The following is a 53,878-nucleotide window of genomic DNA, read 5'->3' as shown; positions in this document are numbered from 1 at the left end:
GGCGAACCCCGGATTCCAGGCGGTCGCCGATCTCAGGCGGTCGCGGATCTCAGGCGGCTGCGGACCGTAGGCGAGCCTCGGGTTCGTAGAAAAGCCTCGCTCTCAGGCGAGCCTCGGATTCCTGGCGGTCGCGGATCTCAGGCGGCCGGGGACCGTAACCGAGCCTCGGGTTCGAGCCGAGTCTCCGGTCGTGGGTGAGCCCCGGGTTCATAGGCGAGCCTCGGGCCGTAGCGAAGCTCCGGTCGTAGGCAAGCCCCAGGTTCATCGGCGAGCCTCAGGGCACAGGCAAGCCTCCGTTCGTGCGCAAGCTTCCGGCCGCAGGCAAGCCCCCCGTCGTGGGCGATCCTCGGACCGCAGGCAAGCCCCCGGTCGTAGGCAAGCTTCAGGCCATAGGCCAGCCTCCGGTCCTGGGCGAGCCGCAGGCCACGGGCAAGCCCCCGCGGTCGCCAGGCGAGCCTCAGGCCATAGGTAAGCCTCCGGTCCTGGGCGGCCTCGGGCCGCACGCAAGCCTCCCGCCGCAGCGGAAGGTGTTGGTGGGGGTGGGCAACCGTGGCGTTCTGCCATGCGTGATGATCCATGCACCGGATCGCTCACACCAGAGGACTTCACATGCGCGCCGCCCCCCTCGCCGTCACCGCCCTCGCCGCCACACTGCTGCTGACCGGCTGCTCCGGTGACGGTGACAGCTCCGGCGGCGGCAGCGCCGTCGCGAGCCCGAGCAACGGCACCACGTGCCGGATCGCTCACATGGACGTGGAGGTGGGACCCGCCAACGTGGCCCCAGCCGCCGGGGACACCGGCAACATCCCCGTCACGCTCACCAACCAGAGCGCCGACTGCACCCTGGACGGCTTCCCCGGCATCGACCTGAACGCCGCGGACTCGTCGGCGAGCGTTCCGCCCGCGGAAGGCGCGAAGGCCACGAAGGTCACCCTGGCCAAGGGCACGGCCGCCACCTTCACCCTCACGTACACCCGCGGCGAGGCCGGCGCCAAGGCGAGCCTCGACGTGAAGACGCTGGCCATCGGCCTGCCCGGAGCGGACACCCAGAAGAGCTTCAAGTGGTCGTACGGCCCGGTCCAGGGCAAGAGCGACAACGCCGACGACCCGAACGCCTCCGTCGGCGCCTTCACTCAGGCCGGGGACTGAGCCGGGGCCGGTTGCCGACCTGCGCCCGGTCGGCCGCCCGGGCGCCCTCGGTCCAGCCCGCCTCGTCGCTGACACCGCGCAGCCGGGTCGTCGTGGTCTGCGGGAACATCTGTTCCATACGGTCGGTGACGGCGACCTCGCGCGAGGCGAGGACCGGCAGCAGGTCGTCGGTCACGGGGGCCTCGGCGGCGGTGCGCAGGCGGTCGCCGACGCGGTGGGCGTAGGCCGCGAGGAAGGACTGCCGGAAGGTTTTGGTGCGCTTGCGACCGGCCGCCCGCTGGGCCGCCTCCGCCGTCGCCATCGCGGACTGCGCCTGCACGAGCAGCGAGGTGTACAGGAGTTCGACCGCCGCCAGGTCGCCCTCGAAGCCGACGACCGTGGAGAAGGCGAACGGTTCGTTCCACACGGCCCGGCAGTGGTTGGCGGTGGCGACCGCGTCGAGGAGCACCGCCTTCGCCTGCTCGTACGGCGGCTCGACCCCGATCCGGCAGGCACCGGGGGTGTCCTTCGCGGGCGCACGGGCGTCGAGCAGCGCCTCGTCGACACTGTGCCGGGCCATCAACTCCTGCGCCTTGGCGGTGAGCGCCTCCGCCTCCTCCGGGTAGCCGGTCGCCTCCGCCTTGGCGAGCAGGGCGCGGATACGGCCCAGCATGCGGGCGTCGCCCTTGTGCTCCCGCCGGGGCTCCTCCAGCGGTTCCAGCGCGGGCAGGCGCAGCAGCAGGCGGTACAGCTCCAGTACGGCGGTGGCGTGCGTGAAGCGGTCGGGGCGGGGGGTGGTCCCGTCGGACTCCTGCGTCTCGGAGAGCTGGGCGAGCTGATCGGTCCAGCGCGGGCCGCGCGGGCGGTCGTCGGGGGCCTGTGCGCGGATCAGGGCCGTGGCGAGCCGCACATGGGTGTCGTCCAGTTCGCGTCGCACGATCCGTACGACATCGGCGGGCTGCCAGCCACGCCGCCAGGCCTGCGCCACGAACTCGGTGCCGCGCCGGGCCAGTTCCGCGTCGGTGGCGGGGTCGGCGGCGAGGAAGGAGGCACCGGTGTCCAGGGCGGTCTCGTCGTCGGCGTAGAGCGCGGCACGGAAGGCGCGGTCGACAGTGCCGGTCGTGTCGCCGGTGGAATCGCCGGCCGTCTCGCCGGTCGGACCGCTGCTGTTCTTGGCGCCGCGCCTGCTGTCGCTCTTGTCACCGGGTCGGCCATGCGTCTTGCCACCGACCTTGTCACCGGTCTTGCCGCCGCTCGTGCCCCTGCTCTTACTCCTGCTCACGCGGCGATCGTCTCACTCTCCGAAAATCGGTCGCCCACGCGCGTGTGCCGCTTCGAGCATGGCGGCATGGTGGACATGTCTCTGTACGCGGCCTTTCTCGTCGCCGCCTTCGCGCTCTGTGTCACTCCCGGTCCCGACATGATGTTCATCGTGGCGATGGGCGGGCGGGGCGGGCCCGCCGCGGGGGTGATGGCCGCGTTCGGCGTGGCCTGCGCCATGCTCGTGCACACGGTCGCGGCGGCGCTCGGACTGTCGGCGCTGTTCAACACGCTGCCGACGCTGTACCACGTGTTGCGCTGGGTGGGAGCGGCCTATCTGTTCTGCCTGGCGGTGAAGGCGTTCCGGGACCGGTCGGTTCCGGGTGAGGGCGGGGACACCGCAGGCGGGGCGGGGATGCGGCGGGCCTTCTGGCAGGGAGCGGTCACCAATCTGCTCAACCCCAAGGTGATCCTCTTCAACGTGGCGTTCCTGCCCCAGTTCGTGAACCCTTCGCTCGGTCATGTCCCGGGGCAGTTGCTGCTGCTCGGGATCACGCTCGTGGTCATGGGGTTCCTGTGGGACGGCGGTGTGGGGCTGCTCTCCGGGCGGCTCGGGAACGTCCTTCGGCGCAGCGCGCGCGTGAACCGGTGGATGAACATCGTCTCGGGGACGGTGTTCACGGGGCTCGCGGTGCGGCTGGCGGCTTCACCGAAGTAGAGGCAACCTCTGGTTGACACCCCCGCACTGACAACCTACGGTTGACAGCATGACGACGAACCCCAACATCACGTCATCCGTACGGCTCGACGACCTCATCACCGCCATCAAGAAGGTCCATCCCGAGCCCCTCGACCAGCTCCAGGACGCGGTGATCGCCGCCGATCACCTCGGGGAGGTGGCCGACCATCTGATCGGCCACTTCGTGGACCAGGCCCGGCGTTCGGGCGCCTCCTGGACGGACATCGGCAGGAGCATGGGGGTCACCCGGCAGGCGGCGCAGAAGCGGTTCGTGCCGAAGGAGTCGGCGGACCTGTCGGCCGACCAGGGCTTCAGCCGGTACACCCCGCGGGCCCGCAACGTGGTGATGGCGGCCCACAACGCGGCCATCGCCGCCCGTAACCCCGAGGGCCGTCCCGAGCATCTCGTCCTCGGCCTGCTGGCCGAACCGGAGGGCCTCGCGGCCAAGGCGCTCGTCGCCCAGGGGGTCACCCTCGACGCCGTCCGCCAAGCCGCGACGGACGCGCTCCCGCCGGCCGCCGAGGAAGTCCCCGAACTCATCCCGTACGGCTCGGCCGCCAAGAAGGTCCTGGAACTCACCTTCCGCGAGGCGCTCCGGCTGGGCCACAACTACATCGGCACCGAACACATCCTGCTGGCCCTCCTGGAGTTCGAACACGGCACGGGCGTCCTGTCGGGCCTCGGCATCGAGAAGGGCCCGGCGGAAAGCGCGATCGCCGAGGAGCTGGAGCAGTACGTGACGTCGCAGGGCGGAGAAGGGGGCGGGGGCGAGCAGGGCTGAGGGGGCGGCCGGGGCGGCCAGGGGGTGTGGACGGCGAGATTCGGCCGGGGCGGCCGGGACATCCGCGCAGCTCCTGCCGGACAAGGGCTGCCTCGTCGGATGGGGCAGGCGGATGAGTCTCCCGCAGGGGGCGTACGGGGCAATTTCCGCGCGGCGGCGCCGCATGCCCGTCCCGCTCGCTCAGGCCGCGCGCACGGCCGTGTCGTTCTCGGCGGGGACAGAGAGCACCGGCTCCGCGGGCGGCTCGGGACGCGGTTTCGGGGCGGACCGGGGTCCGGTGCCACACGGCTCGCGGGTGTCATGTGCCTCGGGAGCCGGGAAGCGGCGGGCGAAAACCCCGAACGCCACCCCCACGCGGGCGGCCTCGGACGGCCCGCCCAGAGACTCGCGGGTCAGACCCGGGCGCTCGCGAAAGCCAGGTCGGGCGGGGTCGGCGGAGTCGCGGGGCCGTCAGAGCCGTAAGAGCCGCCAGAGACCCTGATGTCCGGAAGGTCCGTTGTCAGAGGTGGCTGGCAGACTCGCAGGTATGACCGACCGCTGGGCTCTCGCTCCGGCCGAGGACGGTGGCGTGGAGGTGGCCGCCCTCGGGGCCGACGGGCTGCCCGTCGGGCCGGTGCGGCGGGAGGGGGACCTCGCCGAGGCCGTGCGGGGGCGGCCGGAGGTGGCGCGGTGGGTGTGGCGGTCCACCGCCGAGGTCTATCCGCGGCTGCTCGCCGCGGGGGTGCGCGTGGAGCGGTGCTACGACATCGAGGACGCCGAGACCCTCTTGCTCGGCCACGCGGGGCGGTACGGGGAACCGCGGTCGGCGGCCGCCGCCCTGGCCCGCCTGCGCGGCGGCCCCGTACCGCCCGACCCGCCCCAGCGCGCCGCCGTACCGGGTTCGCAGTCGCCCCTGTTCGAGCCGCAGAGCGTCCATGTGCCGCTGACCGACCTCGCCGAGGTCTACGCCGACCAGCAGCGTCGGCACGACGCCACCGCGCACCCCGACCGGATGCGGCTGCTGACGGCCGCCGAGTCGGCGGGGATGCTGGTGGCCGCCGAGATGAACCACGCGGGGCTGCCGTGGAGCGCCGAGACCCACCGCCGGGTGCTGCACGAACTGCTCGGCGAGCGGTACGCCGGCGGCGGCGAGCCCCGGCGCCTGGCCGAACTGGCCGACGAGGTCTCCGCGGCCTTCGGGCGCCGGGTGCGACCCGATCTGCCTGCCGATGTCATCAAGGCGTTCGCGCAGGCCGGCATCAAGGTGAAGTCGACCCGCCGCTGGGAGCTCGAGTCCCTCGACCATCCGGCCGTCAAGCCGCTGGTCGAGTACAAGAAGCTGTACCGCATCTGGGTCGCCCACGGCTGGTCCTGGCTCCAGGACTGGGTGCGGGACGGGCGGTTCAGGCCCGAGTTCCACGCGGGCGGGACTGTCACGGGCAGATGGGTCACCAACGGTGGCGGTGCCCTGCAGATCCCCAAGGTCATCCGGCGTGCGGTGGTCGCCGACCCGGGCTGGCGGCTCGTCGTCGCGGACGCCGACCAGATGGAGCCGCGGGTGCTGGCGGCCATCTCCCGCGACCCCGGGCTCATGGCGGTGGCGGGACGCGAAACCGACCTCTACCAGGCCGTCTCCGAACGGGCCTTCTCCGGCGACCGCGCCCAGGCCAAACTCGCCGTGCTCGGCGCGGTCTACGGCCAGACCTCCGGCGACGGCCTGAAGAACCTCGCCGCGCTCAGACGCCGCTTCCCGAAGGCGGTCGCGTACGTCGACGACGCGGCCCGCGCGGGCGAGGAGGGCCGACTGGTGCGGACCTGGCTGGGGCGGACGTGCCCGCCGGCCGCCGGGGCGGGTGACGCGGAGGAGGCGGGCATCCCCCAGGACGACCCGGCCGGGCAGCCCGCTTCCGGCGAGGACGGCTGGGCCCCCGGGTACGCCTCCACCAACACCCGTGCCCGCGGCCGCTTCGCCCGGAACTTCGTGGTGCAGGGCAGCGCCGCCGACTGGGCCCTGCTGCTGCTCGCCGCACTGCGGCAGGCCTGTGCGGGAATGGCGGCCGAACTCGTCTTCTTCCAGCACGACGAGGTGATCGTGCACTGTCCCGAGGAGGAGGCCGAGGCGGTCGTGGCGGCGATCGGACAGGCGGCGGACCTGGCCGGGCGGCTGACGTTCGGCGAGACGCCGGTGCGGTTTCCGTTCACGACGGCGGTGGTGGAGTGCTACGCGGACGCGAAGTGATCACCGCGAAGTGATCACCGTAAACAGGAGTCGTCGAGCAGGGCGATGAGCTCCTGGAGCACCGTCTTCTCGTCCGTGCCGTCCAGCGCGTCGAGAGCGGCCCGCCACTGTTCGTACGCCTCCTCGGTCCTGCCGCACTCGCGCAGCAGGAGTCCGTGCTGGTGACGGGCGAGGGCGCCGGTGTAGCGGTCGGCGCGGGCGTCCGCGCGGCGCAGCAGTTCCGCGCATTCGGCGGCGGCGCGCTCACCGTGGCCGGTCAGGCGCAGGGCGCGGACCAGGCCGAGGCGGCTCTGCGACTCGCCGTGCCAGTCGCCGGGACTGCCGAGGATGCGCAGGCTCTCCTCGAAGTGGGCCACCGCGGCGGCCGGTTCGCCGAGGGTGAGGTGGGCGTAGCCGATGTTGCAGTGCGCCGAGTGCCGTACGACCACGCTGCCGGCCTCCTCGCCGATGGCGAGCGAGCGGCGGTGCTGCTCGATGGCGGCGCGCGGGTCGGTGTGCTCGTACAGGTTGCCGAGATTGCTGTGGGTGACGGCCTCGCCGAAGGGGTCGTTCAACTGCCGTGAGTAGGCGAGGCTCTGCCGCAGTGCCTCGCCCGACTCGGCGTACCGGCCCAGGCCTTCGAGCAGCAGCCCCCGGTTGTTGAGGCAGCGTCGCGTCCAGGAGTCCCGGCCGAGCCGCCGCCAGATGGCGAGGGCATGGTCGTTGAGGACCAGGGCCTCGTTGTGCCGACCGGTCAGGAAGTGCAGTCCGGCCAGGTCACCCAGGGCGCACGCCTCGGCCTCCTCGTCACCGAGCCGCCGCGCCACCGTGAGCGCGGCCCGGCCGAGTACCTCCGTCTCGGCGACCCGGCCGCTGCGCTGGAGGAAGGGCGAGAGCAGTCGCAGCAGGGTGGAGACATGGGCGGCGGTGCGTTCGTCGGGGGTGTCCGTGTGCCGTTCGACCAGGGCGACGATGTTCTCCAGCTCCGACTCGCACCAGGCGAAGGCCCTCTGGGAGGAGGGGAACGGCGGGATGGCCAGCACGTGCGCCGCGTGCTCCGGGGGCTGCGCGGCGGTCGGGCGGCGGCGGTCCTCCAGGTCGAGGCCGGGTTCGGCGATCGCGACGAGGGCGCGTTCGGTGACGGCCGCGTACCAGCGCAGGGCGGTGCGGGCGATGTCGGGGGCGTGCCCGGTGCGCGCGAGTTCCCGGGCGAAGTCGCGGACCAGGCCGTGCGGGGCGTAGCGGCCGTACGCCGTCTCCTCCAGGAGGGCCACGTCGACGAGGCGGTCGAGCGCGTCCTCGGCGCGGGTCTCGTCGCCGCCGTCGGTGCCGAGGAGGCGGCCGACTAGGGGGACGCCGTAGGTGGGCAGGTCGAGAGCGCCGATGCGGCACAGGGCGAGGGCGGCGTCGCGGTCGGACCGGCGGCCCGAGGCGGCGAGGGCGTCGTGGGCGACGGCCAGGGAACGGCGGACGGAGAGGTCGTCGTACTCCAGATGCCGCAACCGGTCCTCGGTGGCGGCCAGTTGGTCGGCCAGGACATCGGGGGTGAGGGCGTGCCGGGCGGCCAGGCGGGCGGCCACGACGCGCAGGGCCAGGGGGAGGCGGCCGGTGAGTTCTATGAGGGGGTGGGTGGCGTCTATGGGGGCGGGGGTGACGGCACCGGAGGTGTCGCGGGTGCTGCCGTCAGCGAGGCCGCCGTCGGCCGGTCCGCCGTCGGCGCCGGGGCTGTCCCGGCCGTCCCGGCCCGACACCGCGCGCAGCAACTCCGCGCTCTCCTCGGCCGAGAGCGGGGAGAGCGGGAAACGGTGGGCGTCGTCGAGGGCGGTCAGGGGGGAACGGCTGGTGACGATCACCGCGCAGCCGCCGCCGGCCGGCAGCAGCGGCCGTACCTGAGCGGCGCTCGCGGCGTCGTCCAGCACCATGAGCGTGCGGGTGGGCGCGAGCAGCGAACGCAGCAACGCGGCTGCCGCGTCCGGGTGTTCGGGGATACGGCGCGGGTCGGCGCCGAGGTCGCGCAGCAGGGCGGTGAGGGCCTGGGACGGGGTGAGGGGAGTCATTCCCGGGGTGGCGCCCTGGAGATTGACGTAGAGCTGGCCGTCAGGGAAACGTTCCCGCAGCCCATGGGCCACATGCAGCGCGAGCGCGCTCTTGCCGACGCCGGCCATACCGCTGACGACGCCTACGGCCGGGCCGTCGCCCAGGGTGAGGGCGCGACGGAGGTCGTCGCGGACGGTGACACGGCCGGTGAAGTGGCCGGGGGGTGGGGGGAGTTGGGCGGGGCGGGGGAGAGGGGTCTCAGCCTCGGGGGCGGGGCGCGAAGGATGGGCGGCAGGGCGCGACGAATGGGGGGCGGGCGGGGCATCTTCGCGCGTAGCGGCTACGGGAAGGGCGCCGGGAGAGGCGCCGAGAGGGGAGTCGGGAGAGGCGCCGAGAGGGGTGCTGGAAGGGGAGCCGGGAGAGGCCGACCTGCTCTCCTCCCGTGACTCGCCGAAGTCAACGGCTGCTCCCGAACGGCCTGTTGTGCCTGTTGTGCCTGTTGCGCCTGTTGCGCCTGTTGCGCCCTCACGTCCGGTCCGGTCGGACCCGTCGTCCCGAACAGCACCCGCACCCCGGGCCCCGCCCTCGGCCCGCCCGCCACTGTCTCCCCCGCGCAGCACCGCCACATGTGCCTCGCGGACCGCCGGGCCCGGTTCCACGCCGAGTTCCTCGACCAGGCGGGTGCGCAGGTCGCGGTGGACGGCGAGGGCCTCGGCCTGGCGGCCGGTGCGGTGGAGGGCGAGCATCAGCTGGCGGTGGTAGGACTCCCGCAACGGGTGTTCCGCGGCCAGTGCGGAGAGTTCGGGAACGAGGGCGTCCGGCCGGGTGTCGGCGAGGGCGAGCTCGGCGTCGTAGTGCCACTCGAGGAGGAGCAGCCGGGCCTCCTCCAGGCGCTGGACCAGGGCGTAGCCGGCGAGCTCGGAGGGGACTCCGCTGAGCGGTGCGCCCCGCCACAGCGCGAGTGCCGCCGCGCATTCCCGGACGGTCTCGCTCCAGTTCCCGTCGGCGTGGGCCCCGCGGGCCCGGGCGGCGTGGCTCTCGAAGACCTGGACGTCGAGTTCACCCGGCGCGACGCGCAGCAGATAGCCGGGGGCCACCGCCTGCAGCCGTTCGGGGTCGTCGAGCAGCCGTCGCAGCCGGGAGACGTGGTTGTGGAGCGAGGCCTTGGCCGAGGCGGGCGGGGTACTCCCCCACAGCGCCTCCTTGAGGGAGTGGGTGGAGACGACCCGGCCGGCTTCGAGGAGCAGCGCGGCCAGCAGGATCCGCTGCTTGCGGCTGCCGACGACCCGGACACCGGCGCCGCCCTGGCCGTCGTACAGAATCGGCGGCCCGAGCAGTCCGAACCGCAGCCCCGACTGCGATCCGCGCCCCATCACGCCGCCCACTTCTGGCGGAAATCCGCCCTCTTCACGGCGGTTTCCCGCCAGCCGTCCGATGCCGGCCGCTGCCGGAATCCGTTGTCGCTCCGCGGTTGCACACCGTCGGTCCCCCATCGCCGCCGTCGACTTCGCGCCAACCGGCGGACCACCACACGTAGATGCGTTGGCCACATGTTAGCGATTTGTTGGCGCAACCTGATGTGATCACATCATCGGATCTGGCCCGAGGGCGCGCGCGTACGACGCGCAACTCGGGGGAGTGTCGCCGTCGCGGCCGGATCCGTGGGACGCGAGAGGGTCCCGGTCGGTGGAGGTGAACGACCGGGATCCTCGTCCTGTCCCCGGGCCAGGGGCCCTCAGATCACGGGCGGGCGTCCCAGCCGGGTGAGGTGCCACACCGTTCGCCACCGCATCGGCCGCCGTTCACCGGCCGGTTCCCGCAGGCCCTCGACGAACCCGCCGGCCCACGCGCGCAGTCCACGCGCCGACCGGATCCGCAGCAGGGTGAGCGCCGTCCACACGCCGAGGTGCACGGGGATGAGCGGCAACGGCAGCCGGCGGCGGACCAGCCAGACCCGGTTGCGGGCGTTGACCCGGTAGTAGATGGCGTGCCGGGCCGGTGAGGTCTTCGGGTGCTGGAGCAGCAGTTCGGGCGCGTACAGGATGCGCCAGCCGCGGTCGGCGGCCCGCCAGGCGAGGTCGGTCTCCTCGTGGGCGAAGAAGAACTCGGCGGGCCAGTCCCCGGTCTCGGCGAGCATGGCCATGCGGAAGGCGTGCCCGCCGCCCAGGAAGCCGGTGACATGGCCACCGCGCATCGGATCGGAGGTGCCGACGCGGGGCACGTGCCGCTGCTGGGTCTCGCCGCTCTCGTCGGCGATACGGAAGCCGACGATGCCGAGCCGCTCGTCTCCCGCGAACAACTCCTGTACGCGGCGCAGCACATCGGCGTCCACGAGCAGGCCGTCGTCGTCGAGTTCCACTACGACGTCCACATCGCCGAAGTCCCGCAGCCGGGCAAGCGCCACATTCCGTCCGCCGGGGCAGCCGAGGTTCTCCTCGACGTCGACGGTGGTGACCTCACCGGGCAGGGAGAGCCGCTCGGCGAACTCGGGCAGCCGGCAGCCGTTGCCCACGATCACGATCCGGGCCGGGGCGATGTCCTGCTTGGCCACGGACCGCAACAGGGCGTCGACCTCGTCGGGGCGGTTCCCCATCGTCACGACGGCTACGGCGATCCTCGGTGAGGACTTCAGGTACGGGGAAGTGTGGGGTCTGTGTGTCACCTCTGCCGGTTCTCCCTCCGTCGCACGAACTTCAGTCCCGACCAGTTCTCCCCCAAGGCCGCGACCTTCACGTCGACAACGCCGAGTGGGAGGAAGACCTCCCGCAGGGCGTGCTCGGTGATGTCACTGACGTGCCCGGCGGCCCTGCGCGGCCAGGCGATCCACAGGGCGGCGTCGTCCGCGAGGCCGGCGACCAGTTCACCCGCCTCAGCGGCGAGCCGCGCGTACTCGCGGTGGAAGGCGAGGACGACATCCGCGCCGCGCGGGCCGCCGACGGCGACATCGCAGTCGTCGGGCAGACCGGGGATGTTCCACCCCTCGGGCGCACCGTCGAGCCGGACCCGGTGCCCCGCCTTGATGCCGAGCTTCTTGGCGAGGGGCGTGGCGGAGTAGCCGCCCGCCGACCCGGCTCCTGACATACGGCACCTCCGCGCGCTGGTCCAGCCTCGTCCACCCCGTCGTGACGGGCCCATGGTGACGGGCCCATCGTGCCGGACCCATGGTGCCGGGCCGCACGGAGGATGTCCGCCCGGACACGGCGTCACGGCGGACGCGCCCCCGAACCGGCTACCGCACCACCCTCGCGAGCAGCGTGGCGAGGTCGGCGAGGAACTGGAGCCAGGGCCGGGCCTGCTCGGCCCGGCGCCCGAACCGTCTGCGCCAGCCACCGGACCGAACGTCGTCCCGGCGCTGGATCGTCCTGTCCCGCACCCGTCGTAAGGACATGGTGCGGCTCGTCCTGATGCGCCTGCGTCGCCTCATGCCGGGACGTTAGCGGCGTCGCGATCGGCGTCGCAGGGCAGCGGACCGCCAAAGCGGGCGGGCGGTTATTGGCGGTAACGCGTAAACAAGCGCCCGGGCGGTCCGGGCGAACCTGCATCTACGCTGTGCCCCGCGGCCACCGCGTGACCGTTCTGCTCACACCGAAAGGCCCGTCGAAGGAAGCGCCGTGCTGGGATTGCTGGGCTTCTACGACGAACTGGACAACCGCCCCGGCCGGCCGAACGGATCGATACGCGATGCCGTCCAGCCCGTCGGCGAACCGAAAGAGCGGGATCTGGTCGTCTACCTGGACGCGGGCCACGTCCTCATGGACGTCATGGAAGCCGAACCCGCACTGCGTGGAAACGCACCACGTCTCACTGCCCGACGCGTTCCTCCACGCTCGTACCTGAACCACGAACAGTGACCAGCAAGGCCCAGTTCGACGCCGCGAGGCTGACCCAGGACAGAAACCGACCGCACGGCAACTGGAGCTGGAGCTGGAGCAGCGCAGGAAAAAGAAAAACCCCAGGTCACGGCGAGTGAGTCCTGGGGTTTCTCGGAGCCGCCTTCGGGATTCGAACCCGAGACCTACGCATTACGAGTGCGTTGCTCTGGCCATCTGAGCTAAGGCGGCGCGCCGTCCGCACCATGGTGCGGTCAGCAACGTCGGCAAGTCTACACAGTTTCGGAGGGTGCTCCGAACCAGCCCCGGCGTGCGGTGTCCGGAGCTGTTCGTCGGTCCGGGGAGGGGGTTACGAGCACCGTTTCCCGTCCACCGGCGGAGTCCCGCGGAGCAGGTACGCGTTGATCGCCGAGTCGATGCAGGCGCTCCCGCGGCCGTACGCGGTGTGACCGTCGCCCTCGTAGGTGAGCAGGCGGGCCGAGGTGAGCTGGGCGGCCAGGGCGCGAGCCCAGCGGTAGGGGGTGGCCGGGTCGCGGGTGGTGCCGACCACGACGATCGGGCGGGCGCCCCGCGCCTCGATGCGGTGCGGCTCACCGGTGGGCCGCACCGGCCAGTACGCGCAGCTGAGGGAGGCCCAGGCGAGGCCCGCCCCGAAGACGGGGGACGCCTTCGCGAAGCTCGGGACGGCCTTCTCGACTTCCTCCGGGGCCGTGTAGGCGGGCGGGAGGTCGAGGCAGTTCACCGCCGCGTTGGCGGACATCAGGTTGCTGTAACGGCCGTCGGTGTCCCGCTCGTAGTAGCTGTCGGCGAGGACCAGCAGCCCCGCGCCGTCGTTCTCCTTCATGGCCGAGCTCAGCGCCTCCCGCAGCTGCGCCCAGGAACTCTCGTCGTACATCGCCGCGATCACACCGGTCGTGGCGAGGGCCTCGCCGAGGGTGCGGCGGTCCGCGTCGCCGGTGGGGATCGGGTGCGCGTCAAGCTTCCTGAAGAACGCCCTGAGCCTGCGGCCGACCTCCGCGCTCGGTGCGCCCTTCGCTCCGAGCGGGCAGTCCGGCTGCTGCACACAGTCCTTCGCGAACGACTGGAACGCCGTCTCGAAGCCCGCCGTCTGGTCGAGGTTCACCCGGCGCGCGGACAGCGAGGGGTCCAGCGCGCCGTCCAGCACCAGCCGCCCCGAACGGCCGGGGAACAGTCCCGCGTACGTCGCCCCGAGGAACGTCCCGTACGACGCCCCCACGTAGTTGAGCTTCGCGTCGCCCAGTGCCGCCCGCACGATGTCCATGTCCCGGGCCGTCTCGACCGTCGACACATGCCGCAACAACTTCGCCGAGTGCGCGCCGCACTGTTCCGCGAACTTCTTGTAGGCGTCGACGAGTTCGGTGGTCTCGCGCGCGTTGTCGGGGGTGACGTCCGTCTGGGTGTACGTGTCCATGTCCCGCCCGTCGAGGCATGCGACCGGCTCACTGCGGCCGACTCCGCGCGGGTCCACCGCGACCATGTCGTAGCGGGCCCGCACCTCGGCCGGGTAGCCGATCCCGGCGTACGCCTGGACGTAGCCGACCGCCGAGCCGCCCGGTCCGCCCGGGTTCACGAACAGCGACCCGAGGCGCTCGCCCGGCCCGGTGGCCTTCTTGCGGGCGACGGCGAGCCGGACGTCCCCGCCGGCCGGTCTGTCGTAGTCGAGCGGCGCCCTCAGCGTGGCGCACTCGAAACCGGGGACCTCGCAGCTGCGCCAGCGCGCCTTCTGCCGGTAGTACGACGACAGCGCGGCCGGTGTCGACTGCGGCAGCGCGCCCAGGGCCACGTCGGCGGCCGAGGTGGCCGAACTCGTCGAGGCGCCCGCGGAACAGGCGGAGACGAGGAGCGCGGCGGCCAGAAGCGTGACGGCGGTGCGGAAGGAGCGGGAGCTGCGCCTGGTGTGCATCAGGCGAGCGTAACTGTGTGCAGTTTACTGACTGCACTCCGTGTAAACAAAGCCTCGTACGAGTGACGTGGTCAACTCCGCTTCAACCGGCTCTGAGCGCCATCGTCATGGCCTCCACCGCGAGCAGCGGGGCCACATTGCGGTCGAGGGCGTCGCGGCAGGCGCCGATCGCCTCGATGCGGCGGAGTGTGCTCTCCGGGGTGCTGCCGCGGGCGAGCCGCTCCAGGGCGTCCTCGGCGTCCGCGTTGGCGATCGCCACCCGGGAGCCGAACTGGAGGGCGAGGACGTCACGGTAGAACGCGGTGAGGTCGGTCAGGGCCAGGTCGAGGCTGTCGCGCTGGGTACGGGTGCGGCGGCGCTTCTGCCGGTCCTCCAGGTCCTTCATCACACCCGCCGTGCCGCGGGGCATGCGGCCGCCCTGGGAGGCGCCCATGGCCGCCTTCATGTCCTCGGTCTCCTTGCCGTCCATCTCCTCGGCGAGCTGCTTGGCGTCGTCGGCCGCCGCGTCGACGAGTTCCTGCGCCGCCCTGAGACAGCCGCCGATGTCCTCGACGCGCAGGGGCAGCTTCAGCACGGCGGCACGGCGCTCGCGCGCGGCCGGGTCGGTGGCGAGGCGGCGGGCCCGGTCGACATGGCCCTGGGTCGCACGGGCGGCGGCCATCGCGGCGGCCGGTTCGACGCCCTCGCGGCGCACGAGCATGTCGGCGACGGCCTCCACGGAGGGCGTGCTCAGGTTCAGGTGGCGGCAGCGGGAGCGGATCGTCGGCAGGACGTCCTCGATGGACGGCGCGCACAGCAGCCAGACCGTGCGCGGAGCGGGCTCCTCCACGGCTTTGAGGACAGCGTTGGCCGACTTCTCGTTCAGCCGCTCGGCGTCCTCGACGAGGATGATCTGCCAGCGGCCGGTCGCCGGTGAGGTGAAGGACTTCCTGACGGTGTCCCGCATGTCGTCGGCGAGGATCTGGGTGCCGACCGCGGCCACGGAGGAGACGTCGGCATGGGTGCCGATGAGTGCCGTATGACACCCGTCGCAGAACCCGCAGCCGGGGACTCCCCCGAGGGCCCGGTCCGGACTGACGCACTGCAGCGCGGCGGCGAAGGCCCTCGCCGCCTGATTCCGGCCCGCCCCCGGGGGGCCCGTGAACAGCCAGGCATGAGTCATCTTCGACGCCTCGGGTGGCGGGGCACCGGTGGCGACGGCGGTGACCAGGGCGTCGGCGTCCCGAGCGGCGGCCGCGAGCTGCTCGCTCACCCTCTCCTGGCCGACCAGGTCGTCCCATACGGTCATGGGTCACGCCGCCCTTTCGTCATCTTTCGCGCCGGCTGTCCATTGCCCTAGGGGTCCATTGTGGGGGCGAGCACTGACAACCGGCGTGGCCTCTCAGCGCCTGCGACGGCGATCGTCCCTGGGCTCGTCGTCATGCGGCCCGAGCAACTCGTCGGCCAGCGTGGGCAGATCGTCCAACGGAGTCTCCTCGGCCCAGTCCGACCGGGCCCTGCGCCGCGGTGTCCCCTCCGCGTCGACCTGCGGCAGCTCCCGCGTCCGCTCCTCGTCCCGGAAGTACCCCGGCGGCACTCGATCCGCAGGCCCCTCCCCCGGCGCCGGAGGCACGGGAGGCAGCACGGCGGTCTCGTCGGCAGCACCCGGCGGCACGGGAGGCAGCACCGCGGTCTCGTCCGCCGCACCCGGAGGCACGGGAGGCAGCACCGCGGTCTCGTCCGCCGCACCCGGAGGCACCGGAGGCTGAGGCAGCTCGGCCGTCACCTCGGCCTCGGAGGTGGACCCACCGGAAGTCCCGCCTGCGGACGCATCCTCGTCGTCCTTCTCCATGGGCACCCGAGGCAGCACGGCCGTCTCGTCCACCGGTCCGCCGGAGGCGTTCGTCGGCGTCACCACAGGCGTGGGCACGGTCGCCGCGTCCATCCCCACGGCAGGAGCGGCCGCCTGCTTGGGCCCCGCCTCCGCCGCCAGGGCCGCGGCCTCGGCGAGCCGCCGGGCCTCCTCCGCCCTCAGCAGAGCCGCCTCGGCCTTGCGCTGCTTCTCCAGCCGCCGCTCCTCGGCCTCGGCGCGCAGTCGCGCCTCCTCCTCGGCCCGCTTGCGGGCGGCCTCCTCCTGAGCCTTTCGCCGTGCCTCTTCCTCCGCGCGTGCCTTCTCCTCGGCGAGGAGCCGTGCCCGCTCCTCCTCGGCCCGCCTGCGCGCTTCCTCGGCCCGCAGCCGGGCCTCCTCCGCCTGGCGTTCCGCCTCGCGGCGCTGGGCCTCCTCCAGCTCGCGCAGCTTGCGCTCCTCCTCCTCGGCCTTCAACCGGGCGAGCTGCTCCTGGCGCTCACGCTCCAGGCGCTCCTCCTCGGCCTTGCGCGCGGCCTCTTCCTCGGCCTTGCGCCGCGCCTCCTCCTCGGCCTTGCGGCGGGCCTCCTCCTGCTCCCGGATCTCCTGCTCGGACAGCGGAAGCATCTGGTCGAGGCGATGCCGTACGACGGTCGTGACGGCCTCGGGCTCCTGCCCGGCGTCCACGACCAGGTACCGGCCGGGGTCGGCGGCGGCCAGCGTGAGGAATCCGGAGCGCACGCGCGCGTGGAACTCCGCCGGCTCCGACTCCAGCCGGTCCGGCGCCTCGGTGAACCGCTCGCGTGCGATCTCCGGGGACACGTCCAACAGGACGGTCAGATGCGGCACCAGGCCGTCGGTCGCCCAGCGGTTGATGCGGGCGATCTCCGTCGGGGACAGGTCGCGCCCGGCGCCCTGGTACGCCACCGAGGAGTCGATGTACCGGTCGGAGATCACGACCGCTCCGCGCTCCAACGCGGGCCTGACCACGGTGTCCACGTGCTCCGCGCGGTCCGCCGCGTACAGCAGTGCCTCCGCGCGGTGCGAGAGCCCGGTGCTCGACACGTCCAGCAGGATCGACCGCAGCCGCTTGCCCACCGGGGTGGCCCCAGGTTCACGCGTCAGCACGACCTCGTGGCCCTTGGCCCTTATCCACTCGGCGAGCGCCTCGGCCTGGGTGGACTTCCCGGCCCCGTCGCCGCCTTCCAGGGCGATGAAGAAGCCGGAAGCGGCGGGCACCGCTTCCGGGTCGTCGCCGCCGAGCAGCGCGTCCCGCAGGTCGTGCCTGAGAGGTACGCCGGACCGGTCGTCGACCTTGGCGAGGACCAGCGCGGCCACCGGCAGCAGGAGCGCGCCGACGAGCATCAGGGTGAACGCGGCGCCGCCGTGCGCGAACACGAACTTGCCGTTCTCCAGCCGGTGCGGTCCGATCGCCGCGGCCACCACGGGGGCGGCCAGCGCGCCGAACGCCACGGCGACCCGGACGACCGCGTGCAGATGCTCGGTGGTCCGCGCCCGCCGGTATTCCTCGGTCTCCTGGTCGAGCAGGGTGTGCCCGGTGTTGGCGGCCACGCCTGCGCCGACACCGGCCAGCGCGTCGATCAGCAGCACGGTGGTGACGTCCGGGACGAGCCCGGCGGCCAGCAGGGTGATACCGGTGAAGGCGATCGCCAGCGCGAGCAGTCGGCGCCGCGACAGCGAGACCAGCACCTTGGGCGCCGTACGGACACCGATCACGACGCCGCCGGTCAGCGCGAGCACCATCAGCCCGTACATCACCGGGCCGCCGCCCAGGTCCTTGGCGTGCAGCACGGCGACGGCCACGGCGGCCGCGATCGCCCCGGCGACGGCCGCGCAGGCCGGCACCAGCAGCGGGATCGCGCCGGTACGGCCCTTGTCGACGCCGGTGCCGGTCTTGGGGCGGCGCAGCCCCTCCAGCGGCGAACGCGCGCGCGGAGTGCGGGTGGCGGGCAGTTCCAGGAAGGTCAGCAGGGACAGGGACGCGGCGAACAGCCCGGCCGCGACATACGACGCGAGGGCCGCCTGGTGCTGGCCGAACCAGTCGATGCCGGAGCCCAGCAGGTTGTTGAGCAGGCCCGCGGCGACAAGGGCGGCACCGGCCAGCGGGATCGCCACGAAGGTCGTCCGCAGCGACAGGCGGCGCAGCGCGTCCAGGTGGTCCGGCAGCGGTCGTACCGTCGCCCCCTCCGGAGGAGGAGCCGGCAGCAGGGCGGGCGCCGCGCTCTCGCGGCACACGGTCCAGAAGCGCTCGGCGACCCCGGCCACGAAGACCGTCACCAGGAGCATCGCGAGGGCGTCGTCCGGCATCCAGTCGACCCACAGGGGCGCGACGATGAGCAGTGCGAGCCTGACTCCGTCGGCGCCGACCATGGTCCAGCGGCGGTCGAGCGGCCCCTCCTGCGACGTGAGCGAGGTCAACGGGCCGAGCAGGACGGCGCCGAAGAGCAGCGTCGCCAGGATGCGCGTACCGAAGACGGTCGCCACTGCGAACGCCACGCCCCGGTAGCCGCCGCCGAAGGAGCCCTCGGCGATCGCCGCCTGAAGGGCCAGCAGCACCAGCACCAGGAGTGCGAGGGTGTCGCCGATCCCGCCGACGAGCTGGGCGCTCCACAGGCGTTTGAGCTGGGGCCTGCGCAGCAGGGCGCGGACGGCGCGCTCGCGGGAGTCCGCGACCAGGGCATCGTCGGGGGCCGGGTCAGGGGCCGTTGGCTGCTCCGCACGGGTCATGCATTCAGCCTATCGGGAGCCACCGACAGCCCGGGGAGCGCATCCTGACGTGCGCACGTCCCGACACCAAAGTGATGCCGGGACGTTCGCATTGCGAAGCCTCGGTGGAGGAACCCGACCCCGAACGGGGCCGAACGACGGGGCCCGAACTCAGTCCTCGGACGCCGCCTTCGACGCCGTCGCCTTCTTCGCGGTGGTCGTCTTCGTCGTCGTCTTCTTCGCGGCCGTCGTGGTCTTCTTCGCCGCGGTCTTCTTGGCGGCCGTCGCCTTCTTGGCCGGGGCCTTCTTGGCGGGCGCCTTCTTGGCCGTCTTCTTGGCGGGACTCTTCGCCCGCTTCTCGGCGAGGAGTTCGAAGCCGCGCTCGGGGGTGATCTCCTCGACGCTGTCGCCGGAGCGCAGGGTCGCGTTGGTCTCCCCGTCGGTCACATACGGTCCGAAGCGGCCGTCCTTGACCACGACCGGCTTCTCGCTGACCGGGTCGGTGCCCAGCTCCTTGAGCGGCGGCTTGGCGGCCGCGCGGCCACGCTGCTTGGGCTGGGCGTAGATCGCCAGCGCCTCTTCCAGCGTGATCGTGAAGAGCTGGTCCTCGGTCTGCAGCGACCGCGAGTCCGTGCCCTTCTTCAGGTACGGGCCGTAGCGGCCGTTCTGCGCGGTGATCTCCTGGCCCTCGGCGTCCTTGCCGACGACACGCGGCAGCGACATCAGCTTCAGGGCGTCCTCGAGGGTCACCGTGTCCAGCGACATCGACTTGAACAGCGAGGCCGTACGCGGCTTCACGGCGTTCTTGCCGGTCTTCGGGGTGCCCTCGGGGAGCACCTCGGTGACGTACGGGCCGTAGCGGCCGTCGCGGGCGATGATCTGATGACCCGTCACCGGGTCGGCGCCCAGCTCGAAGTCACCGCTCGGCTTGGCGAGCAGCTCCTCCGCGAGCTCGACGGACAGCTCGTCCGGCGCCAGGTCCTCGGGCACGTCCGCCCGCTGGTGGTTCTCGGAGTCCTTCTCGCCGCGCTCGATGTACGGGCCGTAGCGGCCGACCCTGAGCACGATGTCGTTGCCCACCGGGAACGAGGAGACCTCGCGCGCGTCGATCGCGCCCAGGTCGGTCACCAGTTCCTTGAGGCCGCCGAGGTGGTCCCCGTCGCCGTTGCCGGCGTCGGCCGCACCGCCTGTGGTGGAGCCGCTGTTCGGCGATGTCTCACCGAAGTAGAAGCGCCTCAGCCACGGCACGGACTGCGCCTGACCGGCCGCGATGCGGTCGAGGTCGTCCTCCATCCGGGCGGTGAAGTCGTAGTCGACGAGCCGGCCGAAGTGCTTCTCCAGGAGGTTGACCACGGCGAAGGACAGGAAGGACGGCACCAGTGCCGTGCCCTTCTTGAAGACATAGCCGCGGTCCAGGATCGTGCCGATGATTGACGCGTACGTCGAGGGGCGGCCGATCTCGCGCTCTTCGAGCTCCTTGACCAGGCTGGCCTCGGTGTAGCGGGCCGGGGGCTTGGTGGCGTGCCCGTCGACCGTGATCTCCTCGGCGCTCAGGGCGTCGCCCTCGGCGACCTGGGGCAGCCGGCGCTCGCGGTCGTCCAGCTCGGCGTTCGGGTCGTCGGCGCCCTCGACGTAGGCCTTGAGGAAGCCGTGGAAGGTGATCGTCTTGCCGGAGGCGCTGAACTCGACGTCCCGGCCGTCGGCGGCGGTGCCACCGATCTTCACGGTCACGCTGTTGCCGGTCGCGTCCTTCATCTGCGAGGCGACGGTGCGCTTCCAGATCAGCTCGTAGAGCCTGAACTGGTCGCCGGTCAGGCCGGTCTCGGCGGGCGTGCGGAAACGGTCACCCGAGGGGCGGATCGCCTCGTGCGCCTCCTGGGCGTTCTTGACCTTCCCGGCGTAGGTGCGCGGCGACGAGGGCAGGTAGTCGGCGCCGTACAACTGGGTGACCTGGGCGCGGGCCGCGGTGATGGCGGTGTCGCTGAGGGTCGTGGAGTCCGTACGCATGTAGGTGATGAAGCCGTTCTCGTACAGCTTCTGGGCCACCTGCATGGTCGCCTTCGCGCCGAAACCGAGCTTGCGCGAGGCCTCCTGCTGGAGGGTCGTCGTACGGAACGGGGCGTAGGGCGAGCGGCGGTACGGCTTGGACTCGACCGAGCGGACCGCGAACCGGGTCTGCTCCAGGGCGGCGGCGAGCGCGCGGGCGTTCGCCTCGTCGAGGTGGAGGGTGTTCGCGCTCTTCAGTTGTCCCAGGGAGTCGAAGTCGCGGCCCTGCGCGACCCGCCTGCCGTCGACGGTCTGGAGGCGGGCGACCAGCGACGACGGGTCCGAGGAGTCCCCCGCGCGGCCGGTCGCGAAGGTGCCCGTCAGGTCCCAGTACTCCGCAGAACGAAACGCGATGCGCTCGCGTTCCCGCTCGACGACGAGCCGGGTGGCGACCGACTGGACACGGCCGGCCGACAGGCGCGGCATGACCTTCTTCCACAGGACCGGCGAGACCTCGTAGCCGTAGAGGCGGTCGAGGATGCGGCGGGTCTCCTGGGCGTCGACCAGCTTCTGGTTCAGCTCGCGCGGGTTGGCGACGGCGGCCTGGATCGCGGCCTTGGTGATCTCGTGGAAGACCATCCGCTTGACCGGGACCTTGGGCTTGAGCACCTCCTGGAGGTGCCACGCGATGGCCTCGCCCTCGCGGTCCTCATCGGTGGCGAGGAAGAGCTCGTCGGAGTCCTTCAGCAGGTCCTTGAGCTTCTTGACCTGGGCCCTCTTGTCGGCGTTGACGACATAGATGGGCTCGAAGTCGTGCTCGACGTCCACGCCGAGGCGGCGCACCTCGCCGGTGTACTTCTCGGGCACTTCGGCGGCGCCGCTGGGGAGGTCGCGGATGTGCCCGACGCTCGCCTCGACGACGTATCCGGGGCCGAGATAGCCCTTGATCGTCTTCGCCTTGGCAGGCGACTCGACGATGACGAGTCGGCGGCCGCCCTGTGCGGGGTCGCTGGTCGGGGACAACTTCGCTCTTCTCTCCGGCTCGACGCTGGGGTCTCTCCCCAGGCCTTTGGTCCCGGGGTCGGGTCGTGCTGACGCTGCGGAGTGTGACGGTACATCCCGCCCCCGTGTCAAACGGGAAAAGCCCGCAACGGCCACTCGAACGGTAACCCGACTACCGCCATTCCTGCCGCCCGGAGTACCCACCGGCCTTTTCGGTCTCATCCGGAGGGTGATCTCCCTCTTACCGGTCGACCTGCTCGCGAAGACCTCCCGGGAGCCGTCCTAGAGGCCGGTCAGGCACCACGCGCCGAGGGCCAGCGCGATGAGCGCGGCGAGGGTCGCCAGGGTCGCGGATGCGACCGGACTCACACCGTGGGCGACGGGCTCGCGATGCCGTACCCGGGCTGCGGTCCACACCAGCAGCCCTCCTCCGAACAGGGCGAACACCATTCCCGTGAAGATCGCCGGTCCGCTCTCCATGATTGCCCGTGCCCCCTGTTTCTCCCGTCCGCGCGTGCGGTTCCGGTGGAGACTGGCACGCGCTGACGGCGGGCGGACGAACCCCGGGTGAACGCCGTGCCGACACGACCACGGACCCCTTGGCCGACCCCGCCCGACCGCCACCCCTGGCTGTGCCGGACGCTCACAGAAACCGACCGGATTCAGACCGCGCCGGGCGGGGGTGTCCTCCCGCTCGACTCTTCTTGTTGTCGGTCAGACTGACCGGGACGGCTCCAGGAACCCCTGCTCCACCAGCAGCCGGATCTGTGCGGGCGTACGGTCGCGCAGCATGACCGGGTCCTCGTCCATGAGCTGGGCGATCGCGTCGAGGATGCGACCCGCGCTGAGCGAGCCGTCGCACACGCCGACGAAGCCCGCCCCGACGGTGTCCACCTTGGTGGCCCGTCGCATTCCGCGGTGCTGGCGCAGCACGACGTGCTCCGGGTCATCCGCGCCGGGCAGTCCGACCTGCTCCTGGACGATCTCGGGCACGAGTGTGAAGTGGGCCTCCAGCAGGGCCGCGTCGTCGTTGGCGCGCAGGTAGTCGAGGCGCTCGAAGTGCGCCCGGACGGTGTCCCCGAGCGGCTGCTCGACCGGGTGCGGCCATTCCTCCACGGTGATCGAGGGCTCGGCGGAGCCCGTCCTGCGCAGGGTGATCCAGCCGAAGCCCACGGCCCTCACCTTGCGCGCCTCGAACTCGTCCAGCCACGCGTCGTACAGCGCCTGGTACTCGGCCGGGTCGCCGCGGTGGTCACCGGCGTCCCTGAGCCAAAGTTCGGCGTACTGCGTGACGTCCTGCACCTCGCGCTGCACGATCCACGCGTCGCACCCGCGCGGCACCCACGACCTGAGCCTGTCCTGCCAGTCCTCCCCCGCGACGTGCTGCCAGTTGGCGAGGAACTGCGCGAACCCGCCCTCGTTCAGCAGCTCCCCTGCCCCCTGAACGACCGAGCGGCACAGATCGTCCCCGCCCATCCCGCCGTCGCGGTACGTCAGTCGCGCACCGGGCGAGATCACGAAGGGCGGGTTCGACACGATGAGGTCGTACGTCTCTCCCTGCTTGACGGGCTCGAACAGGGAGCCCTCCCGCAGATCGGCCGCCGGGACACCGGACAGGGCCAGCGTGAGCGCGGTGATGTGCAGCGCGCGCGGGTTGAGATCGGTCGCCGTCACGCGCGTGGCGTGCTGTGCGGCGTGCAGGGCCTGGATCCCGGAGCCGGTGCCGACGTCGAGGGCGGACGAGACGGGCGTACGGACCGTGATGCCGGCCAGGGTCGTGGAGGCACCGCCGACGCCGAGGACGACGCCCTCCTCCCGGCTGCCGATGCCACTGGCACCGCCGACGGCACAGCCCAGGTCCGACACGATGAACCAGTCCTCGCCACCGGGGCCCCCGTACGGCCGTACGTCCACCGTCGCGGCGACCTCGTCCGCGCCGGCGCGCACCAGCCAGCCGCTCTCCAGACACGCCTCGACGGGCAGGACGTCCGCCACGCGCGCGTGGGGCACCGGCTGTTGGAGGAGGAACAGGCGTACGAGCACCTCCAGCGGCGTGTCTCCGCGGGTCGCCCGGAGCGCGGGCACGGTCTCGCTGCGCGCGAGGGCCGCGTATGCGGGGGCGCCGAGCAGTTCCAGCAGCCCGTCGGCGGTGAAGGAGGCCCCGAGCAGGTCGTCCCTCAGCCGGGCGGTGACATCGGGACGGCCGGGAGCGGGGGCGGGGGCGGGGGCGGGGGCGGCGGGCAGCGTGGGCAAACTGGAGGTACTCACGCCCCCATTGTGGCCCGCGGCCGCCGTCCGCACCTGCCGCCCGCCACGCCTCGACGAGCGGCTCGCCGCGAGGCGATCCCCGCTCAGCCGCCGGCCCCGGCCGCTCAGCTGTCCGTCGCCGAAGCGGACCCTGTCGCCGACGTGGACGCCTGCTTGCAGCCCGGCTGATCGGCCAGGGCCTGCTTGGTGTCGCCCGACTCCAGGTCCTTCAGCGCGGCGAGCGCGGTCTGACGCTGTGTCTCGACCTTCTGCATCTCGGCGGAGACGTCCTTGAGACCGGTCGCGAACTTCGCCTGGTCCTTGGTGTTGAGCCCGTCCACCTGCGTCTTCATGTCGGCGTAGGACGCCGAGAGCGCCGTGAGCTGCTTGACGGCCTCCTGGAGCTTCTTCGCGCCGTCCTCGGCACCGGGAGGCGCCCCGGCGTTGCGGATGACCGTGGCGCGCGCCTTGTAGCCGTCGGACAGGTCCTGGAAGGCCTGGGAGTCGGCCTTCTGGAGCTCCGCCGGGGTGCTCTCGGTGTCCTCGGCCGCCTTGGTGATCGCGTCGTAGGCCGCCGTGATCTTCTTGTTCTGGGCCGGCACCAGGTCACAGACCTTCTTGGCCCAGGCGTCGAGTTCCTTGTTGTCCTTGCTGCCGCCACCGCATCCCGTCAGCGCCAGTACCAGTACCGCACTGCCGGACAGTGCGGCCGCGAGCTTCTTGTTCACCGGATCGGTCCCTTCCGTGGCCTCTCAGCCCCCGGACCTTACACAGCACACGCGCGACATCCGTGTCCTGGATGTCACCTATGAACACCTTTAATCGCATTCGCCCCAGGAGAGAGAAGCCTCACGGCCGAGCGGCGTGCACGCACAGGGCGGGCGTGCGGCGCATGAACGCGCGCCGCCCGCCCGCCCCTTGAGCTGGGACTCGTCGGAGGGCCTACGAAACCACCGCGGGATCCGCCGACTTGGCCGCCTTCTTCTCGTTGTCTTCGTCACCCACGGCGATCCCGCGCCGCTTGGAGACGTAGACCGCGCCGGCGATCACGAGGAACGCGAGGACGGCGACGAAGATCCGTACGCCGATGCTCTTGTCCTCGCCGTAGCTGAACTTGATCACCGCCGGAGCGATCAGCAGCGCCACCAGGTTCATCACCTTCAGCAGCGGGTTGATCGCGGGGCCCGCGGTGTCCTTGAACGGGTCGCCGACGGTGTCGCCGATCACGGTCGCGGCATGGGCCTCGCTGCCCTTGCCGCCGTGGTGACCGTCCTCGACGAGTTTCTTGGCGTTGTCCCAGGCACCACCCGAGTTGGCCAGGAAGACCGCCATGAGCGTGCCCGCGCCGATCGCACCCGCGAGGAACGCGCCGAGGGCGCCGACCCCGAGGGTGAACCCGATGAAGATGGGCGCCGTCACGGCGAGCAGTCCGGGCGTGGCGAGTTCGCGCAGGGCATCCCTGGTGCAGATGTCGACGACCTTGCCGTACTCCGGCTCCTCGCTGTAGTCCATGATCCCGGGATGCTCGCGGAACTGCCGCCGCACCTCGTAGACCACGGAGCCCGCCGACCGCGACACCGCGTTGATCGCCAGCCCCGAGAAGAGGAAGACGACCGCCGCGCCGGCGATCAGGCCGACGAGGTTGTTGGGCTGCGAGATGTCCATCATCAGGCTCATCGGCGCCCCCGCCCCGCTGAGCTTCTCGCCGACGTCCTGCGCGCCGGTCGTGATCGCGTCACGGTACGACCCGAAGAGCGCCGACGCCGCCAGGACCGCGGTGGCGATGGCGATGCCCTTGGTGATGGCCTTGGTGGTGTTGCCGACGGCGTCCAGGTTGGTGAGCACCTGCGCGCCCGCACCCTCGACGTCGCCGGACATCTCGGCGATGCCCTGCGCGTTGTCGGAGACCGGCCCGAAGGTGTCCATGGCGACGATCACACCGACCGTGGTGAGCAGGCCGGTGCCGGCCAGCGCCACCGCGAACAGCGCCAGCATGATCGAGGTACCGCCGAGCAGGAACGCCCCGTAGACGCCGAGGCCGATCAGCAGGGCGGTGTAGACGGCCGACTCCAGACCGATCGAGATACCGGCGAGGATGACGGTGGCGGGCCCCGTGAGCGAGGTCTTGCCGATGTCCTGGACGGGACGGCGGCTGGTCTCGGTGAAGTAGCCGGTCAGCTGCTGGATGACGGCGGCGAGCAGGATGCCGATGGCTACGGCGACCAGGGCGAGGACCCTGGGATCGCCGTCCTTGCCCGAGATCGCCGTATCGGTGATTCCGTCGAGGTCGGCGTACTTCCCCGGGAGGTAGACGAAGACGGCCACCGCCACCAGCACGAGCGAGATCACCGCGGAGATGAAGAACCCGCGGTTGATCGCGGACATGCCGCTGCGGTCGGAGCGGCGTGGGGCGACCGCGAAGATGCCGATCATCGCGGTGATCACGCCGATCGCCGGGACGAGCAGCGGGAAGGCGAGTCCGGAGTCGCCGAAGGCCGCCTTGCCGAGGATCAGCGCGGCGACCAGGGTCACGGCGTACGACTCGAAGAGGTCGGCCGCCATGCCCGCGCAGTCGCCGACGTTGTCGCCCACGTTGTCGGCGATGGTCGCGGCGTTGCGCGGGTCGTCCTCCGGGATGCCCTGCTCGACCTTGCCGACCAGGTCGGCGCCGACGTCGGCGGCCTTGGTGAAGATGCCGCCGCCGACCCTCATGAACATCGCGATGAGCGCCGCGCCGAGACCGAATCCCTCCAGGACCTTCGGCGCGTCGGCCGCGTACACCAGCACCACACAGGAGGCGCCCAGCAGACCGAGCCCCACCGTGAACATGCCGACCACGCCGCCCGTACGGAAAGCGATCTTCATGGCTTTGTGCGAGACGGCGGTGAGATCCTTTTCCGGCTCGCCTGCCGCCGGAGTGGCTTCTCGCGCCGCCGCGGCCACACGCACATTGCTGCGTACGGCGAGCCACATGCCGATATAGCCGGTGGCCGCCGAGAAGGCGGCGCCGATCAAGAAGAACAGGGATCGGCCTGCGCGCTGATTCCAGTCGTCCGCGGGGAGCAGCATGAGCAGGAAGAACACGACGACGGCGAATACGCCGAGCGTGCGCAGCTGGCGTGCCAGATAGGCGTTCGCGCCTTCCTGGATGGCCTTCGCGATCTTTTTCATGCTGTCGGTGCCCTCGTCGGCCGCGAGCACCTGGCGTACCAGGACGCCTGCCACCGCGAGCGCCGCGAGGGCGACGACCGCGATGACCGCGATCAGCACCCGGTTGTCGTCGGTGAGCACCGCGGCCGCGAAGGTTGTGGGCTGGTCCAACTGATCAGGGGTAGAAAGCCCCGCCATTCGTCCTCCTTGACGCTTGGGCTGAGCTCAAGATGTGGACGGATTGTAGGTACCCCGCCCTGATCAAAACAGGGCGCGGTAAACGGAATTCGCCTTTACAGAACCTGAAAGCAGTAATGCCCCGAAGGCATTCATGGCCGATATCTTGATCGTGAATCAATTCACGAAAGGCATCGCACCAGACCACTGTAGGCACAGAAAGCCCGGGTCGACATGCGGAAGGGCCCCACCGGTGTGGTGGGGCCCTTCCGCATGTCGAACAGAAATCTGATTCGAACGGGGAGAAAGTCAGGGAAGCACTGCGGCCGGCGGCGTGGTCGGCCAGGTCATACGGATCTGTCCGCCGTTCTCCCCTGCGGTGACCTCGACGTCGTCGACGAGGCCGCTGATGACCGCGAGGCCCATCTCGTCCTCCTCGGTCTCCGCGTCGGGCTCCTCGCCCGGTGCACCCGGCGCCCGGTCGCCCGGGGTCGCATGGGGTGCCTCGTCGCCGACCTCGATGGAGAACTGCTTCTCCTCGTCGATCAGCAGCACCTGGACCGGCGCCGTGATGCCGCCGCTCCGGTGCAGTCCGACGGCACGGGTGCAGGCCTCGCCGACGGCGAGCCTGACCTCGTCGAGGACGGCCTCGTCCACTCCGGCCCTGCGCGCCACCGCTGCCGCCACCAGTCGGGCGGTCCTGACGTGCTCGGGCAGCGCGCTGAAACGGAGTTCAACGGTGGCCATGCGTCCCCCTCGGAACTACGGGCGTGCTGTCGGGGGACCGGGCCGCCGAAAGCCCGGACCCCCTCCTTTTGCTTCTGTCGACGTCCTTCTGCCGATCCGGGCACGGGCCCGGGAACGGATCAGTCGGTCGCCGCCACCGCTTCCTCGACCGAGGTGTGGATCGGGAACACCTTGGTGAGGCCGGTGATACGGAAGATCTTGAGAATGCGCTCCTGGTTGCAGACCAGGCGCAGCGAGCCCTCATGGGCACGCACCCGCTTCAGTCCGCCGACCAGTACGCCGAGCCCGGTGGAGTCGAGGAAGTCCACGCCCTCCATGTCGACGACAAGGTGGAAACTGCCGTCATTCACCAGCTCGACCAGCTGCTCGCGCAGCTTGGGCGCGGTATATACGTCGATTTCGCCACCGACCCTGACGATCGTGCGATCGCCGATGGTCTCGGTCGACAGGGACAGGTCCACGGATCCTCCAGCACCTTGCTATCGAGCGGTCGCCCCTCGGGACACCTCGGCAGAGCCCCCGGGACGGTTCGCCAGCCGCGATGGCATTCAATCACTTACCGGCAGGCGTGCACGACGCCTTGGTCCCATTGTCCGTCACGCCAGTGACACACTCGGTGCCGATGGCCAAGAATCTCCGATCCGATCGACCCTCGACGGACGCCGGTCCCCGCCCCACGCCGAGCACGGTCCTGGACCGGCTCGCCGCCGGGCCGAGCCGGGCTGCGCGCATCACTCATACGGAGCACTTGCCCCCGCGTGCGGGTCGCCATGCCGTCTGGCCCGACCGGATCCGCTCGGAGGTCATCGCGGCCGTCCAGGCCTGCGGCATCGAGCACCCCTGGGCCCACCAGGCACGCGCGGCCGAACACGCCCTGGACGGCGAGTCGGTCGTCGTCGCCACCGGTACCGCCTCCGGCAAGTCCCTGGCGTACCTCGTGCCGGTCCTCTCCACGCTCCTGGACGGTTCCGAGGCCCCGAACGGCCGCGGAGCCACCACGCTCTACCTGTCCCCCACGAAGGCCCTGGCCGCGGACCAGTGCCGTTCGGTGAAGGAACTTTCACAACCGCTGGCCAATTCCGTGCGCCCCGCGGTCTACGACGGCGACACGCCGTTCGAGGAACGCGAGTGGATCCGCCAGTACGCCAACTACGTGCTGACCAACCCGGACATGCTGCACCGCGGGATACTCCCGTCCCACTCCCGCTGGTCCTCCTTCCTGAAGGCGCTCAAGTACGTCGTCATCGACGAGTGCCACACCTACCGGGGCGTGTTCGGCTCCCACGTCGCCCAGGTGCTGCGCCGCCTGCGCCGCCTCTGCGCCCGCTACGGCTCCTCCCCCGTCTTCCTGCTGGCCTCCGCGACGGCCGCCGAGCCGTCGGTCGCCGCCCGCCGCCTCACCGGCCTCCCGGTGGTCGAGGTCGCCGACGACGCCTCACCGCGCGGCGAACTGGTGTTTGCCCTCTGGGAGCCCCCACTCACCGAGATGCAGGGCGAGAAGGGCGCCCCGGTCCGCCGTACGGCCACGGCGGAGACGGCGGACCTCCTCACCGACCTCGCCGTGCAGGGCGTGCGCTCGGTCGCCTTCGTGCGCTCCCGGCGCGGCGCCGAGCTGATCTCCGTGATCGCCCAGGAGCGGCTGGCCGAGGTCGACCGCTCCCTGGCCCGCCGCGTGGCGGCGTACCGCGGCGGCTATCTCCCCGAGGAGCGCCGCGCCCTGGAACAGGCCCTCCACTCGGGAGAGTTGCTGGGCCTGGCCGCCACCACCGCCCTGGAACTCGGAATCGACGTCTCGGGGCTGGACGCCGTGCTGATCTCCGGCTACCCCGGCACGCGCGCCTCCCTGTGGCAGCAGGCGGGCCGGGCCGGACGGGCGGGCCAGGGCGCCCTGGCCGTCCTGGTCGCCCGCGACGACCCCCTGGACACCTACCTCGTCCACCACCCGGAGGCCCTGTTCGACCAGCCGGTGGAGTCCACGGTCCTCGACCCCGACAACCCGTATGTCCTCGCCCCGCACTTGTGCGCGGCCGCGGCGGAACTGCCGTTGACGGACGAGGACATGGAGTTGTTCGGGCCGGAGACCGAGAACTTGCTCGGGCAGTTGGAGTCCGCGAAGCTGCTGCGCCGCCGCACCAAGGCCTGGCACTGGACCCGCCGGGAGCGGGCCGCCGACCTCACCGACATCCGCGGGGAGGGCGGCCGGCCCATCCAGATCGTCGAGTCGGGCACGGGCCGCCTCCTCGGAACGGTCGACGCGGGCTCCGCCCACACCGCCGTCCACGAGGGCGCGGTCCACCTCCACCAGGGCCGCACCTATCTCGTCCGCTCCCTGGACCTGGAGGACTCGGTCGCCCTGGTCGAGGAGGCCAACCCGTCCTACTCGACGGTGGCCCGCGACACGACGGCCATCTCCGTCCTGGAGACCGACGTCGAAGTCCCCTGGGGCGAGGGCAGGTTGTGCTACGGCTCCGTCGAGGTCACCAACCAGGTGGTCTCCTTCCTCCGCAGGCGTCTGATCACCGGCGAAGTGCTCGGCGAGACGAAACTCGACCTCCCTCCTCGTACGCTCCGTACGCGCGCGGTGTGGTGGACGGTCACCGAGGACCAGCTCGACGAGGCCCGGATCAACCCGGAGATCCTCGGCGGCGCCCTGCACGCCGCCGAGCACGCCTCCATCGGCCTGCTGCCCCTCTTCGCGACCTGCGACCGCTGGGACATCGGCGGCGTGTCGATCCCGCTGCACCCCGACACGCTGCTCCCCACGGTCTTCGTCTACGACGGCCACCCGGGCGGTGCGGGCTTCGCGGAGCGCGCCTTCCACACCGCCCGCGCCTGGCTCACCGCCACCCGCCAGGCCATCGCCTCCTGCGAGTGCGACGCCGGCTGCCCCTCCTGCATCCAGTCCCCCAAGTGCGGCAACGGCAACGATCCGCTGCACAAGAGGGGGGCCGTGCGGCTCCTCACGGTGCTGTTGCGGGGGGCACCGGAGGAGAGGCCTTCCGGGGAGCAGGAGGGACCCCCTGAAGTCCAGGCACGCGGGCTTCAGGACCGAGGGCCGGACCGAGAGTCGGCAAAGGCGGAACCTGCGACGGAACCGGCCCCGCAGGCCCCGCCCGCGCCCTGACCTCCGCCGTGAACGGCCCCCGCCCCGAGGCGGCCGTCACGTCGGAGACCTCACCGACCATCACGCACCGCACGAGCCGCGCCCCCTGCTCCCGCGCCACGTCCTCCGCCCGAGCGCAGGCCACCGCCGGTCCGTCGGCCCAGTGGTCCGCCGCCGCGAGTGCCGCGAGATCCGCCCCACCGGCCGCCCGATGCCGTACGGCGACGGCCTGTCCGAGGGCCAGCACGGCCCCGAACACCACACACAGCACCGCGATGGCACCGACACTCCAGACCGTGGCGGAACCCCGGTCCGAACGGGCGGCACCGGCCTGAACACCGGCGAACCGGACGACACAGCGACGGCCGCGGGCCAACAGGGCACCGATGAATCCGACCGTGGAGAACCGGGCACGGGCAACGCCGGCGCCTTGGACGAACGAGGAGTCGGCGACGCCCACCTGTGCGAACAGAGCTTTTGCGAACCACAGGGTGGCGAGCCGGAGTTGGGCAGGCCCCGCCTTCGCGAACCAGGTGCCGGCGATGCCCGACCCTGCGAACTGGGCTTTCGCGAACCGCAGGATGCAGAGCCTGGGGTGGGCAGGCTCCGTCTTCGCGAACCAGGTGCCGACGACGCCTGCCCCAGCGACCCGAGACTCGGCTACGCCCACCCTTGCGAACCGGGCTTTCGCGGACCGCACGGCGGCTAACCCAGGGTTCGCCCACCGCGCAGCGCCCAAGCCGGCGTTCGCACACCGCGCGGCGCCCGACCCGGCCTTCCCGAACCGCACGGCGTCCGACCCCGCGTTGTCGAACCCCACGCCGCCGCACCGAGCGCCCGCGGAGCCCCCGGCGGCAGCCTCGCGCTCCGAAGGTCCGCCGCTCATCCCCCTTCCCCCACCGTCGACTCCACCAGGGCCACAGCTTCCTCCCGCACTTCGAAGGGCAGGCCGTGCAGTGCGGGTGGCTTCGCCACGACCACGACACGGACCCGGTCGCCCTCCCGCGCCACCGTCACCTTCGCGTCGCGCGGTGCCGTGTCCCGAGCCGCCCGGACGACCGCCTCGTCGGGATCCTCGCGGGCCGCCGCGCGGGCGCCCGTCCTGGCCGCGTCCACGCACTGGATCTGGGCGGCCACCACGAGCAGCCCCCACACCAGCGCCATCGCGAACATCACCAGCACAGGCAGCACCATCGCCGACTCCGCCGTCACGAACCCCGCGTCCGCCGCCCGTTCACGCCTTCGCATCGAGCGCCCGTTTCACGATGGCCTGGAGTTCCGCGCTGACGGCGCCGCTCGTGACCACCTTGTAGAGCACCACCGCGAACGCCACCGCCGCGACGATCCCCATCGCGTACTCGGAGGTGACCATTCCCTCATCCCCGCGCATCGACCGCATCCGGCACACCGTCCTGCACACCAGGGCACCCATCCGCGCCCGTACCGACTTGTACATCTCAACCCCCGTAAGGATCAGTCCTGTTGGTTGCCGTCGGACTGCTCGCCCGACTGTTCGTACGTCTGCTCACCGACCCGCGGCCGTCATCGCCCACCCCCTCCCAGCACTCCTCCCGCGAGCCCGATCACGATCGGCAGTACGCCCACGGCGATGAACGCGGGCAGGAAACACAGCCCCACCGGCGCGGTGACCAGTACGGCGGCCTTCCGCGCCCGTGCCGTCGCGGCGCGCCCCCAGTCGGCGCGGGCGTCCGCCGCGAGCCCGGCGACCGGCCCGGCCGCGGGCAGCCCGGTCACATCGGCGCGTTCCAGCAGCCGGGCCAGCGCCCCGGCGCCCGGTGTCGAGGCGAGCCTTCGCCATGCCTCGCCCGGTTCGCCGCCGAGCCGTACCTCCGCCGCCCCGCGCGCGAGTCCCTCCCCCACCGGCCCACCCAGCGCCTCGCCCACGGCCTGGGCCGCGATCACGGGACCGGCGCCCGCCGCGATACAGGCGGCCAGCAGATCGGCGGCCAGCGGTAGTTGCCGGGCCGCCTCGCTCGCGTCGGCCTCCCCGGCACCCACGTCGGCCGGCTGCCTCAGCCGCCACCGCCACGCCCCCGCCGCGACGACCAGCCCGACCACGGCACCGGCGACTCCGCCGACCAGCACCCACCCGGCACAGCCGACGCCGAGCACGGGCAGCCACCGCCGCGCGAACTCACGCCCCTCGAACTGCGGACCCTCGGCCGTGGCCTCCCCGGCGGCCAGCAGTTCTCCGAGCCGCCGACGCAGTCTCCGCTCTCGCCGCACCGCCGCTGCCCACCGGGCGAGCCAGGCGACCACCAGTGCGGTCCCCAGAACCGCCCCCAGCCTGTGGAAAACTTCCTCACTCATACCGCCTCGGCTCCCCGCACGATCCGCGTCGCCCACCACATCCCGACGCCCTCCAGCAGACCGCCGACCAGCAGACAGCCCAGCCCGGCCCCGGTGTGCAGAAGGACGTGCAGGGGATCGGCGCCGAGGGCGGCACCGAGGCTCAGCCCCAGTACCGGCAACGCGGCGAGCATCCACGCCGTGGACCGCGCTCCCGCCAACTGGGCGCGCAGATCGGCCCGTTGGTCACGCTCGGCCCGCAACGCCCCTTCGAGCCGATCGAGCCCCGCCGCGAGCTTCGCGCCCTGGTCCACGGCCACTCGCCAGCACGCGGCAAGCCCCAGCAGTCCCTCGGCGCCAGGCCGCCTGGCCGCCGCCGCGAGCGCCCCCGGCACATCCCCGCCGAACCGGGCCGCCGCCAACAAAGCGGCCTGCGTCTCCCCGAGCCCACCGATCGCGGGCGCCCCAGATCCGGACCCGGAGCCGATCCCGCGAGCTCCTGCCGCTCCCGACCCGAACCCGAACCCAAGAACTCCCGCCGCCCCGGACCCGGACCCACCCGAGCCGACTCCACCGGTTCCCGCCTCCTCGAAGTCCCGCACAGCCCGCACCAGCGCCTCCCCCGGCTGGCGCCCGGCCCGCACCTCCCCGGCGACCACCGCGCACAGCGCGATCACCGCGGCCGCCCGCCGCTCACGCACCCGGCGCTCCTCCCGGCCCAGCCGCACCCGCCGTAGCAACGGCACCCCGGCCGCCCCCGCGAGGACCGGCAGCACCGAGGCCCCCAGCACGGCCAGCACCAGCCCGGCGGCCGCCGCCCACCACTCGAACCCGAGCCGCCCACGAATCCGTCGCAGTTCCTCCTCCAGCCGCCGCCACGGCGGAGGCCCGACTCCCCCCGCCCCGCCTCCGGCCAGCAGCACCTGCGCCCGCCGCACCCCGGAACGCCGACCGCCCCACAGCCACACGGCCATCCCGAGGCACCCCACGGCCACTCCCGCCGACCCCACCGACATCACCCCCATCCCGATCACCACGTCCTTTCACCGTCCGAATCGTCGGAGCCATCCGAACCGTCCGAGCCCTCTCGTCGCCGCACCCGTCGCTGTCACCCGCCCAGGTCATCCGCCCTCCCCCCGCCCCCGCATCGCCTCCCCGAGCAGCCCCCGCAGTCGCTCCCACCCCCGTTCGTACGCGAACGCCTCCGCTCCCCACCGCAGCGCCGGCACCGTCCGCACCAGCCCTGTGGAATCCCGCTCCAGCACCCGCACCTCGGCGATCCGCCGCCGCCCGGCCCGGTCCCGCACGAGATGCAGTACGACGGACAGCGCGGCCGCCAACTGGCTGTGCAGCGCCGCCCGGTCGAGCCCGGCGGCCGTGCCCAGCGCCTCCAGACGGGCCGGTACGTCGGCCGCCGCGTTGGCGTGCACGGTCCCGCAGCCGCCCTCGTGGCCCGTGTTCAGGGCCGCCAGCAAATGCACGACCTCGGGCCCGCGCACCTCACCCACGACCAGCCGGTCGGGCCGCATCCGCAGTGCCTGTCTCACCAGGTCCTCGAGCGTGACGTGCCCGGCGCCCTCCTGGTTGGCGGGTCTCGTCTCCAGCCGGACGACGTGCGGATGGTCCGGCCGGAGCTCCGCCGAGTCCTCCGCGAGCACGATCCGCTCACCCGGCCCGACGAGCCCCAGCAGCGCGCTCAGCAGGGTTGTTTTCCCCGTGCCTGTCCCGCCGCTGATGAGGAAGGACAGCCGCGCGTCCAGCAACGCCCGCAGCACCCGGTCCCCGCCCGGCGGCACGGTGCCGGCCGCGACCAGTTCGTCCAGCGTGAACGCGCGCGGCCGTACGACTCGCAGTGCCAGACAGGTGCAGCCGACGGCGACCGGAGGCAGCACCGCGTGCAGCCGCGTTCCGTCCGGCAGCCGGGCGTCCACCCAGGGCCGTGCGTCGTCGAGGCGCCGCCCGGCCACCGCGGCGAGCCGCTGCGCGAGTCGTCGTACGGCGGCCGCGTCGGCGAAGGAGACGGCGGTCAGTTCGAGTCCGCCGCCCCGGTCCACCCAGACCCGGTCCGGCGCCGACACGAGGACGTCCGTCACCGACGGGTCGGCGAGCAACGGCTCCAGGGGCCCGCTGCCGACCAGTTCGGACCGCAACCGCTCGGCCGCGCCCAGCACTTCGGCGTCCCCGAGGACCCGTCCCTGCTCCCGCAGCGCCTGTGCCACACGCGCGGGCGTCGGTTCGGCACCGCTCTCGGCCAGCCACTGCCGCACGCCGTCCAGCAGCCCGGAGGCCGTGTCCGCGCCGGCCGCCGAGGACGCCGTGGAAACACCGACCGGGGCTGTCCGCGTCCGCGCGACCGTGGCGACCGGCGCCCCACCCGACCGTCGTCGCTCAACGGGACCCACTGCCAAATCACCCGTCCGCCGCACCTCGGCAGAACCGACCCCGGCGCCGTCCACCCGCTCGAACCCTGCGGACCCGGAGGACCCCGAGAACCTGGAGATCCCGCTCATGCCGACCCCGCCCCCGACCCTGTCCCCGCCTCGGTCAACGCCCGCTCCCAGAACTCCTTGCAGAACCGCGCCAGTGGTCCCCGTACGGCCGCCCCCGGTGGTGATCCGCTCCACTGTGGACGCTGGAGCGCCGATTCGACCGGGACCTCGCCCACCAGGGGCAGGCCCAGCAGTCGGGCCACCTCGCGGTCGTCGAGGCCGGGTGCGTACGGGCCGCGTACCGCCACCCGCAGGTCGCGCAGGACCATCCCGACCGCTGAGGCCACGCGACCGGCCGCGGCGACGGCGCGCAGCTCGGCGGGGACCACGAGGATCCCCAGGTCCAGCTGGGCGAGGGCCTCGGCGACGCCGTCGTCGAGGCGGCGGGGCAGGTCGACGACGACGGTGCCGCCCCTGCGCCGGGCCGCGGCGAGCACCGCCCGGACGGCCTGCGGCGGGACGGCGATCCGGTCGCCGCGGTCCCAGCTCAGGACCCGCAGCGAGTGCAGCCGTGGCAGCGACTCCTCCAGGGCGCCGCCGCCGACCCGCCCTCGCGAGGCGGCGAACGCGGGCCAGCGCAGCCCCTCGGTGCTCTCGCCGCCGAGGAGTACGTCGAGTCCGCCACCCAGTGGATCGGCGTCCACCAGGAGCGTGCGCAGGCCCTCACGCGCGGAGGTGACGGCGAGGGCACACGCGAGCGTGGACGCTCCCGCCCCGCCCCGGCCTCCGATGACGCCGACGGTGAGGGCGGGGCGGCCGACGCCCTCGGTGACGTCGGCGATCCGGTCGACCAGCCACTGCTCGCCGTCGGGCAGCATCAGGACGTGATCGGCGCCGATCTCGACGGCCCGCTTCCACACCCCGGAGTCGTCCTGGTCGCGGCCCACCAGCACCACTCCGCGCCTGCGGGCGGCCCCGCGCACCCGCCGCGCGGCGTCGTCGCCGACCAGGATGAGCGGGGCGGCCTCCCAGCTGCCTCTGGGCTGCGGCACCCCGTGATGGACCTCCGCCGTCGCCCCGGCCGCCGCGCACAGCCGCAGCAGGTCGTCGAGCAGATCCTCGTCCTCCGTGACGATCAACGGCCGGCCCGGCCGCCCTCCGGCGTCGGGCTGTCCCTCGTGTGTGACGGCTGCGGTCACGGTCTCCATCCCCCTTCACCGCGCCACGCGAAGCCCCTCCAAGGGCCGGCACGGCGCCACTTCCGCAGGGCCCCTTCGGCCCCGCGGTTCCCATACATGTGAAGAACCGGCAACCGGCCTCCATATGAACGGCCGATACGAACCGGCCAAACACACCCGACAAACCAGAACCGGCCATGAAGTCGGCAGGAGCGGGACGTGTGGGAATCACGGTGCAGCGATCCGGGAAATCGTGTGGATCTTGGTCAATAACTGTGGACAACTCCGCGCCTGTGAATATCGTCGTCACCCATACCGGTGAGGTCGTGGCGCCTGTGCACGCCTTCCACAGAGCAGCGCGGTGACTACACGCAGTGACGGATCATGGCATGCCGAAGAGACGGCCGCAGCCGCCTCGATGCGGTCGCACAACCGCGCAGGGAAGAGGAAAAAACCACCCGGACATGCGACGACCCCCACCGGGGGGGAGAGTGGGGGTCGCCTTCACGGCCGACTCGGGGGGGGAGGAGCCGGACCGCGTTAGCACGGTCGCGAACGATCCGTGACTTCCATGGTGTACCCGAGAGCCCTCTCAGGCAAACCCACGCGCCTCACCTTACGCCGAATGGGCTGCGCCTATGCTCGGGGTCGTGGAAAACCACTCCTTGCCCCGCACAGCCGCCTTCTTTGACCTGGACAAGACGGTCATTGCGAAGTCGAGCACGCTCACGTTCAGCAAGTCGTTCTACCAAGGCGGACTGATCAACCGCAGGGCCGCCCTGCGGACCGCATATGCCCAGTTCGTCTTCCTCGTCGGCGGTATGGACCACGACCAGATGGAGCGCACCCGCGAGTACCTCTCCGCGCTCGTGCGCGGCTGGAACGTCCAGCACGTCAAGGAGATCGTCGCCGAGACCCTCCACGACCTGATCGACCCGATCATCTACGACGAGGCCGCCTCCCTCATCGAGGAGCACCACACCGCCGGCCGGGACGTCGTCATCGTCTCCACGTCCGGCGCCGAGGTGGTCGAGCCGATCGGCGAACTCCTGGGCGCCGACCGGGTGGTGGCGACCCGCATGGTCGTCGGCGAGGACGGCTGCTTCACCGGCGAGGTGGAGTACTACGCGTACGGCCCGACGAAGGCCGAGGCCGTCAAGGAGCTGGCGGAGTCCGAGGGCTACGACCTGGAGCGCTGCTACGCCTACAGCGACTCGGCGACCGACCTGCCGATGCTCCAGGCCGTGGGTCATCCGCACGCGGTCAACCCGGACCGTGCACTGCGTCGCGAGGCCCTCGCGCGCGGGTGGCCGATTCTCGATTTCCACCGGCCGGTGCGGCTCAAGCAGCGGCTGCCGGGATTCGCCGTACCGCCCCGCCCGGCGCTCGTCGCGGTCGCCGCGATAGGAGCGGCGGCGGCGACGGCGGGTCTCGTCTGGTACGCCAATCGGCGGCGGTCGACAGTCGCCTGAGGCGATTGCGGCCACTTGACGCCTATTTGAGACCAAAAGTAAAGAACGGCGGCCAGGGGTTCCGCTTGCCCGGGTCCAGGAGTACAAAGGGGTTAACGGCCCGCGAGACCAAGGACATCCGAGAGGATCACCTTAAAACGCATTTGGCCCCACGGACCGAGCATGAACACCGGGCACCCACGCGACGTCGACCCGTCGATTACGGGCCAGCCGCACCAGGGACGGGCAAAGTTCCCGACCTGATGGGCAATATCTCGAGGACGCTTGGTAACACGGTGAACATGCCAGCGGCGGTACGAGTCCTCGTACCGCCGCAACCCTGTTCCAGGGGCTCTGCGCCGCCCTTCTACGCCGCTCCTCGCTGGAGCGCCTCACACACCGCCGTCGACTCGCGCGCACCCAGTTCGATCGCGCTGCCGCAGTGGGTGATCCAGGCGGCCATGCCCTCGGGAGTGCCGGAGACGTAACCGTCGAGCGCCGCCAGATAGGACGCGCGGCCCAGTTCCGCGTGACCGACCTCCGCGGGGCAGACCGACTTCGGGTCGAGACCGCTGCCGACCAGGACGATCCGCGCGGCCGCGCGCGCGACCAGGCCGTTGTGGGAGACGAAGGGCCTCAGGGCCAGGAGCTCTCCCTGCACGACGGCGGCCGTGACCAGGGCCGGGGCCGAACCGCCCGCGATGATCAGCTCGGACAGACCCTCCAGCCGGCCCGAGACCTCGGCCGCACCCGGCAGGGGCAGCTCGATGAGCGGTTCGTCGACGCTCTCGCCGGCCTGGCGGGGACGCCCGACCTCGTCGCGGTCGGATGCCGCGGCGACCAGGTGCAGCCGGGCCAGCACCCGCAGGGGCGACTGCCGCCAGATGGACAGCAGTTGGCCGGCCTCGGCGGTCAGCCTGAGGGCCGCGCCCATGACCCGTGACTCGTCGTCGACGCCGAAGTCCGAGCGTCGGCGCACCTCTTCGAGAGCCCAGTCCGCGCCGGACAGTGCGGCCGAGCCGCGGGCGCCGCGCAGGGCGGCCTCGGAGGTGATCTCGTTGCTGCGGCGCCGCATGACACGGTGTCCGTAGACCCGGTCCACGGACTTGCGCACGGACTCCACGGACTCGGCCACGCCGGGCAGCGAGCCCAGGGCCGCGAGCGGATCGGCGTTCGCGCCTGTCGTACTCATGAGTACGACATTACGCAACCCAGCGGCACACCCCTCGATGGAGTGGTCTTCTTCACGCCCGACTGCCACATACAGCTACCATCCGACTACTCTTGGTGAACATGAAAATTGCTTTCGTCGGGAAGGGCGGCAGCGGCAAGACGACCCTGTCCTCCCTGTTCATCCGCCATCTCGCGGCCACCGGAGCGCCGGTGATCGCCGTCGACGCCGACATCAACCAGCACCTGGGGCCGGCGCTCGGCCTGGACGAGACGGAGGCGGCCGCGCTGCCCGCCCTGGGCGAGCGGCTGCCGCTGATCAAGGAGTACCTGCGCGGCACCAATCCGCGGATCGCCTCGGCCGCGGAGATGATCAAGACCACCCCGCCCGGCGAGGGCTCGCGGCTGCTGCGGGTACGCGAGGACAACCCGGTCTACGACGCCTGCGCCACGCCGGTGGAACTCGACGGCGACATCGTCCGTTTGATGGTCACCGGCCCCTTCACGGACGCCGACCTGGGGGTCGCCTGCTACCACTCCAAGACGGGGGCGGTGGAGCTCTGCCTGAACCACCTGATGGACGGGCGGGACGAGTACGTCGTGGTGGACATGACGGCAGGCTCGGACTCCTTCGCCTCCGGCATGTTCACCCGCTTCGACATCACCTTCCTCGTCGCCGAGCCGACCCGGAAGGGGGTCTCCGTCTATCGCCAGTACAAGGAGTACGCCCGCGACTTCGGCGTCGTCCTGAAAGTCGTCGGCAACAAGGTGCAGGGCCGGGACGACCTCGACTTCCTCCGCGCCGAGGTCGGGGACGACCTGTTGGTGACGGTCGGGCACTCCGACTGGGTGCGCGCCCTGGAGAAGGGCCGGCCGCCCCGGTTCGCGCTCCTGGAGGATGTCAACCGGCGAGCCCTGCACCAGCTGCGGACGGCCGCCGACGCGACGTACGACCTGCGTGACGGGCAGCGTTACACCCAGCAGATGGTGCACTTCCACCTGAAGAACGCCCGGTCCTGGGGCAACGAGCGCACGGGGGCCGATCTGGCGGCGCAGATCGACCCCTCGTTCGTCCTCGGCGAGAGCGCGGTGAGTGCCGCGAACGTCTGAAGCAGCCGCACTGTCCGATGCGGCGGCAACCGCCCGCCGACTACGGGCGCTTGGCCGCCGGTGCCCCCGGTACGCCCTTCGGCGCCGGGGCGGGCCGGCCGGACAGGAAGGCGGGCCAGCCCTGCTTCGGCGCCTCGCCGACCCTCAGAGCGCGCAGCTTCTCCAGGGTCCTCGGGTCCTGGGCGTCCAGCCAGTCGGCGAGCTGCCGGAAGGAGACGCAGCGCACGTCGGGCTTGTTGCACACGTGCTCGATGGTCTCCTTGACGGCGCGCATGTAGGTGCCGCCGTTCCAGGACTCGAAGTGGTTGCCGATGATCAGAGGCGCGCGGTTGCCGTCGTAGGCCCGGTAAAAGCCCTTGAGGAGGCCGTCGCGCATCTGGTCGCCCCAGAACTCGTACTTGGCGGGGTCGCCCTGGGTCCGGGTGCCGGACTGGTTGACCATGAAGTTGTAGTCCATGGTGAGCTGCTCGTAGGAGTGCCCGGGGAAGGGCACGAGCTGCATCGACAGGTCCCACAGGCCCTGCTTCTTCGCCGGCCACAGCTGCTCGTTGACCCCGCTGGTGTCGTAGCGGAAGCCCAGTTCGCGGGCGGCCTTCATGAAGTTCTTCTGGCCCTCCAGGCAGGGGGTGCGGGCGCCGATGAGCTCCCTGTCGTAGTCGAAGGGCAGCGGGGCGGCCTTCGCCATCCCGGTGTTGGTCTTCCAGGACTTCACGAACCTCTTCGCCTGGGCGATCTCGTCCTTCCACTCCTCGACCGACCACTGGCCGACCCCGCCGCCGCTGCCGCAGAAGTGGCCGTTGAAGTGGGTCCCGATCTCGTTGCCCTCCAGCCACGCGAGGCGCAGCTGCTTGACGGTGTCGGCGATGCCCTGCTCGTCGTTGAAGCCGATGTCGGAGCGGCCCGGGGAGTGCTGCGGCGGCTTGTACTCGTCGCGCTTGTCCTCCGGCAGCATGTACACGCCGCTCAGGAAGTACGTCATCGTGGCGTGGTTCGCCCTGGCGACCGCACGGAAACGGGAGAACAGCTTCTGGCTGTCCTCGCCGGCGCCGTCCCAGGAGAACACCACGAACTGCGGGGGCTTCTGACCGGGCTTGAGACGTTGGGCTCTGGGCAGGTGCGGCTGCGCTCCGGTGTACGCGGTGGAGCCGTCACCGATCAGACGGAACACCCGCTTGGGCGGGACCTGGGCAGGCTTCGCCTTCTGCGGGCCGGCGGCTCCTCCGTCGGCGACGTCGGCGCCGGTCGCGCAACCGGCGAGCGAGGCGGCGCAGACCGCGGCGACCACGGCTCCCGCGGCAATCCTGTGGGTGGCGGCCATGTTCCGCCCACCTTCTTCCTTCTCTCGGGGCAACGACAGCGCCGCCAAGTTCGCATGGACCCGAGGAGGAATTAGTACGACAAGCCGATGAAATTGCCACTTCACCCATTCAGGTGGGTACTTAACCCATTTGCCCGGAAAGTCTATGCCAGCCCTTTACTCTGCATTACGATCCATTTACCGAGCGTTGATTCATCCCGCCACTGCACGCCGTGACCCACGGCCGCGACCCGACCCCCGCCATCGACGGGGGACCACCTGTTCCGCGACCGCGCTGCCCCGGAGGAGACGGGAAAAATGTCAGCCTGTGTTCCCACCCGAGCCACCGACCCGAGCGACTCGCACCACAAGAGGCGCATCCAGCCTGCCCACAGCCCCCCGCCGACCCCGCCCCGCCGCTTCCGGATCGCGGGCGCCGACGTGTCGGCCTCGATCGCGGTCTTCCTGATCGCCCTGCCCCTGTCCCTGGGCATCGCCCTGGCCACCGGCGCTCCCCTCCAGGCCGGCCTCGTGGCCGCCGCCGTCGGAGGGATCGTCGCCGGCCGGCTGGGGGGCTGCCCGCTCCAGGTCAGCGGCCCGGCCGCCGGGCTCACCGTGGTCACCGCCGACCTGATCCACCGCTACGGCTGGCGGACCACTTGCGCCATCACCGTCCTCGCCGGAGTGGTCCAACTCGGCCTCGGCTGCCTGCGGGTGGCCCGCACCGCGCTCGCCGTCAGCCCCGCGATCGTGCACGGCATGCTCGCCGGCATCGGCGTCACCATCGCCGTCGCCCAGTTGCACATCGTCCTCGGCGGCACCCCGCAGAGCTCCGTCCTGGACAACCTCCGCGCCCTGCCCGCCCAATTGGCACACCTGCAGCCCGCCGCCGTCTCGGTGAGCGCGCTGACCCTGACGCTGCTCCTGCTCTGGCCGCGCATCCCGGGCCGGGCGGGCCGGCTCCTGCGCAGGATCCCGGCCGCGCTCGTGGCCGTCGCCGGAGCCACCACCGCCGCCTCCCTCGCCGGGCTCGCCGTGCCGAAGGTCGATCTGCCGTCCTGGAGCAGCCATGCTCTGGCCGGACTGCCCGAAGGCCCCGTGCTGGGGCTCGTCGCCGCCGTGCTCACCACCACGCTGGTGTGCAGTGTGCAGTCGCTGCTGGGTGCGGTGGCCGTCGACAAGCTGGCGGCCGGCCGACCCGACCTGCTCGCCGCGAGCACCGGCCCAGGTGGCAGACCGCGCGTCGGCCGCTCGGAGCTGGACCGCGAACTGCTCGGACAGGGCGCCGCCAACATCGTCTCCGGCTCCCTCGGCGGACTGCCCGTCGCCGGTGTGGCGGTGCGGAGTTCGGCGAACGTCCAGGCGGGTGCCGTCAGCCGGAACTCCACGATGCTGCACGGCGTTCTCGTAGTGATCGCCGCGCTGCTGATGGTCCCGGTCCTCGAGTTCATCCCGCTCGCCTCGCTCGCCGCCCTGGTGATGGCCGTCGGCATCCAGATGGTGTCCCTGCACCACATCCGCACGGTGACCCGCCACCGAGAAGTCCTGGTGTACGCCGTCACCACCCTCGGCGTGGTCGTGTTCGGCGTCCTGGAGGGCGTGTCGCTGGGCATCGCCGTCGCCGTCGGAGTCGCCCTGCACCGCCTCACCCGCACCCGGATCACCCACTGCGAGAGGGAAGGAGTCCATCACGTACACGTACGAGGGCAGTTGACGTTCCTCGCGGTGCCCCGGCTCAGCCGGGCCCTGCATCTCGTCCCCCAGGGGGCGGACGCCGTCGTGGAGCTGGACGGGTCGTTCATGGACCACGCGGCGTACGAATCGCTGCAGGACTGGCAGAAGACGCACACCGCGCAGGGCGGTTCCGTCGAGCTGACCGGGCGCAGACCGGGCACGCGCATCGCCGAGCTGTCCGACTCCGACCACTGCCGCTGCCGCCCCTGGACGGCCTGGCGCAACCACCAGTGCGAACGTCCGTACACCGCGCAGCCCGCCGGACAGACCGGTGCGTCCGGCGCACCCGGTGCCGCGCAGGCTCCGGGCGGATCCCGCGAGTCGAGCGGGTCTGAACTGGCGCGTGGCATCAGCGCGTTCCAGCGCAACACCGCGCCGATCGTGCGGGGTGAGCTGGCCCGGCTGGCGCGTGAGGGCCAGCAGCCGGACCAGCTCTTCCTCACCTGCGCGGACTCCCGGCTGGTCACCTCGATGATCACCTCCAGTGGCCCGGGCGACCTGTTCGTGGTGCGCAACGTGGGCAACCTCGTCCCCCTGCCCGGTGAGGAGAGCGGGGACGACTCGGTGGCGGCCGCGATCGAGTACGCGGTGGACGTGCTGAAGGTGCGCTCCATCACCGTGTGCGGGCATTCCGGCTGCGGGGCCATGCAGGCGCTGCTCACCTCGGAACCGGGCGGCTCCCGGACCCCGCTGCAGCGGTGGCTGCGGCACGGACGGCCCAGCCTGGAGCGGATGGCCGACGGCAGCGGGCCCAGCGCCAGGCTCGCCGGGCGGGCCCCCGCCGACGCGCTCGAGCAGCTCTGTCTGACCAACGTGGTCCAGCAGTTGGAGCAGCTGAGCGCCCACGACTCGGTCGCCCGGGCCCTGCAAAAGGGGGAGCTGGAGCTGCACGGGATGTACTTCCACGTGGGCGAGGCCCAGGCCTACCTGCTCACCGGGGCGGCCGGGGACGGGCTGTTCGACCATGTGGAGGCGGCGGCGGACCTGTCGGCGTGAGCCTCGCGGTGTGCGGCCCCTCCTTCAGGAGCCGCACACCGTTTCCCTAGGAGCCGCTCGGCGTCGGCTTCACCGGGACACAGGGCTCGACATCGGCCCCGGTCGGGTAGACGTCGACCTTGTGCGGCTCCGACCCGTCGTTGAAGTTCACGAAGACCAGCACATTGCCACGGTGCAGGGTGAGCTTCCGGGCCCAGTGGTAGGTGGAGATCGGGACGCGCTCCCTCTGAGGATCCTGTGCCCAGATCACCGGGTCCCCCGCGCAGACATAACCGGGACGCAGGATCTGCACGTCCACCTCGATGCCATTCGGGCGCAGCTGCCGTGCGAGTGCGCGCTGGTCGTCGACATCGATGTACTGCTCATGGGCGGTGAGCGTGACGGTTCCGTCCTCGTGGCGCTCCAGCGCGTACGCCGGGGACTGGGCCGGCGTGCCCGGCGACAGCACCACCGCGAGCCCGGCCGCCGCGCAGAGTCCCGCGGCCATGGCGATCCGGCGCCCCCTGAGCACAGGGCGCCGCGCGACCGGCAACGGCCCCGGCACCTGCCCAGGCACGGACTCCCGTCGCTCGATCTCTCCCTGCAACTCCACCAGCAGCCGGTCCTCGAACGTCCTCCTCGCCGTCATGCCTCTCCCCCAGTTCCTTCCGTGACGATTCCTCCGGTGACGTACGGCGGTGCGGCGCCCTGCGGCTTCCCGCCAGGAGATTCCGCCGCCGCGCGCAGCGACTTGCGCGCCCTGTGCAGCCGTACACGCGCCGCCACCTGGCTGATCCCGAGCGCCGTCGCGGCCTCGCCGACCGTGAGTTCGTCGACCGCGACCAGTTCCAGGACGGCTCTCTCCCCCGCGGGGAGCCGTTCCAGTGCGGCCAGGGCGCGGCGGCCCGGGCTCTGGGCGTCGAGCTTGTCCTCCAGGCGGGCGATGTCGTCGGCCGCCAGCAGCCGCCGGCCCGAGATGCGCCGGTCGCGGTCGGTCTCGCGGGCGACCCGACGGCGCTCCCCTGCGACCACGTTGCGCGCGATGCCGTACAGCCACGCCCGCTCGCTGCCCCGGGACGGGCGGTAGGTGTGGGCGGAGTCCAGGACCGCCAGGAAGATCTCGGCCGTCAGGTCGGCGACCGTGTGGGGGTCCGCGACACGCCGGGCCACGACAGACGTCATCGCGTCCACATGGCGCCGGTAGAACTCTTCGAAGAGCTGTGGGTCGCGAGCCGCGGCCCGCGGACCGCCCCGTATCCCCTCCACTCGGGCTCCCTTCTCGTCGAGCGTCGGTGCGCCGGACGTCGGCGACGCTGCACCCGTACTTGGGCGGGAGTGTGAAAGGCGTTACAGGCGCTGAACTCCGCCTGGTCGTCGTACGTGGGTACGGATGACCATGGCCGACGGACTCGACCCCACAGGTCTAAACCAATTTCCGGTCGACCCTTGTCATCGCATCCCCGGTCTGATGAGCTGTGGCCTGGGACACAACGGACACCCTGGGAAAGGCAGATGCCGTGAGCAACGAAAGCCTGGCCAACCTGCTCAAGGAAGAGCGCAGGTTCGCACCCCCCGCCGACCTGGCCGCGAACGCCAACGTCACGGCGGAGGCGTATGAGCAGGCCAAGGCTGACCGACTCGGTTTCTGGGCCGCGCAGGCCCGTCGACTGAGCTGGGCCAAGGAGCCGACCGAGACCCTGGACTGGTCGAACCCGCCGTTCGCCAAGTGGTTCAAGGACGGCCAGCTCAATGTGGCGTACAACTGCGTCGACCGGCATGTCGAAGCGGGGAACGGTGACCGGGTCGCCATCCACTTCGAGGGCGAGCCGGGCGACAGCCGCGCGATCACCTACGCCGAGCTCAAGGACGAGGTCTCCAAGGCCGCGAACGCCCTGCTGGAACTGGGGGTCCAGAAGGGCGACCGGGTCGCCGTCTACATGCCGATGATCCCCGAGACCGCCGTCGCGATGCTCGCGTGCGCCCGGATCGGCGCCGCGCACTCCGTGGTCTTCGGCGGCTTCTCGGCGGACGCGCTCGCCACCCGTATCCAGGACGCGGACGCCAAGGTCGTCATCACCTCGGACGGCGGCTACCGGCGCGGCAAGCCGTCCGCGCTCAAGCCCGCCGTCGACGAGGCCGCCGACAAGGCCGGCAACGTCGAGCACGTGCTGGTCGTCCGCCGTACCGGCCAGGAGGTCGCCTGGAACGACAGCCGGGACGTGTGGTGGCACGAGATCGTGGACCGGCAGCCCGCCGAGCACACCCCCGAGGCCTTCGACGCCGAGCAGCCACTGTTCATCCTCTACACGTCCGGTACGACGGGTAAGCCGAAGGGCATCCTGCACACCTCCGGCGGCTACCTCACCCAGACCGCGTACACCCACCACGCCGTCTTCGACCTCAAGCCGGAGACCGACGTCTACTGGTGCACGGCCGACGTCGGCTGGGTGACCGGGCACTCGTACATCGTCTACGGCCCGCTCGCCAACGGCGCCACCCAGGTCATGTACGAGGGCACGCCGGACACCCCGCACCAGGGCCGTTTCTGGGAGATCATCCAGAAGTACGGGGTGACGATCCTGTACACGGCGCCGACGGCGATCCGTACGTTCATGAAGTGGGGCGACGACATCCCCGCGAAGTTCGACCTGTCCAGCCTGCGCGTCCTCGGCTCGGTCGGTGAGCCGATCAACCCCGAGGCGTGGATCTGGTACCGCAAGCACATCGGCGCCGACCGCACCCCGATCGTGGACACCTGGTGGCAGACCGAGACCGGCGCGATGATGATCTCCCCACTGCCGGGGGTCACCGCGACCAAGCCCGGTTCCGCGCAGACGCCGCTGCCCGGCATCTCGGCCACCGTGGTGGACGACGAGGCCCGGGAAGTCCCCGACGGCGGGGGCGGCTACCTCGTCCTCACCGAGCCGTGGCCGTCGATGCTGCGCACCATCTGGGGCGACGACCAGCGCTTCCTCGACACCTACTGGTCGCGCTTCGAGGGCAAGTACTTCGCCGGTGACGGCGCGAAGAAGGACGACGACGGCGACATCTGGCTGCTCGGCCGCGTCGACGACGTCATGCTGGTCTCCGGCCACAACATCTCGACCACCGAGGTCGAGTCGGCGCTCGTCTCCCACCCCTCGGTCGCCGAGGCGGCCGTGGTCGGCGCGGCGGACGAGACGACCGGGCAGGCGATCGTCGCCTTCGTGATCCTGCGCGGCACGGCGAACGCCGAGGACGAGGGCCTCGTCGCCGACCTGCGCAACCACGTCGGCGCCACCCTCGGGCCGATCGCCAAGCCGAAGCGGATCCTGCCGGTGGCCGAGCTGCCGAAGACCCGCTCCGGCAAGATCATGCGCCGGCTGCTGCGGGATGTCGCCGAGAACCGCCAGCTCGGTGACGTCACCACGCTGACGGACTCCACGGTCATGGACCTCATCCAGGCCAAGCTGCCGGCCTCGCCCAGCGAGGACTGACCGGGTCGTGGAAAACGGGGGTGCCGGGCGTGGGAACGCGTTCGGCACCCCTTTTAGCTAAGCTAAACAAAACAGCGTGACCCTCATGGTGTGCCGGGAAGTCTGGTCGGCGAACAGCTCAGCTCTGCCCACCGACCGGAGGTCCCCCTGATGCCCGCGCCCACGCGTAAGGTCCTCGGCCGTCTCTCCCTGCCCGAGCGCACCTTCGTCGCGGACGCGCTGCGCACCGAGACGGTCGGCGGGGTGTTCCTGCTCGTCGCCGCGGTCGCCGCGCTGATCTGGGTGAACGTTCCCGCGCTGCACGACAGCTACGAGAGCGTCAGCCACTACCACCTCGGCCCCGCGGCCCTCGGACTCGACCTGTCCATCGCCCACTGGGCCGCCGACGGACTCCTCGCGATCTTCTTCTTCGTGGCCGGCATCGAACTCAAACGCGAGCTCGTCGCCGGTGACCTGAAGGACCCCAAGGCGGCCGCGCTGCCCGTCGTCGCGGCCCTGTGCGGCATGGCCGTACCGGCGCTCGTCTACACCCTCACCAACCTCACCGGCGGCGGCTCCCTGGCCGGCTGGGCCGTGCCCACCGCCACCGACATCGCCTTCGCGCTCGCCGTGCTCGCCGTCATCGGCACCTGGCTGCCGAGCGCGCTGCGCGCCTTCCTGCTGACCCTCGCCGTCGTCGACGACCTCTTCGCGATCCTGATCATCGCGGTCTTCTTCACCGCCGACATCGACTTCGCCGCGCTCGGCGGCGCGGCCGCCGGCCTCGCGGTCTTCTGGGCGCTGCTGCGCAAGGGCGTACGCGGGTGGTACATCTATGTCCCGCTCGCGCTGGTGATCTGGGCGCTGATGTACAACAGCGGCGTCCACGCCACCATCGCGGGCGTCGCGATGGGCCTGATGCTGCGCTGCACCAGGCAGGAGGACGAGAAGGTCTCCCCGGGCGAACGCATCGAGCATCTCGTACGGCCGCTCTCGGCGGGCCTGGCCGTCCCGCTGTTCGCCCTCTTCAGCGCGGGTGTCTCCATCTCCGGCGGCGCGCTCGGCGAGGTGTTCACCCGGCCGGAGACGCTGGGCGTGGTGCTCGGGCTGGTCCTCGGCAAGGCGCTCGGCATCTTCGGCGGGACCTGGCTGACGGCCCGCTTCACCCGGGCCTCGCTCAGCGACGACCTCGAGTGGGCCGACGTGTTCGCGGTGGCGACCCTCGCGGGCATCGGCTTCACCGTGTCGCTGCTCATCGGGGAACTCGCCTTCGACGACGACGCGACACTGACCGACGAGGTCAAGGCCGCCGTACTCCTCGGCTCGCTCATCGCGGCCACCCTCGCCACGGTGCTGCTGAAGCTGCGGAACGCCAAGTACCGCAGGTTGTACGAGACCGAGGAGCGCGACGAGGACCTCGACGGCATTCCGGACATCTACGAGGAGGACGACCCGGCGTACCACCTGCGCATGGCGGCGATCTACGACCGCAAGGCCGCCGAGCACCGCCGGATCGCCGAGCGCAAGACGGCCGAGCGGCTTGCCGAAGTGACGGGCGGGGCAGGCGAGGAGGACCACCGTCGGGCATGATCTGACGGGACGGTACAAAAGACACGGCCCATACACAGTCACGACCCACACATAGTCACAGCCCATTCAGAGGCAGTGAAGAGGGAGACCGCGATGAGCGCACCCGACGGCAGCCCGGTCGGCGCCGAACGCAGCATCGGCCAGCTGTTCGCCTCGGCGACGACCGAGATGTCGGCACTGGTGCACGACGAGATCGCGCTGGCGAAGGCGCAGCTCAAGCAGGACGTCAAGAAGGGCGCGATGAGCGGCGGCGCGTTCAGCGTGGCCGGCGGGGTCCTGCTGTTCTCCCTGCCGATGCTCAACTTCGCCCTGGCGTACGGCATCCGGACCTGGAGCGACTGGAACCTCGCGGTCTGCTTCCTGCTGTCCTTCGCCGCCAACGTCCTCGTCGCGCTGGTCCTCGCGCTGATCGGTGTCGTCTTCGCGAAGAAGGCGCAGAAGAGCAAGGGCCCGCAGAAGGTCGCCGCGTCGATGAAGGAGACGGCGGGCGTGCTCCAGAACGCCAAGCCCCACCCGCGGGCCGACAGCGACACCAAGGTCCTGGAGGAGCGGGTCCGGAACGCGAAGGCCATCGAGGTTGTGGCACGCTCGTCGTCATGACCGATCCCGCCGCTTCTTCGGCGCAGCAGCCCGCCTCTCTCGTACGGCCCGACGGTCCCTGGACGCACCGGGACGTGGCGGCCAACGGCGCGCGCTTCCACATCGCCGAACTGGGCGACGGACCGCTCGTGATGTTCCTGCACGGCTTCCCCCAGTTCTGGTGGACCTGGCGCCACCAGCTGGAGGCGCTCGCCGACGCCGGCTTCCGGGCCGTGGCCATGGACCTGCGCGGCGTCGGCGGCAGCGACCGCACCCCGCGCGGCTACGACCCCGCCAACCTCGCCCTCGACGTCACCGGCGTGATCCGCTCGCTCGGCGAGCCGGACGCCGCTCTGGTCGGCCATGACCTGGGCGGCTATCTGGCGTGGACGGCGGCCGCGATGCGTCCCAAGCTGGTACGCCGGCTCGCGGTCGCCTCGATGCCGCATCCCCGGCGCTGGCGCTCGGCGATGCTCTCGGACGTCAAGCAGACCCGTGCCGGTTCCTACATCTGGGGGTTCCAGCGGCCCTGGGTCCCCGAGCGGCGGCTGACCGCGGACGACGGCGCGCTGGTCGCCGAGCTGATCCGGGACTGGTCCGGCCCGCGGCTGCCGGACGACAAGGTGGTGGAGACGTACCGCAGGGCGATGTGCATCCCCTCGACGGCACACTGCTCGGTCGAGCCGTACCGCTGGATGGTGCGCTCCCTGGCGCGTCCCGACGGGATCCAGTTCAACCGGCGCATGAAGCGGCCCGTCCGCGTGCCGACCCTGCATCTGCACGGCTCGCTCGACCCGGTGATGCGCACGCGCAGTGCGGCGGGGTCCGGGGAGTACGTCGAAGCGCCGTACCGCTGGCGGCTGTTCGACGGGCTGGGGCACTTCCCGCACGAGGAGGATCCGGTCGCGTTCTCGACAGAACTGATCAATTGGCTGAAGGATCCCGAACCCGATCGGTAACCGTTTCGCCGCGCCAGGTGTCCGGATCTGAACGCCTGTCACACGAACGGTTACTTGCCCGGCGCATAGGCCAATTGGGGGGCGTGGGGGCGGTTATCGACCTTGGGGCAGGGGCACACGTCCGGGTATGGGCTGGACGCACGACTACGGTGACGCGGCACGCAATCGACGCTCGGGCGCTGCCCTGAGCTCCCACCATCAGGGCGGTGCCCCGCAACTGCCGGGCGGCACGGATCTGAGGGTGGGTATCCCGCGCATCCTGCGCCGCCGGGCCCGCTGGGTCTCGGTGCGCCTGCGTCACCCCCGAGGCTGACGCACCCGCTCCGGGGCACCTCTCACAACGCGCAGCTGTCGCTGTCCACCTGCTGGTTCGCGGTGCGCCCCCTGGCGATGTCCTCCTGGATCTCGTCCGCGGTGAGCGCGTATCCGGTGTCGGGGTCGTCGAGCGACTTCGCGAAGACCACGCCGTACACCCTGCCCTGCGGGGTGAGCAGCGGACCGCCGGAGTTGCCCTGGCGGACGGTCGCGTAGAGGGAGTAGACGTCGCGGTCGACGGTGCCACGGTGGTAGATGTCCGGTCCGTGGGCGTCGATACGCCCGCGCACGCGCGCGGAGCGGACGTCGTACGCGCCGTTCTCCGGGAAGCCCGCGACGATCGCGCTGTCCCCGCTGGCGGCGTCCTCGGACGTGAACCGCAGCGCGGGCGCGTCCAGATCGGGCACGTCCAGGACGGCGATGTCGCGCTGCCAGTCGTAGAGGACGACCGTGGCGTCGTACTTCCTGCCCTCGCCGCCTATCTGGACGGTGGGCTCGTCGACGCCGCCGACGACATGGGCGTTGGTCATGACGCGGCGGTCGCCGAAGACGAAGCCGGTGCCCTCCAGGACCTTGCCGCAGCTCTGCGCGGTGCCCATGACCTTGACGATGGAGCGCTGGGCGCGGGTGGCGACGGCGCTGTGCGCGAGCTTGGGGTCGGGCGGCTGGACCGCCTTGATCGGCTCGTTGGAGAACGGGCTGAAGACCTGCGGGAAGCCGTTGTCCGCGAGGACCGAGGTGAAGTCCTTGAACCAGGTGTCCGCGCCGGAGGGCAGCACCTCCTGGACGCCGAGGAGCACCTTGGAGCCGCGCACCTCCTTGCCGACCGTGGACATCGTGGTCTGCGCGAGCATGGCACCGATCAGCCAGGCCACCAGGAGCATCGCCACGACGTTCACGAGGGCGCCGCCGGTGGCGTCGACGGCACGCGCGGGTGACCAGGTGATGTACCGGCGCAGCTTGTTGCCGAGATGGGTGGTCAGGGCCTGGCCGACGGAGGCGCAGACGATCACGATGACGACGCCGACGACGGCGGCGACCGTGCCGACCTCCGCGTGGTCGGTCAGCGCGTCCCAGATGACGGGAAGGGTGTAGACGGCGACGAGACCACCGCCCAGGAATCCGATCACCGACAGGATGCCTACGACGAAGCCCTGGCGGTAGCCGACGATCGCGAACCACACGGCGGCGACCAGCAACAGGATGTCCAGCACGTTCACCGGTTCTAGCCTCGCCTCATCACTTCGCGTTCACCACAGGTCGGCCGGTCGGGGGCTGTCCCCGGGAAGACACAGCACGGACGCCACCCTGTCATGCGCGCCAGTCGAGCGGGACCTGCTTGTCGCGGTCCCAGGGGCGCTCCCAGCCCGCGAAGTGCAGGATCCGGTCGATGATTCCGGCGGTGAAGCCCCAGACGAGGGCCGATTCGACCAGGAATGCCGGACCTCGGTGTCCGCTGGGGTGGACGGTCGTCGCACGGTTGCCCGGATCCGTGAGATCCGCCACGGGGACCGTGAAGACGCGCGCGGTTTCATTCGGATCGACGACACCGACCGGGGTCGGCTCGCGCCACCAGCCGAGCACCGGGGTCACCACGAAGCCGCTGACCGGGATGTACAGCTTGGGCAGCACGCCGAAGAGCTGGACGCCGGACGGGTCGAGGCCGGTCTCCTCCTCGGCCTCGCGCAGGGCGGCCCTGAGCGGCCCGTCGCCCTGGGGGTCACCGTCCTCCGGATCGAGCGCGCCACCGGGGAACGACGGCTGCCCGGCGTGCGATCTGAGGGAACTCGCCCGCTCCATGAGCAGCAGCTCGGGCCCGCGCTCGCCCTCGCCGAACAGGACCAGCACGGCCGACTGCCGCCCCGCGCCGTCCGCCGGCGGCAGGAAGCGGCTCAACTGGAGCGGCTCGACCGTCTCCACGGCGCGCACCACCGGGTCCAGCCAGCTCGGCAGGCCGTCCTTGCTGAGCGTCACGCCCGTCGTACCGCTCGCCCGTGTCATCGCCACCCCCGTCTTCCTGCACTGCCCAACGCCCGAGGGACCCTAGATCGTTCCACCCGGACATCACACCTGCCCGCCAACGGGGCCCCCAACAGGGAGCGGCCCCCGCTCAGGGCTCCGGTTCGGATCGGGGCTCCGGTTCGGATCGGGGCTCTGGTTCGGATCGGGGCTCTGGTTCGGATCAGGGTTCTGGTTCGGCTCGGCACTCCGGTCCGGCTTCGCGCTGCGGTTCGGCCTGGCCCTCTGGTCCGGCTTCGCGCTGCGGTTCGGCCTGGAGCTGCGGTTCGGCCTGGGGCTCCGGTCTGGCCCGGTACCCCGGTTCGGCTTCGGACTCCGGTTCGGCCTGGAACTCCGGCCCGGCTTGGCGCTCCGGTTCGGCCTGGAGCTGCGGTTCGGCCTGGGGCTCCGGTCTGGCCCGGTACCCCGGTTCGGCTTCGGACTCCGGTTCGGCCTGGAACTCCGGCC

General features: G+C 71.6%; 41 protein-coding genes, 1 tRNA gene and 2 pseudogenes. 14 read left to right on the top strand and 30 right to left on the bottom strand.

Annotated features, from left to right (window positions below; translation table 11 throughout):
* Positions 1-609 precede the first annotated feature (609 nt).
* The gene (locus ACIRP7_RS38415) at positions 610-1,149 is read left to right on the top strand and encodes a DUF4232 domain-containing protein (protein ID WP_403669376.1); all 540 of its coding nucleotides are present in this window, start codon (positions 610-612) and stop codon (positions 1,147-1,149) included.
* Here the strand turns inward: ACIRP7_RS38415 and ACIRP7_RS38410 are convergent.
* Complete coding sequence (locus tag ACIRP7_RS38410) at positions 1,130-2,191, bottom strand: DUF2786 domain-containing protein (RefSeq protein ID WP_403669577.1); 1,062 nt, start codon at positions 2,189-2,191, stop codon at positions 1,130-1,132. The genes ACIRP7_RS38415 and ACIRP7_RS38410 overlap by 20 nt on opposite strands.
* 285 nt (positions 2,192-2,476) lie before the next feature.
* Between ACIRP7_RS38410 and ACIRP7_RS38405 the strand changes: the two genes are divergently transcribed.
* From ACIRP7_RS38405 to ACIRP7_RS38395, 3 genes are all read left to right on the top strand, one after another.
* On the top strand, positions 2,477-3,106 hold the full coding sequence (locus ACIRP7_RS38405; protein WP_403669374.1) for a LysE family translocator: 630 nt from the start codon (positions 2,477-2,479) through the stop codon (positions 3,104-3,106).
* A 49-nt stretch (positions 3,107-3,155) separates the two neighbouring features.
* The gene (locus tag ACIRP7_RS38400) at positions 3,156-3,908 is read left to right on the top strand and encodes a Clp protease N-terminal domain-containing protein (protein WP_403669371.1); all 753 of its coding nucleotides are present in this window, start codon (positions 3,156-3,158) and stop codon (positions 3,906-3,908) included.
* A 526-nt stretch (positions 3,909-4,434) separates the two neighbouring features.
* Positions 4,435-6,126 carry a bifunctional 3'-5' exonuclease/DNA polymerase gene (locus ACIRP7_RS38395; RefSeq protein ID WP_403669368.1) on the top strand — a complete coding sequence of 564 codons (1,692 nt, stop codon included), beginning with the start codon at positions 4,435-4,437 and terminating at the stop codon, positions 6,124-6,126.
* 14 nt (positions 6,127-6,140) lie between these two features.
* On the opposite strand, the gene ACIRP7_RS38390 is transcribed toward ACIRP7_RS38395, so the two are convergent.
* From ACIRP7_RS38390 to ACIRP7_RS38375, 4 genes are all read right to left on the bottom strand, one after another.
* The gene (locus ACIRP7_RS38390; protein WP_403669366.1) at positions 6,141-9,515 is read right to left on the bottom strand and encodes a BTAD domain-containing putative transcriptional regulator; all 3,375 of its coding nucleotides are present in this window, start codon (positions 9,513-9,515) and stop codon (positions 6,141-6,143) included.
* Between the two features lie 362 nt (positions 9,516-9,877).
* Positions 9,878-10,804 carry a glycosyltransferase family 2 protein gene (locus ACIRP7_RS38385; protein ID WP_403669363.1) on the bottom strand — a complete coding sequence of 309 codons (927 nt, stop codon included), beginning with the start codon at positions 10,802-10,804 and terminating at the stop codon, positions 9,878-9,880.
* Positions 10,801-11,223, bottom strand: coding sequence for a DUF3052 domain-containing protein (locus ACIRP7_RS38380; RefSeq protein WP_403669361.1), 423 nt, complete (start codon positions 11,221-11,223; stop codon positions 10,801-10,803). The genes ACIRP7_RS38385 and ACIRP7_RS38380 overlap by 4 nt, the downstream gene beginning before the upstream one ends.
* A gap of 148 nt (positions 11,224-11,371) precedes the next feature.
* Entirely contained in the window at positions 11,372-11,566 is a 195-nt protein-coding gene (locus ACIRP7_RS38375; protein ID WP_403669358.1) for a hypothetical protein, read from the bottom strand.
* Positions 11,567-11,753: 187 nt separating this feature from the next.
* On the opposite strand from ACIRP7_RS38375, the gene ACIRP7_RS38370 reads away from it, so the two are divergent.
* The gene (locus tag ACIRP7_RS38370; protein WP_403669355.1) at positions 11,754-11,993 is read left to right on the top strand and encodes a hypothetical protein; all 240 of its coding nucleotides are present in this window, start codon (positions 11,754-11,756) and stop codon (positions 11,991-11,993) included.
* Between the two features lie 136 nt (positions 11,994-12,129).
* On the opposite strand, the gene ACIRP7_RS38365 is transcribed toward ACIRP7_RS38370, so the two are convergent.
* From ACIRP7_RS38365 to bldG, 11 genes are all read right to left on the bottom strand, one after another.
* A tRNA-Thr gene (locus ACIRP7_RS38365) sits at positions 12,130-12,203 on the bottom strand.
* Between the two features lie 118 nt (positions 12,204-12,321).
* A complete protein-coding gene (locus tag ACIRP7_RS38360; RefSeq protein ID WP_403669352.1) occupies positions 12,322-13,896 on the bottom strand; it encodes an alpha/beta hydrolase in 1,575 nt (524 codons plus the stop codon).
* Positions 13,897-13,978: 82 nt separating this feature from the next.
* Entirely contained in the window at positions 13,979-15,184 is a 1,206-nt protein-coding gene (locus tag ACIRP7_RS38355) for a DNA polymerase III subunit delta' (RefSeq protein ID WP_403669349.1), read from the bottom strand.
* Between the two features lie 93 nt (positions 15,185-15,277).
* A complete protein-coding gene (gene tmk / locus ACIRP7_RS38350; protein WP_403669346.1) occupies positions 15,278-18,469 on the bottom strand; it encodes a dTMP kinase in 3,192 nt (1,063 codons plus the stop codon).
* 150 nt (positions 18,470-18,619) lie between these two features.
* Complete coding sequence (gene topA / locus ACIRP7_RS38345; protein WP_403669343.1) at positions 18,620-21,457, bottom strand: type I DNA topoisomerase; 2,838 nt, start codon at positions 21,455-21,457, stop codon at positions 18,620-18,622.
* 261 nt (positions 21,458-21,718) lie between these two features.
* Complete coding sequence (locus ACIRP7_RS38340) at positions 21,719-21,916, bottom strand: hypothetical protein (RefSeq protein WP_352387837.1); 198 nt, start codon at positions 21,914-21,916, stop codon at positions 21,719-21,721.
* Between the two features lie 234 nt (positions 21,917-22,150).
* Positions 22,151-23,704, bottom strand: coding sequence for a methyltransferase (locus tag ACIRP7_RS38335; RefSeq protein WP_403669340.1), 1,554 nt, complete (start codon positions 23,702-23,704; stop codon positions 22,151-22,153).
* A gap of 104 nt (positions 23,705-23,808) precedes the next feature.
* Positions 23,809-24,411, bottom strand: a complete 603-nt coding sequence (locus tag ACIRP7_RS38330; RefSeq protein WP_403669338.1) for a small secreted protein — start codon at positions 24,409-24,411, stop codon at positions 23,809-23,811.
* A gap of 214 nt (positions 24,412-24,625) precedes the next feature.
* On the bottom strand, positions 24,626-27,031 hold the full coding sequence (locus tag ACIRP7_RS38325; protein ID WP_403669335.1) for a sodium-translocating pyrophosphatase: 2,406 nt from the start codon (positions 27,029-27,031) through the stop codon (positions 24,626-24,628).
* A gap of 288 nt (positions 27,032-27,319) precedes the next feature.
* Positions 27,320-27,757: an ATP-binding protein gene (locus ACIRP7_RS38320; RefSeq protein ID WP_403669332.1), complete on the bottom strand. Its 438-nt coding sequence runs from the start codon at positions 27,755-27,757 to the stop codon at positions 27,320-27,322.
* A 119-nt stretch (positions 27,758-27,876) separates the two neighbouring features.
* A complete protein-coding gene (gene bldG, locus ACIRP7_RS38315; protein WP_024885807.1) occupies positions 27,877-28,218 on the bottom strand; it encodes an anti-sigma factor antagonist BldG in 342 nt (113 codons plus the stop codon).
* A gap of 80 nt (positions 28,219-28,298) precedes the next feature.
* Here bldG and ACIRP7_RS38310 point away from each other — a divergent pair, with 80 nt between their 5' ends.
* A complete protein-coding gene (locus ACIRP7_RS38310; protein WP_403669329.1) occupies positions 28,299-30,881 on the top strand; it encodes a DEAD/DEAH box helicase in 2,583 nt (860 codons plus the stop codon).
* Between the two features lie 40 nt (positions 30,882-30,921).
* On the opposite strand, the pseudogene ACIRP7_RS38305 reads toward ACIRP7_RS38310, so the two are convergent.
* The 7 genes and pseudogenes from ACIRP7_RS38305 to ssd form a co-directional block, all read right to left on the bottom strand.
* Positions 30,922-31,746: pseudogene (locus ACIRP7_RS38305) on the bottom strand (Rv3654c family TadE-like protein); the annotation flags it as partial.
* Entirely contained in the window at positions 31,743-32,108 is a 366-nt protein-coding gene (locus ACIRP7_RS38300; RefSeq protein ID WP_403669327.1) for a TadE family type IV pilus minor pilin, read from the bottom strand. The gene ACIRP7_RS38300 and the pseudogene ACIRP7_RS38305, both read right to left, overlap by 4 nt.
* Complete coding sequence (locus ACIRP7_RS38295; RefSeq protein ID WP_403669324.1) at positions 32,095-32,316, bottom strand: DUF4244 domain-containing protein; 222 nt, start codon at positions 32,314-32,316, stop codon at positions 32,095-32,097. The genes ACIRP7_RS38300 and ACIRP7_RS38295 overlap by 14 nt, the downstream gene beginning before the upstream one ends.
* 86 nt (positions 32,317-32,402) lie before the next feature.
* Positions 32,403-33,191 carry a type II secretion system F family protein gene (locus ACIRP7_RS38290; RefSeq protein ID WP_403669321.1) on the bottom strand — a complete coding sequence of 263 codons (789 nt, stop codon included), beginning with the start codon at positions 33,189-33,191 and terminating at the stop codon, positions 32,403-32,405.
* The gene (locus tag ACIRP7_RS38285) at positions 33,188-34,195 is read right to left on the bottom strand and encodes a type II secretion system F family protein (protein WP_403669575.1); all 1,008 of its coding nucleotides are present in this window, start codon (positions 34,193-34,195) and stop codon (positions 33,188-33,190) included. The genes ACIRP7_RS38290 and ACIRP7_RS38285 overlap by 4 nt, the downstream gene beginning before the upstream one ends.
* A gap of 96 nt (positions 34,196-34,291) precedes the next feature.
* Positions 34,292-35,680 carry a TadA family conjugal transfer-associated ATPase gene (locus ACIRP7_RS38280; RefSeq protein ID WP_403669318.1) on the bottom strand — a complete coding sequence of 463 codons (1,389 nt, stop codon included), beginning with the start codon at positions 35,678-35,680 and terminating at the stop codon, positions 34,292-34,294.
* Positions 35,677-36,807 carry a septum site-determining protein Ssd gene (gene ssd, locus ACIRP7_RS38275; RefSeq protein WP_403669315.1) on the bottom strand — a complete coding sequence of 377 codons (1,131 nt, stop codon included), beginning with the start codon at positions 36,805-36,807 and terminating at the stop codon, positions 35,677-35,679. Before ssd ends, ACIRP7_RS38280 begins: the two co-directional genes overlap by 4 nt.
* Positions 36,808-37,415: 608 nt before the next feature.
* Between ssd and ACIRP7_RS38270 the strand changes: the two genes are divergently transcribed.
* Positions 37,416-38,249: an HAD family hydrolase gene (locus ACIRP7_RS38270; protein ID WP_352387815.1), complete on the top strand. Its 834-nt coding sequence runs from the start codon at positions 37,416-37,418 to the stop codon at positions 38,247-38,249.
* A gap of 346 nt (positions 38,250-38,595) precedes the next feature.
* On the opposite strand, the gene ACIRP7_RS38265 is transcribed toward ACIRP7_RS38270, so the two are convergent.
* Positions 38,596-39,420, bottom strand: a complete 825-nt coding sequence (locus ACIRP7_RS38265; protein ID WP_403669312.1) for an oxidoreductase — start codon at positions 39,418-39,420, stop codon at positions 38,596-38,598.
* A 101-nt stretch (positions 39,421-39,521) separates the two neighbouring features.
* Between ACIRP7_RS38265 and ACIRP7_RS38260 the strand changes: the two genes are divergently transcribed.
* Positions 39,522-40,508 (top strand): ATP-binding protein, encoded by a 987-nt coding sequence (locus ACIRP7_RS38260; protein WP_403669309.1) that lies wholly within the window; start codon positions 39,522-39,524, stop codon positions 40,506-40,508.
* Between the two features lie 40 nt (positions 40,509-40,548).
* Here ACIRP7_RS38260 and ACIRP7_RS38255 read toward each other — a convergent pair whose 3' ends face one another.
* Positions 40,549-41,826: a hypothetical protein gene (locus ACIRP7_RS38255; RefSeq protein WP_403669307.1), complete on the bottom strand. Its 1,278-nt coding sequence runs from the start codon at positions 41,824-41,826 to the stop codon at positions 40,549-40,551.
* A gap of 297 nt (positions 41,827-42,123) precedes the next feature.
* Between ACIRP7_RS38255 and ACIRP7_RS38250 the strand changes: the two genes are divergently transcribed.
* Positions 42,124-44,535, top strand: coding sequence for a SulP family inorganic anion transporter (locus tag ACIRP7_RS38250; protein ID WP_403669304.1), 2,412 nt, complete (start codon positions 42,124-42,126; stop codon positions 44,533-44,535).
* 46 nt (positions 44,536-44,581) lie between these two features.
* On the opposite strand, the gene ACIRP7_RS38245 is transcribed toward ACIRP7_RS38250, so the two are convergent.
* Both ACIRP7_RS38245 and ACIRP7_RS38240 read right to left on the bottom strand, forming a co-directional pair.
* Positions 44,582-45,163, bottom strand: a complete 582-nt coding sequence (locus ACIRP7_RS38245) for a hypothetical protein (RefSeq protein ID WP_403669302.1) — start codon at positions 45,161-45,163, stop codon at positions 44,582-44,584.
* Positions 45,160-45,780: an RNA polymerase sigma factor gene (locus ACIRP7_RS38240; protein WP_403669299.1), complete on the bottom strand. Its 621-nt coding sequence runs from the start codon at positions 45,778-45,780 to the stop codon at positions 45,160-45,162. Before ACIRP7_RS38240 ends, ACIRP7_RS38245 begins: the two co-directional genes overlap by 4 nt.
* A 251-nt stretch (positions 45,781-46,031) precedes the next feature.
* Here ACIRP7_RS38240 and acs point away from each other — a divergent pair, with 251 nt between their 5' ends.
* From acs to ACIRP7_RS38215, 5 genes are all read left to right on the top strand, one after another.
* The gene (acs, locus tag ACIRP7_RS38235; protein WP_403669296.1) at positions 46,032-47,990 is read left to right on the top strand and encodes an acetate--CoA ligase; all 1,959 of its coding nucleotides are present in this window, start codon (positions 46,032-46,034) and stop codon (positions 47,988-47,990) included.
* Positions 47,991-48,140: 150 nt separating this feature from the next.
* Positions 48,141-49,559 carry a Na+/H+ antiporter NhaA gene (gene nhaA, locus ACIRP7_RS38230; protein WP_403669292.1) on the top strand — a complete coding sequence of 473 codons (1,419 nt, stop codon included), beginning with the start codon at positions 48,141-48,143 and terminating at the stop codon, positions 49,557-49,559.
* A gap of 93 nt (positions 49,560-49,652) precedes the next feature.
* On the top strand, positions 49,653-50,159 hold the full coding sequence (locus ACIRP7_RS38225; RefSeq protein ID WP_403669290.1) for a phage holin family protein: 507 nt from the start codon (positions 49,653-49,655) through the stop codon (positions 50,157-50,159).
* A complete protein-coding gene (locus ACIRP7_RS38220; RefSeq protein ID WP_352387799.1) occupies positions 50,156-51,097 on the top strand; it encodes an alpha/beta hydrolase in 942 nt (313 codons plus the stop codon). The genes ACIRP7_RS38225 and ACIRP7_RS38220 overlap by 4 nt, the downstream gene beginning before the upstream one ends.
* Positions 51,098-51,224: 127 nt before the next feature.
* A complete protein-coding gene (locus tag ACIRP7_RS38215; protein ID WP_078936341.1) occupies positions 51,225-51,410 on the top strand; it encodes a hypothetical protein in 186 nt (61 codons plus the stop codon).
* A gap of 22 nt (positions 51,411-51,432) precedes the next feature.
* Here the strand turns inward: ACIRP7_RS38215 and ACIRP7_RS38210 are convergent, their stop codons facing one another.
* The 3 genes and pseudogenes from ACIRP7_RS38210 to ACIRP7_RS38200 all read right to left on the bottom strand — a co-directional run.
* Positions 51,433-52,632: a MarP family serine protease gene (locus ACIRP7_RS38210; protein ID WP_403669286.1), complete on the bottom strand. Its 1,200-nt coding sequence runs from the start codon at positions 52,630-52,632 to the stop codon at positions 51,433-51,435.
* Positions 52,633-52,723: 91 nt separating this feature from the next.
* Positions 52,724-53,413 carry an NUDIX hydrolase gene (locus ACIRP7_RS38205; protein ID WP_403669572.1) on the bottom strand — a complete coding sequence of 230 codons (690 nt, stop codon included), beginning with the start codon at positions 53,411-53,413 and terminating at the stop codon, positions 52,724-52,726.
* A gap of 181 nt (positions 53,414-53,594) precedes the next feature.
* A pseudogene (locus ACIRP7_RS38200) lies at positions 53,595-53,878 on the bottom strand (hypothetical protein); the annotation flags it as partial.

Source organism: Streptomyces sp. NPDC102270, from assembly GCF_044766405.1.
Classification (GTDB): domain Bacteria; phylum Actinomycetota; class Actinomycetes; order Streptomycetales; family Streptomycetaceae; genus Streptomyces.
The sequence above is the reverse complement of the archived record's forward strand: the minus strand, read 5'-3'. Positions and strand labels throughout refer to the sequence as shown.

Coding starts and splice junctions, on each gene's coding strand:
- ACIRP7_RS38415 (WP_403669376.1), top strand. CDS start 610: ATGCGCGCCGCCCCCCTCGCCGTCACCGCCCTCGCCGCCACACTGCTG.
- ACIRP7_RS38405 (WP_403669374.1), top strand. CDS start 2,477: ATGGTGGACATGTCTCTGTACGCGGCCTTTCTCGTCGCCGCCTTCGCG.
- ACIRP7_RS38400 (WP_403669371.1), top strand. CDS start 3,156: ATGACGACGAACCCCAACATCACGTCATCCGTACGGCTCGACGACCTC.
- ACIRP7_RS38395 (WP_403669368.1), top strand. CDS start 4,435: ATGACCGACCGCTGGGCTCTCGCTCCGGCCGAGGACGGTGGCGTGGAG.
- ACIRP7_RS38390 (WP_403669366.1), bottom strand. CDS start 9,515: ATGGGGCGCGGATCGCAGTCGGGGCTGCGGTTCGGACTGCTCGGGCCG.
- ACIRP7_RS38380 (WP_403669361.1), bottom strand. CDS start 11,223: ATGTCAGGAGCCGGGTCGGCGGGCGGCTACTCCGCCACGCCCCTCGCC.
- ACIRP7_RS38375 (WP_403669358.1), bottom strand. CDS start 11,566: ATGAGGCGACGCAGGCGCATCAGGACGAGCCGCACCATGTCCTTACGA.
- ACIRP7_RS38360 (WP_403669352.1), bottom strand. CDS start 13,896: ATGCACACCAGGCGCAGCTCCCGCTCCTTCCGCACCGCCGTCACGCTT.
- ACIRP7_RS38355 (WP_403669349.1), bottom strand. CDS start 15,184: ATGACCGTATGGGACGACCTGGTCGGCCAGGAGAGGGTGAGCGAGCAG.
- tmk (WP_403669346.1), bottom strand. CDS start 18,469: ATGACCCGTGCGGAGCAGCCAACGGCCCCTGACCCGGCCCCCGACGAT.
- ACIRP7_RS38340 (WP_352387837.1), bottom strand. CDS start 21,916: ATGGAGAGCGGACCGGCGATCTTCACGGGAATGGTGTTCGCCCTGTTC.
- ACIRP7_RS38325 (WP_403669335.1), bottom strand. CDS start 27,031: ATGGCGGGGCTTTCTACCCCTGATCAGTTGGACCAGCCCACAACCTTC.
- ACIRP7_RS38320 (WP_403669332.1), bottom strand. CDS start 27,757: ATGGCCACCGTTGAACTCCGTTTCAGCGCGCTGCCCGAGCACGTCAGG.
- ACIRP7_RS38310 (WP_403669329.1), top strand. CDS start 28,299: ATGGCATTCAATCACTTACCGGCAGGCGTGCACGACGCCTTGGTCCCA.
- ACIRP7_RS38300 (WP_403669327.1), bottom strand. CDS start 32,108: ATGCGAAGGCGTGAACGGGCGGCGGACGCGGGGTTCGTGACGGCGGAG.
- ACIRP7_RS38295 (WP_403669324.1), bottom strand. CDS start 32,316: ATGTACAAGTCGGTACGGGCGCGGATGGGTGCCCTGGTGTGCAGGACG.
- ACIRP7_RS38290 (WP_403669321.1), bottom strand. CDS start 33,191: ATGAGTGAGGAAGTTTTCCACAGGCTGGGGGCGGTTCTGGGGACCGCA.
- ACIRP7_RS38285 (WP_403669575.1), bottom strand. CDS start 34,195: ATGGGGGTGATGTCGGTGGGGTCGGCGGGAGTGGCCGTGGGGTGCCTC.
- ACIRP7_RS38280 (WP_403669318.1), bottom strand. CDS start 35,680: ATGAGCGGGATCTCCAGGTTCTCGGGGTCCTCCGGGTCCGCAGGGTTC.
- ssd (WP_403669315.1), bottom strand. CDS start 36,807: ATGGAGACCGTGACCGCAGCCGTCACACACGAGGGACAGCCCGACGCC.
- ACIRP7_RS38270 (WP_352387815.1), top strand. CDS start 37,416: ATGCTCGGGGTCGTGGAAAACCACTCCTTGCCCCGCACAGCCGCCTTC.
- ACIRP7_RS38265 (WP_403669312.1), bottom strand. CDS start 39,420: ATGAGTACGACAGGCGCGAACGCCGATCCGCTCGCGGCCCTGGGCTCG.
- ACIRP7_RS38260 (WP_403669309.1), top strand. CDS start 39,522: ATGAAAATTGCTTTCGTCGGGAAGGGCGGCAGCGGCAAGACGACCCTG.
- ACIRP7_RS38255 (WP_403669307.1), bottom strand. CDS start 41,826: ATGGCCGCCACCCACAGGATTGCCGCGGGAGCCGTGGTCGCCGCGGTC.
- ACIRP7_RS38250 (WP_403669304.1), top strand. CDS start 42,124: ATGTCAGCCTGTGTTCCCACCCGAGCCACCGACCCGAGCGACTCGCAC.
- ACIRP7_RS38245 (WP_403669302.1), bottom strand. CDS start 45,163: ATGACGGCGAGGAGGACGTTCGAGGACCGGCTGCTGGTGGAGTTGCAG.
- nhaA (WP_403669292.1), top strand. CDS start 48,141: ATGCCCGCGCCCACGCGTAAGGTCCTCGGCCGTCTCTCCCTGCCCGAG.
- ACIRP7_RS38225 (WP_403669290.1), top strand. CDS start 49,653: ATGAGCGCACCCGACGGCAGCCCGGTCGGCGCCGAACGCAGCATCGGC.
- ACIRP7_RS38220 (WP_352387799.1), top strand. CDS start 50,156: ATGACCGATCCCGCCGCTTCTTCGGCGCAGCAGCCCGCCTCTCTCGTA.
- ACIRP7_RS38215 (WP_078936341.1), top strand. CDS start 51,225: ATGGGCTGGACGCACGACTACGGTGACGCGGCACGCAATCGACGCTCG.
- ACIRP7_RS38205 (WP_403669572.1), bottom strand. CDS start 53,413: ATGACACGGGCGAGCGGTACGACGGGCGTGACGCTCAGCAAGGACGGC.